61 protein-coding genes and 2 pseudogenes are annotated in these 57,603 nt (G+C 45.5%); 10 read left to right on the top strand and 53 right to left on the bottom strand.

The features are described 5' to 3' along the window. Positions 1–23: 23 nt before the first annotated feature. A pseudogene (locus tag SPSYN_RS14350) lies at positions 24–425 on the top strand (IS4 family transposase); the annotation flags it as partial. Positions 426–637: 212 nt separating this feature from the next. Here the strand turns inward: SPSYN_RS14350 and SPSYN_RS14345 are convergent. The 9 genes and pseudogenes from SPSYN_RS14345 to SPSYN_RS14305 all read right to left on the bottom strand — a co-directional run. Next, positions 638–883, bottom strand: a pseudogene (locus SPSYN_RS14345) (transposase); the annotation flags it as partial. Between the two features lie 271 nt (positions 884–1,154). Next, a complete protein-coding gene (locus SPSYN_RS14340; protein ID WP_161823175.1) occupies positions 1,155–3,287 on the bottom strand; it encodes a dockerin type I domain-containing protein in 2,133 nt (710 codons plus the stop codon). A gap of 91 nt (positions 3,288–3,378) precedes the next feature. Beyond that, positions 3,379–3,651, bottom strand: a complete 273-nt coding sequence (locus tag SPSYN_RS14335) for a hypothetical protein (protein ID WP_161823174.1) — start codon at positions 3,649–3,651, stop codon at positions 3,379–3,381. After that, positions 3,629–3,847, bottom strand: coding sequence for a hypothetical protein (locus SPSYN_RS14330; protein WP_202623849.1), 219 nt, complete (start codon positions 3,845–3,847; stop codon positions 3,629–3,631). Before SPSYN_RS14330 ends, SPSYN_RS14335 begins: the two co-directional genes overlap by 23 nt. A 565-nt stretch (positions 3,848–4,412) precedes the next feature. After that, positions 4,413–5,186, bottom strand: a complete 774-nt coding sequence (locus SPSYN_RS14325) for an alpha/beta hydrolase (RefSeq protein WP_161823173.1) — start codon at positions 5,184–5,186, stop codon at positions 4,413–4,415. Positions 5,187–5,202: 16 nt separating this feature from the next. Beyond that, positions 5,203–5,835, bottom strand: a complete 633-nt coding sequence (locus SPSYN_RS14320) for a hypothetical protein (RefSeq protein ID WP_161823172.1) — start codon at positions 5,833–5,835, stop codon at positions 5,203–5,205. A gap of 340 nt (positions 5,836–6,175) precedes the next feature. Then, the gene (locus SPSYN_RS14315) at positions 6,176–7,048 is read right to left on the bottom strand and encodes a DMT family transporter (RefSeq protein ID WP_161823171.1); all 873 of its coding nucleotides are present in this window, start codon (positions 7,046–7,048) and stop codon (positions 6,176–6,178) included. 363 nt (positions 7,049–7,411) lie between these two features. Beyond that, on the bottom strand, positions 7,412–8,635 hold the full coding sequence (tyrS, locus tag SPSYN_RS14310) for a tyrosine--tRNA ligase (protein ID WP_161823170.1): 1,224 nt from the start codon (positions 8,633–8,635) through the stop codon (positions 7,412–7,414). A gap of 675 nt (positions 8,636–9,310) precedes the next feature. After that, complete coding sequence (locus SPSYN_RS14305; RefSeq protein ID WP_207708560.1) at positions 9,311–9,508, bottom strand: hypothetical protein; 198 nt, start codon at positions 9,506–9,508, stop codon at positions 9,311–9,313. 334 nt (positions 9,509–9,842) lie between these two features. Between SPSYN_RS14305 and serC the strand changes: the two genes are divergently transcribed. Further along, positions 9,843–10,919 (top strand): 3-phosphoserine/phosphohydroxythreonine transaminase, encoded by a 1,077-nt coding sequence (gene serC, locus SPSYN_RS14300; RefSeq protein WP_161823168.1) that lies wholly within the window; start codon positions 9,843–9,845, stop codon positions 10,917–10,919. An 80-nt stretch (positions 10,920–10,999) separates the two neighbouring features. Here the strand turns inward: serC and SPSYN_RS14295 are convergent, their stop codons facing one another. From SPSYN_RS14295 to SPSYN_RS14240, 12 genes are all read right to left on the bottom strand, one after another. After that, on the bottom strand, positions 11,000–12,604 hold the full coding sequence (locus SPSYN_RS14295) for a PocR ligand-binding domain-containing protein (RefSeq protein WP_161823167.1): 1,605 nt from the start codon (positions 12,602–12,604) through the stop codon (positions 11,000–11,002). Positions 12,605–12,857: 253 nt separating this feature from the next. Beyond that, positions 12,858–13,217 (bottom strand): NifB/NifX family molybdenum-iron cluster-binding protein, encoded by a 360-nt coding sequence (locus tag SPSYN_RS14290; protein ID WP_161823166.1) that lies wholly within the window; start codon positions 13,215–13,217, stop codon positions 12,858–12,860. Between the two features lie 16 nt (positions 13,218–13,233). Continuing rightward, positions 13,234–14,028 (bottom strand): Mrp/NBP35 family ATP-binding protein, encoded by a 795-nt coding sequence (locus tag SPSYN_RS14285; protein ID WP_161823165.1) that lies wholly within the window; start codon positions 14,026–14,028, stop codon positions 13,234–13,236. 21 nt (positions 14,029–14,049) lie between these two features. Further along, entirely contained in the window at positions 14,050–14,925 is an 876-nt protein-coding gene (locus SPSYN_RS14280) for an ATP-binding protein (protein ID WP_161823164.1), read from the bottom strand. Next, positions 14,903–15,766, bottom strand: coding sequence for a nucleotide-binding protein (locus SPSYN_RS14275; RefSeq protein WP_161823163.1), 864 nt, complete (start codon positions 15,764–15,766; stop codon positions 14,903–14,905). The genes SPSYN_RS14280 and SPSYN_RS14275 overlap by 23 nt, the downstream gene beginning before the upstream one ends. 1 nt (position 15,767) lies before the next feature. Then, complete coding sequence (locus tag SPSYN_RS14270; protein ID WP_161823162.1) at positions 15,768–16,139, bottom strand: NifB/NifX family molybdenum-iron cluster-binding protein; 372 nt, start codon at positions 16,137–16,139, stop codon at positions 15,768–15,770. Continuing rightward, a complete protein-coding gene (locus SPSYN_RS14265) occupies positions 16,114–16,521 on the bottom strand; it encodes an iron-sulfur cluster assembly scaffold protein (protein ID WP_161823161.1) in 408 nt (135 codons plus the stop codon). Before SPSYN_RS14265 ends, SPSYN_RS14270 begins: the two co-directional genes overlap by 26 nt. Beyond that, complete coding sequence (locus SPSYN_RS14260) at positions 16,521–16,901, bottom strand: DUF134 domain-containing protein (RefSeq protein WP_161823160.1); 381 nt, start codon at positions 16,899–16,901, stop codon at positions 16,521–16,523. The genes SPSYN_RS14265 and SPSYN_RS14260 overlap by 1 nt, the downstream gene beginning before the upstream one ends. Positions 16,902–16,974: 73 nt before the next feature. After that, positions 16,975–17,244 carry a DUF5320 domain-containing protein gene (locus SPSYN_RS14255; protein ID WP_161823159.1) on the bottom strand — a complete coding sequence of 90 codons (270 nt, stop codon included), beginning with the start codon at positions 17,242–17,244 and terminating at the stop codon, positions 16,975–16,977. A gap of 120 nt (positions 17,245–17,364) precedes the next feature. Then, on the bottom strand, positions 17,365–18,171 hold the full coding sequence (locus SPSYN_RS14250; protein WP_161823158.1) for an MBL fold metallo-hydrolase: 807 nt from the start codon (positions 18,169–18,171) through the stop codon (positions 17,365–17,367). A gap of 90 nt (positions 18,172–18,261) precedes the next feature. Continuing rightward, positions 18,262–19,386 (bottom strand): cation diffusion facilitator family transporter, encoded by a 1,125-nt coding sequence (locus SPSYN_RS14245; RefSeq protein ID WP_161823157.1) that lies wholly within the window; start codon positions 19,384–19,386, stop codon positions 18,262–18,264. A gap of 145 nt (positions 19,387–19,531) precedes the next feature. Continuing rightward, complete coding sequence (locus SPSYN_RS14240) at positions 19,532–19,918, bottom strand: iron-sulfur cluster assembly scaffold protein (RefSeq protein ID WP_161823156.1); 387 nt, start codon at positions 19,916–19,918, stop codon at positions 19,532–19,534. 181 nt (positions 19,919–20,099) lie between these two features. Here SPSYN_RS14240 and SPSYN_RS14235 point away from each other — a divergent pair, with 181 nt between their 5' ends. After that, positions 20,100–20,369, top strand: a complete 270-nt coding sequence (locus SPSYN_RS14235; RefSeq protein ID WP_161823155.1) for a P-loop NTPase family protein — start codon at positions 20,100–20,102, stop codon at positions 20,367–20,369. Between the two features lie 111 nt (positions 20,370–20,480). Here SPSYN_RS14235 and SPSYN_RS14230 read toward each other — a convergent pair whose 3' ends face one another. Next, positions 20,481–21,308 carry an undecaprenyl-diphosphate phosphatase gene (locus SPSYN_RS14230; protein WP_161823154.1) on the bottom strand — a complete coding sequence of 276 codons (828 nt, stop codon included), beginning with the start codon at positions 21,306–21,308 and terminating at the stop codon, positions 20,481–20,483. Between the two features lie 425 nt (positions 21,309–21,733). Between SPSYN_RS14230 and SPSYN_RS14225 the strand changes: the two genes are divergently transcribed. Further along, positions 21,734–22,342, top strand: a complete 609-nt coding sequence (locus SPSYN_RS14225; RefSeq protein WP_161823153.1) for a ferritin-like domain-containing protein — start codon at positions 21,734–21,736, stop codon at positions 22,340–22,342. Between the two features lie 172 nt (positions 22,343–22,514). Here SPSYN_RS14225 and SPSYN_RS14220 read toward each other — a convergent pair whose 3' ends face one another. The 9 genes from SPSYN_RS14220 to SPSYN_RS14180 all read right to left on the bottom strand — a co-directional run bounded on the left by SPSYN_RS14220 (position 22,515) and on the right by SPSYN_RS14180 (position 32,373). Next, positions 22,515–23,639: a GerAB/ArcD/ProY family transporter gene (locus SPSYN_RS14220; RefSeq protein WP_161823152.1), complete on the bottom strand. Its 1,125-nt coding sequence runs from the start codon at positions 23,637–23,639 to the stop codon at positions 22,515–22,517. Positions 23,640–23,944: 305 nt separating this feature from the next. Next, positions 23,945–24,493 (bottom strand): hypothetical protein, encoded by a 549-nt coding sequence (locus tag SPSYN_RS14215; protein ID WP_202623848.1) that lies wholly within the window; start codon positions 24,491–24,493, stop codon positions 23,945–23,947. Between the two features lie 500 nt (positions 24,494–24,993). Further along, positions 24,994–26,277, bottom strand: a complete 1,284-nt coding sequence (gene hcp, locus SPSYN_RS14210; protein WP_161823151.1) for a hydroxylamine reductase — start codon at positions 26,275–26,277, stop codon at positions 24,994–24,996. A 713-nt stretch (positions 26,278–26,990) separates the two neighbouring features. Then, complete coding sequence (locus SPSYN_RS14205; protein ID WP_202623847.1) at positions 26,991–27,548, bottom strand: hypothetical protein; 558 nt, start codon at positions 27,546–27,548, stop codon at positions 26,991–26,993. A 437-nt stretch (positions 27,549–27,985) separates the two neighbouring features. Next, entirely contained in the window at positions 27,986–28,828 is an 843-nt protein-coding gene (locus SPSYN_RS14200; RefSeq protein ID WP_161823150.1) for a sulfurtransferase, read from the bottom strand. Continuing rightward, positions 28,812–29,525 carry a TVP38/TMEM64 family protein gene (locus tag SPSYN_RS14195; protein ID WP_243153068.1) on the bottom strand — a complete coding sequence of 238 codons (714 nt, stop codon included), beginning with the start codon at positions 29,523–29,525 and terminating at the stop codon, positions 28,812–28,814. Before SPSYN_RS14195 ends, SPSYN_RS14200 begins: the two co-directional genes overlap by 17 nt. A gap of 80 nt (positions 29,526–29,605) precedes the next feature. After that, a complete protein-coding gene (locus SPSYN_RS14190) occupies positions 29,606–30,601 on the bottom strand; it encodes a radical SAM protein (RefSeq protein ID WP_161823148.1) in 996 nt (331 codons plus the stop codon). Between the two features lie 30 nt (positions 30,602–30,631). After that, positions 30,632–31,582 carry a lysylphosphatidylglycerol synthase transmembrane domain-containing protein gene (locus tag SPSYN_RS14185; protein WP_161823147.1) on the bottom strand — a complete coding sequence of 317 codons (951 nt, stop codon included), beginning with the start codon at positions 31,580–31,582 and terminating at the stop codon, positions 30,632–30,634. A 122-nt stretch (positions 31,583–31,704) separates the two neighbouring features. Next, the gene (locus tag SPSYN_RS14180; protein WP_161823146.1) at positions 31,705–32,373 is read right to left on the bottom strand and encodes a TIGR04282 family arsenosugar biosynthesis glycosyltransferase; all 669 of its coding nucleotides are present in this window, start codon (positions 32,371–32,373) and stop codon (positions 31,705–31,707) included. Positions 32,374–32,430: 57 nt separating this feature from the next. Here SPSYN_RS14180 and SPSYN_RS14175 point away from each other — a divergent pair, with 57 nt between their 5' ends. Beyond that, positions 32,431–33,126, top strand: coding sequence for a TIGR04283 family arsenosugar biosynthesis glycosyltransferase (locus SPSYN_RS14175; RefSeq protein ID WP_161823145.1), 696 nt, complete (start codon positions 32,431–32,433; stop codon positions 33,124–33,126). Here SPSYN_RS14175 and SPSYN_RS14170 read toward each other — a convergent pair. The 13 genes from SPSYN_RS14170 to SPSYN_RS14115 all read right to left on the bottom strand — a co-directional run bounded on the left by SPSYN_RS14170 (position 33,080) and on the right by SPSYN_RS14115 (position 46,949). Beyond that, a complete protein-coding gene (locus SPSYN_RS14170; RefSeq protein WP_161823144.1) occupies positions 33,080–33,547 on the bottom strand; it encodes a C-GCAxxG-C-C family protein in 468 nt (155 codons plus the stop codon). The genes SPSYN_RS14175 and SPSYN_RS14170 overlap by 47 nt on opposite strands. A 366-nt stretch (positions 33,548–33,913) precedes the next feature. Next, positions 33,914–34,117 carry a VOC family protein gene (locus SPSYN_RS16085; RefSeq protein ID WP_243153067.1) on the bottom strand — a complete coding sequence of 68 codons (204 nt, stop codon included), beginning with the start codon at positions 34,115–34,117 and terminating at the stop codon, positions 33,914–33,916. After that, positions 34,087–34,266, bottom strand: a complete 180-nt coding sequence (locus tag SPSYN_RS16080) for a VOC family protein (RefSeq protein WP_243153066.1) — start codon at positions 34,264–34,266, stop codon at positions 34,087–34,089. Before SPSYN_RS16080 ends, SPSYN_RS16085 begins: the two co-directional genes overlap by 31 nt. Before the next feature lie 19 nt (positions 34,267–34,285). Next, the gene (locus SPSYN_RS14160) at positions 34,286–35,728 is read right to left on the bottom strand and encodes a TrkH family potassium uptake protein (RefSeq protein WP_161823143.1); all 1,443 of its coding nucleotides are present in this window, start codon (positions 35,726–35,728) and stop codon (positions 34,286–34,288) included. Further along, entirely contained in the window at positions 35,721–37,076 is a 1,356-nt protein-coding gene (trkA, locus tag SPSYN_RS14155) for a Trk system potassium transporter TrkA (RefSeq protein WP_161823142.1), read from the bottom strand. Before trkA ends, SPSYN_RS14160 begins: the two co-directional genes overlap by 8 nt. A gap of 587 nt (positions 37,077–37,663) precedes the next feature. Then, positions 37,664–39,568: a PAS domain S-box protein gene (locus SPSYN_RS14150; protein WP_161823141.1), complete on the bottom strand. Its 1,905-nt coding sequence runs from the start codon at positions 39,566–39,568 to the stop codon at positions 37,664–37,666. A 255-nt stretch (positions 39,569–39,823) separates the two neighbouring features. Further along, entirely contained in the window at positions 39,824–40,732 is a 909-nt protein-coding gene (locus SPSYN_RS14145; RefSeq protein WP_161823140.1) for a precorrin-6B methylase, read from the bottom strand. A gap of 71 nt (positions 40,733–40,803) precedes the next feature. Further along, positions 40,804–41,742 (bottom strand): thiamine pyrophosphate-dependent enzyme, encoded by a 939-nt coding sequence (locus tag SPSYN_RS14140; protein ID WP_161823139.1) that lies wholly within the window; start codon positions 41,740–41,742, stop codon positions 40,804–40,806. Then, positions 41,739–42,929: a pyruvate ferredoxin oxidoreductase gene (gene porA / locus SPSYN_RS14135; protein WP_161823138.1), complete on the bottom strand. Its 1,191-nt coding sequence runs from the start codon at positions 42,927–42,929 to the stop codon at positions 41,739–41,741. The genes SPSYN_RS14140 and porA overlap by 4 nt, the downstream gene beginning before the upstream one ends. Continuing rightward, on the bottom strand, positions 42,922–43,233 hold the full coding sequence (locus SPSYN_RS14130; RefSeq protein ID WP_161823137.1) for a 4Fe-4S binding protein: 312 nt from the start codon (positions 43,231–43,233) through the stop codon (positions 42,922–42,924). The genes porA and SPSYN_RS14130 overlap by 8 nt, the downstream gene beginning before the upstream one ends. Then, complete coding sequence (locus SPSYN_RS14125) at positions 43,230–43,814, bottom strand: 2-oxoacid:acceptor oxidoreductase family protein (protein ID WP_161823136.1); 585 nt, start codon at positions 43,812–43,814, stop codon at positions 43,230–43,232. The genes SPSYN_RS14130 and SPSYN_RS14125 overlap by 4 nt, the downstream gene beginning before the upstream one ends. A 425-nt stretch (positions 43,815–44,239) precedes the next feature. Further along, positions 44,240–45,523 (bottom strand): MFS transporter, encoded by a 1,284-nt coding sequence (locus tag SPSYN_RS14120; RefSeq protein WP_161823135.1) that lies wholly within the window; start codon positions 45,521–45,523, stop codon positions 44,240–44,242. Positions 45,524–45,704: 181 nt separating this feature from the next. Continuing rightward, entirely contained in the window at positions 45,705–46,949 is a 1,245-nt protein-coding gene (locus tag SPSYN_RS14115) for a DNA polymerase Y family protein (protein WP_161823134.1), read from the bottom strand. Between the two features lie 199 nt (positions 46,950–47,148). Between SPSYN_RS14115 and SPSYN_RS14110 the strand changes: the two genes are divergently transcribed. From SPSYN_RS14110 to SPSYN_RS14095, 4 genes are all read left to right on the top strand, one after another. Further along, positions 47,149–47,586, top strand: coding sequence for a helix-turn-helix transcriptional regulator (locus SPSYN_RS14110; RefSeq protein WP_161823223.1), 438 nt, complete (start codon positions 47,149–47,151; stop codon positions 47,584–47,586). 28 nt (positions 47,587–47,614) lie between these two features. Continuing rightward, on the top strand, positions 47,615–48,142 hold the full coding sequence (locus SPSYN_RS14105; protein ID WP_161823133.1) for an ImmA/IrrE family metallo-endopeptidase: 528 nt from the start codon (positions 47,615–47,617) through the stop codon (positions 48,140–48,142). Positions 48,143–48,157: 15 nt separating this feature from the next. After that, a complete protein-coding gene (locus SPSYN_RS14100) occupies positions 48,158–48,424 on the top strand; it encodes a hypothetical protein (protein WP_161823132.1) in 267 nt (88 codons plus the stop codon). Between the two features lie 104 nt (positions 48,425–48,528). Next, positions 48,529–49,584 (top strand): DUF1786 domain-containing protein, encoded by a 1,056-nt coding sequence (locus SPSYN_RS14095; protein WP_161823131.1) that lies wholly within the window; start codon positions 48,529–48,531, stop codon positions 49,582–49,584. A gap of 49 nt (positions 49,585–49,633) precedes the next feature. Here SPSYN_RS14095 and SPSYN_RS14090 read toward each other — a convergent pair whose 3' ends face one another. Genes SPSYN_RS14090 through modA form a run of 3 tightly spaced genes read right to left on the bottom strand, consistent with a single transcriptional unit; the run spans position 49,634 to position 51,822 of the window. After that, positions 49,634–50,338, bottom strand: coding sequence for an ATP-binding cassette domain-containing protein (locus SPSYN_RS14090; RefSeq protein WP_161823130.1), 705 nt, complete (start codon positions 50,336–50,338; stop codon positions 49,634–49,636). 4 nt (positions 50,339–50,342) lie between these two features. Next, complete coding sequence (gene modB / locus SPSYN_RS14085) at positions 50,343–51,023, bottom strand: molybdate ABC transporter permease subunit (protein WP_161823129.1); 681 nt, start codon at positions 51,021–51,023, stop codon at positions 50,343–50,345. A gap of 10 nt (positions 51,024–51,033) precedes the next feature. Continuing rightward, the gene (modA, locus tag SPSYN_RS14080; protein ID WP_161823128.1) at positions 51,034–51,822 is read right to left on the bottom strand and encodes a molybdate ABC transporter substrate-binding protein; all 789 of its coding nucleotides are present in this window, start codon (positions 51,820–51,822) and stop codon (positions 51,034–51,036) included. 277 nt (positions 51,823–52,099) lie between these two features. Between modA and SPSYN_RS14075 the strand changes: the two genes are divergently transcribed. Then, a complete protein-coding gene (locus tag SPSYN_RS14075; RefSeq protein WP_202623846.1) occupies positions 52,100–53,071 on the top strand; it encodes a helix-turn-helix transcriptional regulator in 972 nt (323 codons plus the stop codon). Between the two features lie 77 nt (positions 53,072–53,148). Here SPSYN_RS14075 and SPSYN_RS14070 read toward each other — a convergent pair whose 3' ends face one another. From SPSYN_RS14070 to SPSYN_RS14045, 6 genes are all read right to left on the bottom strand, one after another. Then, on the bottom strand, positions 53,149–54,009 hold the full coding sequence (locus SPSYN_RS14070) for a DUF421 domain-containing protein (RefSeq protein WP_161823127.1): 861 nt from the start codon (positions 54,007–54,009) through the stop codon (positions 53,149–53,151). A 57-nt stretch (positions 54,010–54,066) separates the two neighbouring features. Next, positions 54,067–54,282 (bottom strand): DUF1657 domain-containing protein, encoded by a 216-nt coding sequence (locus SPSYN_RS14065; protein ID WP_341478893.1) that lies wholly within the window; start codon positions 54,280–54,282, stop codon positions 54,067–54,069. 93 nt (positions 54,283–54,375) lie between these two features. Further along, a complete protein-coding gene (locus SPSYN_RS14060) occupies positions 54,376–54,582 on the bottom strand; it encodes a DUF1657 domain-containing protein (RefSeq protein WP_161823126.1) in 207 nt (68 codons plus the stop codon). 87 nt (positions 54,583–54,669) lie between these two features. Further along, complete coding sequence (locus SPSYN_RS14055) at positions 54,670–55,377, bottom strand: DUF421 domain-containing protein (protein ID WP_161823125.1); 708 nt, start codon at positions 55,375–55,377, stop codon at positions 54,670–54,672. Between the two features lie 375 nt (positions 55,378–55,752). After that, complete coding sequence (locus SPSYN_RS14050) at positions 55,753–56,124, bottom strand: hypothetical protein (RefSeq protein ID WP_161823124.1); 372 nt, start codon at positions 56,122–56,124, stop codon at positions 55,753–55,755. 130 nt (positions 56,125–56,254) lie between these two features. Next, entirely contained in the window at positions 56,255–57,064 is an 810-nt protein-coding gene (locus SPSYN_RS14045) for a sulfite exporter TauE/SafE family protein (RefSeq protein ID WP_161823123.1), read from the bottom strand. Between the last annotated feature and the right edge of the window lie 539 nt (positions 57,065–57,603).

Raw genomic sequence — 57,603 nt, 5'->3', positions numbered from 1 at the left:
TGGTTAAACAGATGAATCAATGATACGATTTTAACGGTCACTCTATGTCTCTTCCAGACCTAAAAGCAACTCTTAAAGAGAAGAATCACCGAGAAATAATTGGATCATGCTGTGTTAAAACCAAAAATGGAATTCCAGTTAAAATTGTCTTCATCCAGAACCGTAATAACAAACGGGAATGGCTTGCGATACTAACGACTGATCTTGAGCTTGATGATGCTGAGATTGTGCGTATCTACGGCATGAGATGGGGCATTGAAGTATTCTTTAAAAGCGCCAAATCTCTATTTAAACTGGGCTCTGAGTTTCAGGGCAAAAGTTTTGATATGCTTATCGCTCATACGACTGTTGTTATTACCAGATATATGCTGCTCGAATGGGAACGTCGACAGAATCAAGATTTCCGTAGTTACGGAGAGCTATGGGTATGTCCATAACTTTGTGTAATTGGATTATTTAGCTATAATTTTAGGTAGGCTCATAATAGCTCTTACCTGCAGAGAGGATAGGGCAATGCTGGGGAGCAACCCAAGCGCTCTGCAGGGTTCTGCCGGAGATAGCTGAGGATATTATTCCCAGCTTTCTTCTTTTTATTGCTATTTCTGGGAGAATTAAAAGCGATAAACCCGTTTTTTATTTAGGCAATTTCCGACTGAATTCTATCCCCAAAATAGATTGCAAGTTGTGAAATACAACTCTTCCATTCCCGAATTGGCATGGTCCACTTTTTAGAGATTGATTTCGTTGCCAGGTAAATTATCTTTCTCAAAGAATCATCAGTTGGATACGCGGTTTTTGTTTTGGTTACCTTTCTCAACTGCCGGTGATATCCTTCAATTATATTGGTTGTATAGATCATCTTTCTAATCTCATAACTGTACCTATCTACTACCGAAGTGGCATATTGATATACGGAAGTGGTACTACCATTGTTAACTACAATACCTAAGGTACTTTCGCCCGCACAAGCGATATTGAGTCCAAGGGCGAACGTAATAAAAGAGCAAAAATTAATACAAATAAGTTTCTTTTTATGTTATCCTCCAAAAAAAATTTGCTTTATGTATCTCAGCATTAAACCAAACGCAATCTGGCTTGTGTTGTGTAGCACAACCTCCTTTCCATAAGGGGACATAAGTGTACAATTTTATTTTTTAATTGGCTTTGCCTAACATCAAGTTAACTATCTTCACCACATCGATTACATTGACCCCGCCATCACCGTTTACATCAGCGGCATCAAACTGTCCGTCTGATGGCGTTACTTTACCTAAGACAATGTTGACAGTCATAACAACGTCAAGCACATTAACCTGGTTATCTCCGTTAACATCTCCTTGCAACATGCCTTGATCTATAGTGAAGCTTTTTATCTCGCCACAGCCCAGTCCGGCGGAATTTTTGGCGTAGGCTTTATAATAGTAAGTACCAGGAACCAGGTTGGATAAAGTTTTACTGTAATTGCCCAGATAATCGTCGCTGCCAGTTTGAGCACTATCTCCGGTACTTTGAGTTGTTCCCCACATAAAGCCATACTCACTAACTGCTCCCCCTCCATTTGAAAGGATGCTGCCGTTTATTACAGCTGAACTTGAAGTAACGTTCGTTGCGTCATCGGTTTGCAATCTAGGCACTGTTACTACAGGCACCGGAGACCCAGTAAAATTAAGGGTGCCGGTCTGACTATCAAACTCCAAGTAAGCCGGGATAAAATTATAGTCCTGTTTGGCCGGCGTCAGCCGATATGCGCTGCTAATGATAAATCCCGTTTGTTCCCAATAACCTCCGGAATCAGTGGACACAGTATCTGGTACTTGGCCATCACCGGATACACTGGTGAATGTCATGGTCACCCCAGGGATACCGCTCTCATTGTCCTGCACCCCGGTAACCCGCCCGGATACGCTGAAAGTATTATTGCTACCCGGGTAAATCCATTGGATCCCGATTTCATCTCCGCTGTGCAAGTCCCTTTTAACCACACCGTTGCTGCAAAACCCGTACATTACTTTATCCACATCCAACGGATATCCGGACAAATTACCGTACAGATCCCGCAAACCCGCCCAGTGGCCCAGTTCATGTAAAGCTACAGTCTCAACATCCATTTGCCAGGATAATAGGCTGCTAGCTGAACTCCAGCTATAATAGTCGTTAAACTTGATGTCACATTCCAAGGGATTCCCATTAGCATACCAAGTGCTAGCTTCAGCAATTATGTATGAACTGGTGAATGTACCCCACATTATTTCGTTTGTATTATTAAAGGAACTTTGAGTAGTATTAGTTGTCCCCGCATATTCCAAGTTGAAATTGGCACCATGTACACTATTCCAGGTGTCAGCCGCATTTTTTATAGATGTCTCCTCCCCGGTGCAGTCGGAGGTATTGGGATTAACTTTATAATTAACTACCGGATTAGTACCCGGCCATTTTCTGCCCAGATAAGAAAATGGCACTGAAAAGGGATAGTCATTACTGTCCAGACCGCCGGCGGTACGGACAAAAACAGGACCGCTTCCAGCCGACGCCGGGTAACCATCTATTATTCCAACAGGCACAGTAACAATAATCTCTAAATCAGACCAAGATTGTATTTCGCCTGTAATATAATAATAACTATCACTGGTAACCATTTTATAAAAAAATCCTACTAAACCGGGAGTACTGCCAAAACCGCTGCCCCGCACTGTGACCTGGCTGTTTGTCCCTGCCGATGCGCTGCCGGGTGTAATACCGGTAATTAATGGTCCGGAGAATGTCTCTAAATTTTTATTGGACTCGAGCTCTGGGGCCGCCTGTCCGGTTAGGGATTGTCTGACCTGGGCTTTAAACTCTTCAACGGTCAGTTTGCCTACTTTTCCGTTTTTAATATTAAACTTTCCCTGGGTACCACCGTATACCCTAAAATCCTCTTTTCCCTTTTTAAGAAATACCGTTACCTTTTCACCAGCGTTAAATACGGGAGTATCCGAAACTGTTTCTATGATACCATCCACTTCCCCACCTGGGACGGTAATATTTAATTTTCCCTGTGCTAAATCGCCTTTTATGCTTTCGTCAATAGAAAGCGTGACCCTGGTGAATATATGTGCATGTCCATCGTCCCATTGACTGCTTTGCTCAACAACTTCCCCGGTAACAATGGAATCTGCTGCACTGCTCAACTCATCCATGCTCAAATTTATCATCAAAGCCTCAGATGTTCCGACAAACGCAAATGTCACAACTAACGCGGCTATCATGATCACTAGAACTCCATGTTTAAATTTAAGGTTTTTTATCAAGGTAACACTTCCTTTTAAAGAATCTATTAACTTGCGAAAGGCACCAAATGGGGGCTTCCACTGGTTAATAGTTATGCATTTAAGTTAATAATTAGCTTGGCATTCCTATAGCAAGATTAATGATGGCCACTACATAGGACACGGTTATCCGACCGTCACCAACGTTAACCAGCTTTTCGCCGTTAGCATCACCTAAAATACGGCTGATTACTTTGAAAGAGCCATTGTTAATGTTTAATTTCTGGTAACTTAGTGAATTACCATTCTTATCACTCAAGACAACATCGTTAAACTGGAAAGCGCAGGTTTGCCAGGATTGGGCTCCAGTATTCACCTGGAACTTAATTACGGCAATGTTTTCCATCAACTTTGATGTTTAATTCAAGATTTTCCTCATATGCTGCTTTCGTGACTTGATCGACACCTGTTGCTTTATTGCCGTCTAGTTCCCGATTGCATTGTGTCAGCAGTTCCTCGTTCAAGAAGTGATACAGCGATGTGAATTGCTCTTTTGGATTTTCTTTTGCAATCTCTGCTATTCTTACTAGTTTTGTTTGCACTTTTGGCCTACCCCTGCGTGTAGTAATTGTGTCCTTTGCAAGATCGGTGATATGTCACTGCCTTCCCTCTGCCGACATTACTCGGTTTCATTGGTAGTATGCAGTGATCCGACTCCCTGCCCATCATTTGACTTTCTCCCTTGTTATCGGTTGTTTGTCATACTTCCTTGCAGAAGAATGGGCAGGGTCTCCCAATTTGCTGTAAAGTCATTGTATAGCATGCCTGGCTCTTCGACCCCGGGAGAGCTCATTCATCCTCGCCTTTAACGCACGAATGAGTGTTGTCTTCCGTGATTTCGTAAACGTCGACCTCTCCAGTTTACTCTTTTCGAGGCTCAATCACTTTCAGGCCTACTACCTGGCTGTCTACGCTTAGCGTCTGGAATTACTTCCAGACGTCCAAGACTCGCTATTGGTGGCTTGGCTTTAGCTTTTCCAAGCAGGATTTCCACCTGCTAAACTTCACGACCTAGGCTTGGTCGCACCGAAATTTGAGTTATTAATATTACACTAACAACCTCACCCCTGCAATAAATAAATCGCCCAGCCGGTTCCGCTACGACATTTACACATTAACCCCACGATCATCCAGCCACTGCGCAACATAGCCGGCCACTACTTCCCAGCCCGGCTCACCGATGAGCCAGTGGGTGTAATCAAATTCCGCATAAGTAACCAGGGGTTGATACATGTCGGCCACCTGTTTAACCACTGATACCGGGGTGAGTTTATCCTGTTTACCCGCCACCACCAGCACCGGGCACTTGACCTTTCCCGGATCCACCCGGGAAGCACGCCGGGGGTCCAGGAACCAGCAGCAAATTTCCAAGGCCGCCCGGCCTGATTCATACACCAGCTGTTGGTACGCCTCTTCTTGCTTACCGGCCGGCAGCCGCTCCAGGAAGGAATACACAGCAGCCGGGTAAGCGACGCGAAAAGCTCCTCGCCGGAAGCTCACTTGTCGCAGGAGCAGCAATAAGGTTTTTACATCAGACACAGTCACAGACCATATTCCAGCCGGTGCTGCCGGCGCCAGCAACACCAGCACCCGGGCCAAGCCACGGCTGGCCAGCATTTGCGCCAACAGCCCGCCCATCGAATGCCCAAGCAGCAAAGGCGGCTCAGCCAGCTGCCTAATCTCCCCTTCCAGGTCCCTGGCGTAATCCAATAAGCTGGTGACTCCCAAACGCGGGTCAGGCTTATCCCATGAGTCCATATCGTGGTAACGCAGCACGGGTACATAGCACCGGTATCCCCTGTCTGTAAAAAACTCCTTATAATTGTCCCAGCACCAAGCCCCGCCCATCATGCCATGGATCATCACTATTGTTCCCGCCATCAAGCCACTTCCCAATTTATGACGTTGTCATTTTTTGAGACAAATAAACCGGGATCACTTCTTCAATAAAAGACATTAGCTCAAGGAACTTATTACCTATTTCTTTGCAAAAAGCCTCGGTTTCTCCCGAATGTAGATGAGTAAAACTCAAATAAGTAGCACAATCATCCGCAAATTCTAAATCGACTAATCTTATATTGTCACCCTTAATAACGATAGTCCCCTCCTGGTAACTAGCCAGATATTTATTGATATCCTCTTGATTATCGGTATAATGCATGGTTGCACCAACCAGCGGCTCGCATTGATTTTTCACAAAAGAGTTATCATAAGGTATCACATTGCTGAGTATGCCGGAGTATTTTTCTTTGTTCTGTGTATCTAAAGTCTCAATAAAATCGATAATCTCCGGTTCACTATGATATTCAGCTAAAAACTTCATAGCTGCTATATAATGGGATAAAGTAATTCTCAAATAATTGATAAACCGGCCATTTTCTACCGCAGCTTCCCTTTCGAAATGATTAAAAGCGTATTCATTGGAATACAACAAATCATTTCTTATTAAAGCCAGGTTAATAATCCAGTGAGATAAAATATCATCTGGTTTAAACACTTCAGCCGTTTTAAAACAAATTTCTTTGTACATACAGATACCTCCAATCTATTTGACGACGTACGTTGCCGCAACACAGGGGGCGATAAAGGTTAAGTGCTTTGATAAATCGCTTCATCCCTTCGGCATATTTTTCCAGAGATCTCAAGCAACATTGTTTTTGTATTATGCGAAACATATTGAAACCCTTCTTTATATGACATAAACAGGTATCATTAATATACATATTACCAAAATCCACCTCACCATCCAAACGACAAAGGCCCTGGCTCACTTACATATCTATTGCTTGAAAAATCATTGCCATTTTAGTTAAATGGGGTTTTCTTGTAATGCTTAGATTTGCTTATACCAAGCGTTTTGTAATGGCATTTTAGCCTGGCTTTTTTCTCAATTGATATAACTCGCTAAAGGCGGCACCGCCAAGTATAAACAGCGCACCAGAGAATTGTACCATTGTCAGATGTTCGTGGAGCATGACGGCCGAGAAAACCAGAGCGGATAAAGGCTCAATATAACTGCACATAGCCACTGACTGTGCCGGCAGCTGATGAATAGCAGAAAAATATAAATAGCAGGCAATCCCTGTATTAACCACCCCGATAATTAAAATAGGTAATAGATTTAGGCCGGCCAGAGAAACTCCATTGATTCCCTGGTGCAGCAGCAAGGTGTAAGGAGCAACCACAGCACTGGCCGTTACCAGTGAAACAAGGGTAATTTCCAGTCCGGTAAGCTTTTCCACTTTTTTATTGGCTATTAACATGGTGGCATATAGCACTGCGGCCATTATGCCGCACATCAGTCCCCAGGAAATACCCTCGGTTAGAAAATCATCACCGTTTACCAGCACCATACCCAGAGCAACCAGGCATATGCCGGTCATTTTGCCGGCGGTCATTTTTTCTTGGAAAATGAAAGGCGCAACTGCTATGACTATAACCGGCCCGCAATAATAGGCCAGAGTTGCCGTGCTGACACCGATTAGGCGATAGGCCTCGTAGACAAATACCCAGCTTAAGCCCAGGGAAATGCCTGAACCCAGCAGGTAAAACCATTGCTTTTTGATTTGCTTAATGTCTGGTCTCTTCCGGCCAATGATAAAAACAAGTCCCAGGAATAGGCTGCCGATAACTGTTCTTGATAATACGATTTCAGCACTGCTGAGTAGAATATAACTGGCCACTATGCCATTGGAACCAAAAATCAGCAGAGACAGGATATATTTTAAATATGCTTTAGTCATTTAGTCAATTGGCTTCCTTTCGCGGCTTAGCTCCAACACGCCTACTGTTTAGCAGCGCCTATCATATTTTAGCTAAATTCAATTTTCCCGCCCAACATCCCTTCCGTGGCCGTACATCAACCAAGCAAACGCACTTCCCCTTCAACATCATCATGAGTAAATCCGCTTTTCTATTCAACGGCTGCCGCCATCACAGTAGCCGCCGTTGTGCGGTGCAGGTGCCGCACAACGGTAAGCCGGGATGAGCAACGCCGGTGCTAAAAGAAGAAGGGATAGACGCTTCCCGGACTACCCCTTCTTTATTGTTTGTATTTTTGCTGTCAGGCCTACAATTTTAACTTTCTTACCCTCTTTGCCAATTCTTTACTTCAGTAGTGCCTTGTGGTAGGTTTTCTTCCCTTTACGTATTTTTACACTGTTTTTCAATTCTTCTAATGTAATATTATGCTCTATGGATGCAACTTTAGTATTATTAATATGTACACCGCCCTGTTGCACTAGACGCCTTGCTTCACTCTTGGAAGCCGATAAGCCACAGGCCACCAGCAAATCGATAATACCGATCCCGCCATCAGTGAGCTGTTCCCTTTTAATTTCTGTGGTCGGCATGTTGGCATCATCCGTACCGACGGCGAAAAGAGCATGGGAAGTGGTTTGGGCTTTCCGGGCTTCTTCTTCCCCGTGCACCAGCTTAGTCAGTTCATACGCCAGAATTTCCTTGGCTTCGTTAAGCTGGCTGCCTTCCCAATGGTCCATGGCATCAATTTGTTCCAGCGGCAGGAAGGTCAGCATCCGGATGCACTTGAGCACATCGTCGTCACTAACATTGCGCCAGTACTGGAAGAATTCAAAGGGTGAGGTTTTGTTGGGGTCAAGCCAAACAGCACCTTTAGCTGTCTTGCCCATCTTATTGCCTTCGGAGTTCAGCAGCAGGGTAATGGTCATGGCATAGGCGTTCTTGCCCAGTTTACGGCGAATCAGTTCGGTACCACCCAGCATATTTGACCACTGGTCATCGCCACCAAACTGCATATTGCAGCCATAATTCTGGAACAGGTAATAAAAGTCGTAGGATTGCATGATCATGTAATTCAGTTCTAAGAAGGACAGCCCCTTTTCCATTCTCTGCTTATAGCATTCGGCACGCAGCATATTATTTACAGAAAAATGGGGTCCGACATCACGAAGCATTTCAATATAATTCAGCTTGGCGAGCCAATCTGCATTATTGACCATAATCGCCTTATCTTCACCAAACTCGATGAAACGTTCCATCTGCTTTTTAAAGCAATCTATATTGTGCTGAATTTCTTCAGGAGTCAGCATAGACCTCATATCCGTCCGGCCGGAGGGATCGCCGATTAAACCTGTTCCGCCGCCAAGCAGCACAATCGGCTTGTTGCCGGCCATTTGCAAACGTTTCATCAGGCTTAATGCCATAAAATGGCCGACATGCAAAGAATCCGCAGTTGGGTCAAAGCCAATATAAAAGATTGCCTTACCGTTATTAACCAGCTCTTTTATTTCTTCTTCGTCGGTAACCTGGGCAATTAAACCACGGGCTACCAGTTCCTCATAAATTTTCATACTTACAACTCCTTTGCCCAATATTTGAAGCAAGTTCTTAATTCAGGGGGAGAGTCAAATCCCCCTGAATTTTAGAACTGCAAATGTATGACTTAGTTGGCGTTGTACTCCCACTTAAGCGGTCAGAGGACACACCTTTCCAAGAATATATCCCCCAATAATGTGGAAGACTTACGCCAAATTAGTCAGGTTATAATAAAAAGCCCCTGCTCCAAATGGAACAGAGGGCAATAATTGCGGTACCACCTCTGACTCGGGAATTCCTCACGAAAATTCCCCTCAACGAGTGCCAACACACTCACACGCTGTACCGGGCGTACCCGTCAAACCCTACTATTGAAGCAAGTTCTTAATTCAGGGGGGAGAGTCAACTCCCTCTGAATTTTAGAACTGCAAATGCATGACTTAGTTGTCGTTGTATTACCACTTAAGCGGTCAGGGGACACACCTTTTCAAGGAATGTCCCAATTAATGTGGGAGACTTACGCCAAATTAGTCATGTTAATTCAGGCAGCGGCTCCAGGATGTATTCGCCTCAGTGTATCTGCAGTCTCTCACCAACCGGCTGCTCTCTGATTGATACCAACTGACCTACTTCTTCCTATCATCGCGGTAACCGTAATTCAATTGATTCAATTTTAATTGAGGAGGCCTTAAAAGTAAAGTCACATAGTGCTACCCGGGGATATTTTGTGATGAAACTGCTGCAATCACGGTATCCTTACTTACATTACCTGGCAAAGCTGTTTTAAATAAAGAGGGGTTGCTTAATTGCCATGCTGCTGTTGCAATTCCTGCCAGCAGCCTAATCAACGCCAGTTCCAAGGCAAGCTTTACATCTTTGCTGAAAACAATTATTTGCCTACTCATCACCTTAAATATCCTCCAAATTCAGGCACAGGTTTGAACTGCAAATTTTCACTAGTATTTACCTTTTCACTCTTATAATATAAAGAAGTAAAAAGGGACATGATATCCCACGTATTCCCATAGCCGCCATCTCGATTGCGGGTTCAATGGTGCGCCCGGCAAAGGGCAGGTTATAAAACAGACGATCAAAATTTAATTTCTTTGTAAATATTTTATTTTACGACGTACAGTGATATATTATATTATAATGGTTTGTCCGGGGATTAATATTAAAACACAAATAAGGTATAAAAAAATACAGCATTTTAAATCTAATAAATAATAAAGGAGAATTAGAATGAGTAGAGTGTATAACTTTTCAGCCGGTCCCTCTATGCTACCGGAACCTGTACTTAAAAAAGCGGCGGAGGAAATGCTTGATTACAAAGGCAGTGGCATGTCCGTAATGGAAATGAGCCACCGCTCCGGCATTTATATGGAAATTCATGAAAGAGCCGAAGCCACCTTGCGGAAACTGATGAATATCCCGGATAACTATAGTGTTTTATTCCTGCAGGGCGGCGCTTCACAGCAATTTGCCATGATTCCGATGAATTTGCTGGGTCAAAACCGGAAAATTGATTTTATTCATACCGGCAATTGGACTAAAAAAGCCATTGATGAAGCCAAAGTGCAAGCAACCGTTAATATAGTGGCCTCTTCTGAGGATAAAAATTTCTCCTATATTCCGGAAGACTATCAATTTTCTCCAGATGCGGATTATGTACATATCTGCACCAACAATACCATTGAAGGGACTAAATATCCCAGTATACCCGATACAGGAAATATCCCCTTGGTTGCCGATATGTCCAGCAATATTCTGTCCGAGGAAATTGATGTCACCAAATTTGGGCTGATCTTTGCCGGCGCCCAGAAGAATCTGGGTCCTTCCGGCGTGACGGTAGTCATTATTCGCAAGGATTTGATCGGTAAGCATTCCGATCAGGTACCGGTAATTTTCCGCTACGCTACACATGACAAAGAAAAATCTCTGTACAACACGCCCCCCTGCTACAGCATCTATACGGCCGGCCTAGTGTTTGAATATGTCGAGCAATTGGGCGGTGTAAAAGCAATTGAAGCGATCAACCGGGAAAAAGCCGGTATATTATATGATTTCATTGATGAATCCAGCCTATTTTCTTCACCTGTGGACAAGCGGTATCGTTCGCTGATGAATATCCCCTTCCTTACCCAAAGCAATGATTTAAATAAGAAGTTTATTGCCGAGGCTGAAAAGGAAGGTTTGGTTACGCTGGCCGGGCACCGGTCGGTAGGCGGCATGAGGGCTAGTATTTATAATGCCATGCCGGTGGAGGGCGTTAAGAAGCTGGTTGAATTTATGAAGAAATTCGAAATGGCTAATAAGTAATATCGCAATTATAAACAGAGGAAATAACAGCAACAACTGTTATTTCCTCTGTTTCTATTTTATTGCATGTTCTGTCTTTATTAGAGAAGTTTTTCACAGGGAAAACACACGAAAAAGGTAGTACCGCCCGGACTTGTGGCATAATCGATTACTGAGTGATGACGAGCGGCAATGCTATAACAGCTGGCTAGCCCAAGCCCTGTACCATTAGCTTTAGTGCTAAAAAAGGGCTTACCCAGCATACTAAGGTTTTCATCTGCAATGCCGGTTCCCTCGTCTCCAACACTAAGCACTACATGTTGACCTGCTTGATATGTTTTTAAGGATAGGTGCCCGCCTGCCGGCATTGCTTCCAAACCATTGCGGCATAAATTGAGCACCAGTTGGATAATCTCGTCTGCATTCAATTGGAGCAGCGGGACTTCTCCAGGTTCAAAGCTGAGCTGCATATTGTTTGCATAAGCATCAGCTTGAATTATCGGATATATTTTGGCGATGAGGTCGTTTAAACTACACATTTCAGTTTCAGCCGGCTTTGTTTTAGACAGGGCTAAAAACTCCGTAATAATAGCATTTGCCCCATCTATTTCATTAATCATTAAGTCAAATTGACTTTTATATGCTTGAAATTCCTGCTTGTCCCGCATTAATTGCAGTAAACCGCGAACTGTCGTCATGGGGTTTCTAATTTCGTGAGCAATCCCTGCTGCCATTTGTCCGGTTAGTTTCAATTGATCTAAACGATACATTTCTGCTTCGTACCGTTTTTTTTCAGTTATATCAATATCCATGCATATAAATTCCTGTTTCCCTACAACCGAATGAATCGGAAAAAACGTTGAGAAAACATGTTTTTCCTCACCTTTTTGATTAATAAAAGTCCATTCAGCTTCTAAAAATGATTTCCCGGTTTGAGAAGTGGTTGCCAAAAATTCAAAAAATTTATTGGAAACTCTTTTATCCAGCTTTAAATGTTCTAATGGCTTTCCAATGACCTCTTCATTAACCCAGCCAAAAATGCTTTCTGAGGTTTTGTTGGCAAAGAGTATTTTTCCCTGCTCGTCATAACTTTGAATAGCTACGTTGGGTGTATGTTTAATAATAGTGTTCAGTCTGGCCTCGCTTTCCTGCAAAGCTATTTTTTGCGCTTCAATTAAGCGAAGCCTGGTTAATCCCATATTGGCCAATAGGTTCGCCAGCTGAAGAAAAAAACTCATAAATGATTCCGCTTTTTCTTTCGTATAGATGGGCACCTTTTTTAAGGCATCTAGATATTCTTCTTCATTATAACCATATTTTCTCGCCCGATTGCGAAATTGCTCTATGTCGGGCTCGGCAAATAAGAACTGTCCGGTATAGACTGTGGCTAAGTGTTCCCCCTCAATGTAAATGGGAGCTGCTATATCAATTAGCCCGTTGGCACAGGTATAACATACATAGGATTCAGAATTGTCCTGTTCATCATTGCTGTGTCCCTTTATATATAAGTCACTTTTTTTGCATAACAATGCAGATTCGCTATTTACTCGATGGAACTTAGCACAGATATCACGCCATCCTGCGCAAACCAAAATATTGCCGTCAACATCTAGTATAGCTGAAATAATATCTGATCCTAAATAAAAGCCTTCCATTAACTTTTGAATGGTAGGGATATCCACTAATTCAGAAAATGTATACTGCACAAAACACACCTGCCGGTAAGTAAATTATGAATGAACGCATGCAAGCATTCTACATGCAGCCACAAATTCCCTCCCACAACTCAAGATTAGCTGATATAAATAAAACCGGCGGGACGGCTATTGTAGCATTTGCCACAAACTGATGGATGCTCAACAAATATACCCCCTAGATAGTGGTTGAATTCTATCATAGGGGGTATGTTTACCGGGTTCAGGCTGCCTCCCGTCAAATAGTGCAGGACGAAAGCAGTGGCTAATGACCGCAATCACCCAAATGTTGATGCTCATGGCAAACAGAGCCGGTGGATTGCAGCGCGCCCTGCAGATATAATTCAACCGCCTCTTTAGCAACACCACGGGCGCCGACAATGACCTCAATATTCTTTTCGTTAAATATATCGATCGCCCCGGCTCCCATGCCTCCGGATATAATCACCTGAACTCCCTGGTCATTGAGGAAGTTTGGCAAAAAACCCGGCCGGTGTCCTGGGTTAGCCACCGTCTCACTCTTTAGGATTTGACCGTTCTCAGTATCAAAGATCATAAAGCCCTTACAATGTCCAAAATGCTCAGTAACCATTCCATTATCACTAGCTACAGCTATCTTCATCATTTTATCTCTCCTCCATTTACTCTAATATTTGGGCCACAGGCTCCAGCCAGGCTGCAGCATCCAACTCCTCAATTAAGCCGCGATCACAAGCATCTGCTATGGCCGGGTCAATTGGCAATTTGGCCAGTACCTTCAGGTTATGCTGTTGGGCAATTTCGTCAATGTGGCTATCGCCAAAAATCTTATATACCTTATCGTTATCCGGGCACTTAAAATAGGACATGTTCTCCACCAGGCCAATAATCGGCACATTCATAATTTCGGCCATCTTCACTGCTTTGGACACGATCATTGAAACAAGTTCCTGGGGGGAGGTGACCACGATAATGCCATCCACGGGAATGGATTGAAATACCGTGAGGGGCACATCACCGGTGCCCGGCGGCATATCAACAAACATGAAGTCTACATCCGTCCAAATGACATCTGTCCAGAACTGCTTAACGGCGCCGGAAATAATTGGCCCCCGCCAAATCACCGGTTCGGTGTCACCAGGCAGCAACAGGTTCATAGACATGATATCAATCCCGGTCTTACTTTTACTGGGGTATAAGCCCGTACCATCAGATGCAGGTGTTTCCTTGACCCCGAAGACTTTGGGAATGGAGGGGCCTGTTACGTCGGCATCAAGAACGGCTGCATGATAACCCTTTCTGCTCATAACCACTGCCAGCAAAGAGGTAACTAAGGATTTGCCAACCCCACCTTTGCCGCTGACCACAGCGATCACTTTTTTAACGTTGCTTAATTCATGTGGTTGTACGGAAAAATCTGTACTGCTGCTGCTATTTTGATCGCAAAGATCACTCATTTGATTAACTCCTTTTCGTTATTAATTATTGTTTAACGCCAGATAATCCATTGTTTTAGCATAAACATCGCTAACCGCGCGACCCGACGCGCAATCTAGGTCCACAATAGTTTGTCCATCATTAATCGCTTTTACCGCACTCGCATCAAAGGGTATTCTTCCGGCAAAAGGTATATTGTTAACTTGACAAAACTCTTCAATCCGGTTGGCATTCTCAAGGTTAGTGTCATACTTATTTATACAAACCACCGTCTTAGTTCGGAAAACGCCGGCTGTTTTTAAAATGCGCACCATATCGCTGATGCCGGATATGGAAGGTTCGGCAACAACCAGGACAAGATCAACGCCGCTGAGTGAGGCAATAACCGGACAGCCGATACCTGGAGAGCCATCAATAATGGCCAAATCAGCATCAGCTGCTACTGTTTCTTGCATCTGCTTTTTCACCTCAGTAACCAGCATCCCTGAGTTACCGCTGCCCATTTTGAGCTGAGCTGTGGAAAAAACCTTGTTCTCCTCGGTATATAACATCAATTCTCCTGCCACTGCAGGTACTGAGGATACAGCACCTTCAAGGCAAATAAATTCACAAACTCCGCAGCCTTCACAGGCATAAGGGTCCACCGTATAATCTTCGTCTACAAGAATGGCATTATACCGGCAGTATTTTCTGCACTCATCGCACCGGGTACATAATTCCGGACTTATTTCTGCTTTAGGCATGCCAAAGTATGCTGTCCGTTTAGGTTCCGAAGCTTGCCCCATGAGCAAGTGCAGGTTAGGTGCATCTACATCACAATCAGCATAGGCTTTAGCGCCGGATAATTTAATAAACGCACTGGCAATGGTTGTTTTACCCGTGCCTCCTTTACCGCTAAGAATGAGTAACTGCTTCATGTTGATGCACCTCCTTAGTTACTTTTTGCAGCAGGTCAACAAACAACTTTTGATATTTTTCACTTTCCCTAACTGCAATCCGGGCATTGGAATTTATCGTGCCCAGCTCATGGTCAAAGGGTATGCGGTCTAGAATCTTAATGCCTTTTTTGATGCAGAATTGCTCGGCAGGATTTTCTCCTTCCAGACATTTATTCAGCACCACCCCATGGGGCTTATTAAATAACTTGACCAGTTCATAAACCATATTGAGATTATGCACGCCGAACACGGTAGGCTCGGCCACAAGAATGCAATAATCCACATCCTTGATGCTCTCCATGACAATACAGGCACTGCCGGGCGGGCAGTCAATTAAAGTCAGGTTCTTGCCATCAGAAACATACTCACTGAGCAGTTTCTTGATAATCGGAACACCCGACTCAACGCCAAAGTCCAATATGCCTGTATTTACATTTATATTATCCTTAGCGCCTTTTTGTATTTTTCCGATTACCTTATCTATATCCGACAGAGCTTCTACAGGACATAACAGCACACAGCCCCCACAGCAGTGGCAAACGTCAGCAAAGATTTTCAACTTGTCATTAATGTAAGCTAAGGCATTGAACCGGCAAAAATAGGTACAGGTCCGGCAGCCCATGCAAAGCTGCTCATTTACAGCCGGAATCTTAACGGTTATTTCTTCCTCCTGGACTACTTCGGGTTTGAGAAACAGGTGCCCGTTGGGTTCTTCCACATCGCAGTCTATATAGGTGGAGTCTTTCGCCGCAGCTGCTAAATTTACCGCAACCAGTGTTTTGCCTGTGCCGCCCTTGCCACTAAGCACTGCTATCCGCATATTATTTGCCGCCTTGTCCATGAAAGCCGGGGTGAATATCTTCTAATATGGCTAGCTTGCCTTCCATGAAGGCATTGATCGTATCCATAACCGAAGCATCCCTTACGGTCTTATATATTTTGATACCGGCAGCGTTGAGGACCTCGGCGGCATTTTCACCACAAAGGGGAGTTAACACTGCCTCCGCTTTGTTGTCCACAATGCTTTGTGCTGCTTTAATCCCTGCACCACCCTGGCTGGCTGCGGCACTGTTATCAATGAATACGTTTTCTTTGGTTTCGGTGTCATAAATAAGGAAATAGGGGGTACGTCCGAAGGTCTGGTTTACGCTGGCTTCTAAATTTTGCTTATCTACAGGTATTGCTATTCTCATAATAATCCTCCGTTCCAGTTAGTCTTTGATAATTATTAATGGCATTACGCAGAGCGCTTACGGCTAGATTTGAGCAATGAACCTTGTTCTCCGGGAGACCACCCAAACCCTCAATAATATCCTCTGTGGTGATTTTTAATGCATCATCTAAGCATTTACCTTTCGCCAACTCTGAGGTTATGCTGCATGTTGCAATGGATACACAGCTGCCGGAAGCAAGATAGCTGATATCTTGAATACAATTGTCTTTTATCTTTATATAAAAGGTCAAAGCATCTTCGCAGGAGGGCTCTATATAACTTCCTACAGCATCTGCATCAAGCATACTATACGCATTCTGAGGCCACAGACAATGCATAAGTACTCGATCGGAATAAATCATTAATCACCTCTATCCTCTTTACCCATCAAGCCTTTACCGCATCTATTTCTGCGACAGCCACCGCCGCCGCAGCCTTTGCCATAGCTGTCACAAAGCCGGTATTCGCCGCCCTCGATCAGCAGCACTTTTCCATTTACCAAAGATTGGGCAACTTTTCTTCTGGCCTCAGTATAAATACCTTGTACAGTTGTGCGGGCTATGTTCATTTGACCGGCACACTCTTCCTGGGTAAAGCCCTCCAGGTCAATAAGCCTGATGGTCTCGTATTCGTCAACCGTCATCTTGAGAAAATGCTCGGTATTAGCCGGTTTATTCAGTGGCCCAAATCGGTTGTTTTCCGGCAGGCAACAGACCTTTCTCCATTTCCTAGGCCTAGGCATAATCTTTCACCTCAATCTTCCAGAGAAATAGCCAGAGCGTCCTCCGGCTACTTTATAGCTTATATAATAGCTTTTATAAATTTTCCAGCTGCCGGTCAATAACTTCCAGCCGCCTTTGCAACGCAGCTTTTTGTTCTTGCAACAGCTCTTTTGGTGTAGAGGCAGCCTGGTCTATTTTATTATATCTGCCAACCCACTGCCCGGAGCCGCGCCTGCGTCTAAGTGCTAATCCCAATCCCAGGCCTACAACGGATTGAGCTACATTAGCTAAACTACAAGGCCCTGCACCTCTACCAGACATTGGTCCCTGTCCCATCGGGCCGGTTCCATCTCCTCTTGGCATATGACTCACCTCCTTGTGGTTTATGACATATGTCTTTTATATTTCTTATTATACAACGTTTATCACATATGTCAATAACTACTCTTGGTTTTTATTTGACAAAAGCTCATTATAATTACATCATAAAATTAATTGACTGCCCGTCGAAAGATATTCAATATTTTCTCCCAGCATAGCCTTTAGCAGTTTATATGATTCAATTCCTGTACAATGACAGGTATAACATTTAGCTTTTGTCTCCATTAGATATTTGCCAATTTCACCAACAACATCAGGCTGCTCATCCTGAAGATGAAAACCACCAATAATATAATCCGGTGTAGAATTTTTTTCTTTGCGAAAATGTTCAATGATATTTACAATACCATTGTGAGCACAACCGGTTACCAGCACATTTTTACCATCTTCATTTAAAATCAGATTTTGTTCATGCGCAAAATCATCCAGCATAAAGGATTCTCCAGCCTTGCTAAGCAAGTACCTGTTGCCTGATGGTCTTAGCCGTTCACCTAATACATTAGAGAACAATTCAAGTTCTTCATCTATGTACATCCGGTCTTGCATAAACACCAGGCGCTCATGCGTCAATAGTGTTTCATCTAATCCAATATCCTTCTTTTCTCCAGCTGCTATGTTTAAATAGTGCTTTTCAAAAGCTTTTTGGTGCAAGTAAACTTTGGCTTTATTGTTTATGTTCAAAAAAGTTTTAAGACCGCCTCCATGATCATAATGGCCATGAGAAATTATCGCCAGCTCTACCTCTGCTAAATTTACCTTCATTTTTGCTGCATTTTCACTAAAGAGAGCACCGGCTCCGGTATCAAATAAAATTTTATGATGTTTTGTTTCGATAAATAGACTCAATCCATGCTCGCTTCCCAAATCTTCAATATTCGATATGTTTTCTGCTAATGTTTTAATGATCATATTTGTTTCCACCAATCTTTGTTGAATCCGGAGTTAAATCGAATGTTAATCCAAGCTTTGCAAAGGCCTGTTTCGGCGATACCTCGTTGGTTACACTAACTCGATATTAGCATCGGAAAATACATAATGTGGGCCTTTACTTTCGAAGCCATTTTTAACCAGTACAAAATCAACCATGTTTTTTACTATTAATTCTGCAGCTAGAATACCTTTGCCTTTTTGAATATTTGCATAAGGATTGGTGAGTATCTCAGTTTTGCTGGCAGTTTCTGTTCCTGATTTAAATGTAACCAGCATAAAACAAGGCGCCTCTCCAAAATGTGGACTGATCGATGTTTTATCCTCTGTCAATGGCAAAACATAAATAATTTCTTCTTTCTGCAACGGTTCATAATGAATTTGGACCTGGTCAATATTCTTGATTTCCTCTTTGGTAATTCGCTCAACTCTTTCTGCAATAAAATGAGCTCTATCCAAATTGTGAGTCTTCAATACAATATCAGCTTCGATAAATTTATATCGTCCAGAATTACGACCTGTTAAAGTTTTGAGTTTAATAATCTGGGGTGTATCCAAAATTATTTTCTCAACTTTGCTTAGAGTTTCGTAATCTACAGAAGCATCTAATAACACCCTAATTCCATCCATTAATATCTGAATACCTGTCTTAACAATAAATATGACTACAATCAAAGCTGCTATTTTGTCAAAATGAAAACCAAATAGGCTAGCAACAACTACTAACAAAACAATTAAATTACTTAACACATCAATGCGAATATGAGATGAATCGGCCAAGAGAATTGGTGAATTAATTTTATGTCCAATTTTTCTTTCATAATTCGAAAACCAGAAAGTGAGAAACGTTGCAATTAATAAGCTAAATATAGCAAATCCTGAATTTCTCAGTTCAGTTAGGTCAGTATTTATAACATCTAAAATAATTTCATAGCCCGTATAGAGAATAACTAAAGAAATAATTACAGACATTAAATTCTCAATTTTATAAAGTCCGTAAGGAAATGATTTGGTTTTACGTTTGGCTATTTTTAGTCCTGTAAAAACAGTTAAAGATGCAACAAAGTCCGCCAAAGTGTGAAAAGCTTCTGCTTTCAATGCAATGCTGCCGGTAGCGGATGCAGATACATACTTAATTCCAAATATAACGAGATTCATGGCAATCGCAAGAAGTGCAGTCCTTTCGCCTTCCTCCATTCCATTCACTTCCTTTAATTGCAGAATCATCTTTCCATGTGCTCCGCACTAAAAATCAGCCCCCACGGGGGAACATATTTGGTAACACAGGCTAATGCACGGCAGCCCGTGCAAAGCCGCTCATCTACAATTGGAATCTTAATGGTTAAGCATCCTCCGTTCTATTAGCCTTAAAATAATTATTGATTGCATTTCGCAAAGCGCTTACGCCCAAGTTCGAGCAATGCATCTTGTTTTCCGGAAGACCATCCAAAGCCTCTATAACATCCTCTTCAGTGATTTTTAGCGCCTCATCTATACTCTTGCCTTTTGCCAACACTGACGTCATGCTGGATGTTGCAATAGATGCAACACAACCAAATACAAGATAGCTGATCTCTTGAATATAATTGTCTTTAATTTTCAGATAAAAGGTTAGAGCATCTCCGCAGGATGGGTCTCCAAAGCTTCCTTCGGCATCGGCATCGGGCATATTATAAGCATTTTGAGGGCACATAAAATGTTCAAGTACTTTAACAGAATAAATCATCATACACCTCCATGGTTCTTATTTTCTCCATCTATCAGTCGCGATTCCACCCCATCTGGCCAGTTACATTTTACTCATGACACATGGCTCATCGCCTTGTGGTTTGTGACATATGTCTTTTTTGTGTTTTATTATACAATCTTTGCGGCATATGTCAATAACTATTTTAAGTTCTTTAGGGCGATTGGCTGGATTACTGACCTGCTGCCACTTTAAAAAGTTGGCCAGTACCAGCACAGCTTATGCCGCAGGCTGCCACGGTCGACAAGCGTTTCCGACTTCAGTGCGGGATGTATTACGGATGGGGCGTTTGGTGGTGGAGTGGGGGGAAAGTTTACTGCATCGCTACAGCAGTGAAGACCTGGACAATGTCCAGGTCTTCACTGCTGCGACTGAAAACTCATACATGACCGAACGGCAGATCGGCCGGTTATCCGGCGGAGGTTCATTCTAAGATACCCAGTATGCACACTTGTAAGCGCATTAATTAAGAGGTAACCATTATCCTGGTCACCCAAGATATCCTGATAAACAGTTCCTGCCTTAAAACTATCATATTAATTTATCAGTAAACGGTAAATGCGAAATAGGTTATGATACAAACACCTAAAACAATACGGTACCAGCCGAAGGCTTTAAAGTCGTTGTTTTTGATATACCCCATCAAAAACTTAATAGCTAGCACGGACACCACGAAAGCCACGACCATTCCGGTCAATAAAATACTGGCTTCCAAAACAGTAAAATTAAAGCCGAATTTAAACAGTTTTAAAGCACTGGCCCCGAACATTACAGGGATAGATAAGAAGAAGGAATACTCTGCCGCAATATGACGGGAAGTACCCAGTAATATAGCACCTAAGATGGTGGCTCCCGAACGTGACGTTCCGGGAATTAAGGACAACACCTGGAACATCCCGATAATAAAGGCAGTTTTGTACGTCAACTCGTTGAAGGTCTGAATCTTGAAATGGCGTCCTTGATTTCGGTTTTCGATGATAATAAAAAGAATCCCATAGACAATCAACATAACCGCAACTGTTATGTAATTGTAAAAGTGATCATTCAACCAATCATCAAACAAAAAACCTAACACTGCGGCAGGCAAAACCCCAACTAGTACTTTATACCAAATCGCCATAGTATCCCGCTTCTCCTCCTGGGACTTTTTTGGAGAATAGGGATTCAATTTGTGTGCATACAGCAGTACGACAGCCATAATGGCCCCCAGTTGAATAACCACAAAAAATGTCTCCTTGAAGGCTGCTGAAGCTTCTAATTGGATGAATTCCTCTACTAAAATCATATGACCGGTACTGCTGATCGGTAGCCATTCGGTAATTCCTTCCACCACGCCTAAAAAGACTGCTTTGAGAAGTTCCATAAAAAACATTAAATTACCTCAATCCTGTTCATTATTCCACAGTTATTATTTATCGAGTGAGCCAAGCCGCCTTAGATTAGCAAAACCACAATTAGTCAAGAATTGGAGGCTGTCCCTATGCCCGGTTTGAGCCTTGGAAACAGCCTCAACATACTTCTCCAGTCACTTCTGCTGCAACGTTCATCATTCAACTAAAATAACATAAATTATGGCTGTTGACAATAATTTAAGCTCTTGATGACATATTGCAGGGGACACGCTTATCTGGGAAAGGTGATATTAAATGGTGATTAAGGTGTTGGAACCGGCGGCGTTGAAGACAAGGAGCCTGGCTACTTTGGACTAGACTAAATTACCCACGCAACAATTTTCATAAATAAAACCGTACCTCAATACAATGATAGAGAATGAATTACCGATGGGAGGTATACTAAATGGCCAATGCACAAGAAAAAGGGTGTGTTACTCCCGCTCTTTACAGGTGCGCCTACCCGGCTCCTTACCCGGAAATACGGGTGGCAAGGCAAAACCCCGCTTATGGCCGGCTGCTGCTGGAGGATTATGCCGGGGTGGTCAGTGAAACTAGTGCGATTATGCAATACAATTATCACCACTTTGTACTGGAAAATCAGTACAGTGAAGTGGCTGATCTGCTGGGGTGCGTATCCCTTGTGGAGATGCATCATCAGGAAATGCTGGCGGAAACTATTATGATGCTCGGGGTAGATCCCCGTTACCGGGTATTTACTTATACCAACGAGGAAAAATACTGGGACGCCTCATATATATTTTACGGTAACGATTTATGTGACCGGATCGCCATGGATATCGGCAGCGAATGGGCGGCTGTTACCAACTACCGCGTACACCAGTGCATGATCGATGACCCGTATTTAAAAGAATTGCTGGAGAGAATCATCCTGGACGAATTGCACCACATCACTCTCTTTAACCAGGTTATGCAGAAATATTGCCAACCGCAATTGCCACACCGAGATACCTCCAAGACGGCGCCGGACCCGCCAGATCAGCCCCCCAAATAGTCGTCCATCCCCGGCAAATGACGCAACGAAAAAAGAACGCCAATTAAGGCAATCTGACGGGAGTCACTATCAGCTCTTGGATACGCAATGCTTGCTGTTTAATTAACTATTAAGGTTAAATATCCTTCAGAGATTAGCCCAACTTCTGTTGTAAAAGCACGGCCTGGTGCCTTCAGGCATTATTTTTATTAGCCTTATATCGACGGCCCTTACCCCTGACCAGAGCCACGCTCAACAACAGCAGCGGCAGCCCCACTTCAAAAACCAGCAGCATAAAGGGCACCTGAACGTGTACAATATAATATAACATGTCTGTGATATTTTGCCCGTGCAGAAATTTGGCAAAGGTCACCAGAAGCACCCCCACCGGCAGTACCAGGGGACGATAATCCCTGAGACCCAGGCACTGGGCGCTGCCAAGCACGGCAGCATAATAAAACACCCCGATTTTGACAATGCCCCCGAGAACCCAGAACACGACAACAACAGACTCCAACCGTTCCAGGAAATTGGCGATGGAGATGATACGGATAACGTTGTAAATAGGGAACATCCAGTTAGACGTGTAGTTTGGGCCGAAAATTAATATAGCCTCCAGTACGCTCACTGTTAATAAAACCCCGCTGAGTAATACGGACAGCATAGCGACCCGCCGGGCACCCTGAGGCTTGTTCAGGTAGGGGATGAGCATAGCCAAGAGAACAATTTCCCCCAGCCACATGGACGGCGCAACGCTGCTTTTTAAAACCGGCAGTAAAAAGCCTGCGTCAAAAACCGGCAACAAATTAGCCGGTTGCATATCCAGTGTGGATAACATAAACACAATCACAAGTAAGCCTGTGACGGGTATGAATAACCAGTTAAAGCGGCATAGCACCTCCAGGCCGTTGCGAACCGCATAAGCCGCCACGGTAACCACGCTAATAGAAAAAACCACCATCGGGGTTTCGGGCATCAGGACAGACACCAAAAAATAGCTAAACTCCCGGACAGCCCCAGAGCCGGCATACAAAAAAAATAGCCAGATATAGCTAAGGCAAACAATCTTGCCCAGTACCTTGCCCAGGACATCTTCCGCGTATTCACACAGCGTCTTACCCGGAAAGCGCTGGCTCAGGCTAACCACCAGCCAGGCAATGGCCAACCCCAGCAAAGTAGCCGTCAGCAACGACAGCCAGGCGTCCTGCCTGGCGCCACTAACCACAACAGCGGGCACGACTAAAATGGCCGTGGGCAGTATCAGGCTGAGCATTAAAGCTATGGCCTGCCTGCCCTCGATTTTACCCTGTTCGAGCATCCAGCTCACCTCTTAATCTTTCTGTCGGGATAATAACAAGGATGTTTCAAGCCTGGTCTCTGCCATTTTTGTAGCGGGTCTGTTTAGCTCAGCCCGGTTACAAATTGGTTCCAGGGGCAGAAACCATGCCTATTGGTTATTGTTTACTGGGGTGGCTCTTCTTATGCAGGACAGGGAATTTATACCTGGCTGATAGAAAAGTAAATTATCAATAAATTAACGAAGCAACAAGCAGCTTAAATGTGCAACACCACCTCAAGTGCAGGTAGCGTCCTTTCCCAGGGCTTTTCCCTGCCCTCTTTTGCTTAATCAACCGGCTCCTTTTTTTCCCATTGGAACTGCTTCCTGGCCGGCTCCAGGTCCGGCATCAAGGGCCTGGACTGCTCTATTTCAGTCAGACACTCCGCAAAATACCCGGTCAGTCGGTAATAGCCCCAGGTAACCGCCGGATACCAGATTAAAAAAGGGATTATTGAGTCGAGGATGTCATGCGTTAAATATAAAACACCAAGCTTTGCCAGCGTCTGGCAAAAAGCTATGCTGGCCAGTATCGCTACCGTTACGTAGACATAAACCAAAGGTTTTCTTTCCGGTAGGAAATAGAAATACATGATAAAAAATATTGCCCAGGCGATGGGGGCTAGAAAGTGTATGCCCAGTAAGCCAAACGGCTCATAATTTCTATAACCGAATTCTCCCAAAGCATCTGTCACCACTACCAGCACAATGTCAAAGACCGCCCCGAAAATAATCCCATAAATGGCCAAGCGGCGAATTATCTCTTTAGGCACGGTGGCAATTAAAATTAAAGCTAAGACGGCGGTGTAGATAAAAGGAATTAATTTAACCGGCATATTCATTGCTCCTAGCTTTGGTTTTTATTATTTATACCCGGGCTTACTTTTTTTATCCTCTGCTTAGCTACTTGGGGTTTGGGCAGGAAAGCAATACCCTGTAGGGCATAAAAAACTGGCAGCAGCGGGTTACCGCTGCCTACCAGCAACAATTAATGACACATATTCGCCAGGGTGGCCACGCCGCATCAGCCTTTACCCAAGGCGCCATGCCATCATAAAGCCCGGTTCACTACCCGGTCAGCGCCCTTTCGACCATAATCATGGCATGTAACTGTTCATGAACGCCATGCCCGATGACACTTGACTAATAGACCATCCTGCACGGCTTCAGCAAATATTTCATCGGCCATGACAAACAAGACGTTGTTTTCTATATTCACTCAACAGGCGCGATAATTGGCTGCGGCAGCCTTAAATGCAGTCAAATCCTGAGCGGCCAAGTTAAGGCCTCCTCGTCATCATCTGGCTAAGCCTGACCGGCTGCCTGTTGCGCCGGCCTAACCCAGTATGTTCTTCAAGTCTTCCTCCGCCGTGGTGATCAGCTGGAGGTTATAGCTCTCCTGCAGAACAGCCAGCACATTGGGGGTCAAAAACGCAGGAACCGACGGGCCGATGCGAATGTTCTTAATGCCCAGGTGCAGCAGGGTGAACAGGATAGCCACTGCTTTTTGCTCGAACCAGGACAGCACCAGGCTCAGGGGCAGGTCGTTAAGGCCGCAGTTAAACACTTTAGCCAGGGCTGCGGCCACCTGAATTGCGGAGTAAGCGTTGTTACACTGGCCCATATCCAGCAGCCGCGGAATACCGTCGATGTCGCCCAGTTCGAGGTAATTGAAGCGGTACTTGCCGCAGCCCAGGGTAATGACAATACAGTCCTCCGGTATTTGCTTCACCAAATCGGTGTAATAGCTGCGGGATGCCCTGGCACCTTCACAGCCGCCCACCAGAAAGATATGGCGAATCTTGCCGGTTTTAACAGCGTCCACTACTTTGTCGGCAATGGAGAGCACGAAGTTGTGGTGGAAACCGGTAGTCAGGATGCCGCCTTCTTTCTCGGGCAGCGCGCCCAGGGTTTTCGCTTTTTCAATTACTTCTGTGAAGTCCCTATTTTCAATGTGGGTTACTCCAGGCAGTTTAGCAATACCGCAGGTAAACATGCGGTCTTTATAAGATTCTTTTGGTATCAGCACACAGTTGGTGGTGCCCAGGATAGATCCGGGGAATTCGTCAAATTCCTTCTTCTGGTTCTGCCAGGCGGTACCGTAATGGCCCACCAGGTTCTTGAACTTTTTCAGTTCGGGGTAAGCATGTCCTGGCAACATTTCGCCGTGGGTATATACGTTAACTCCGGCAGCTTCGGCCTGTACGAGCAGTTCATACATATCTAAAAAGTCATGACCGGTGATTAAGACCGCTGGGCCGGGTTTCAAGCCGGTAAATACCTGGGTTGGTTCGGGGGAGCCAAACCGTTCCATATTGGCTTTATCTAAAATTTCCATTGCCCGCAGGTTCATTTCACCGCATTTAAGCACTTTTTTGACCATGTCATTGAGGTCAAAATTGACGTTGGTCAAGGTAGTAAACAAGGCTTCATGCATAAATGCATCTACTTCTTCGTTCCGATAACCCAGCTCCCTGGCGTGGAAGGCGTAAGCTGCCACACCTTTGAGCCCGATAATCAGGGCATCCTGTAAGCTGGCCACATCCTCATTTTTACCGCATACTCCTACTTTGGTGCAGCCAGTGCCGCCGGCTGTTTGTTCACACTGATAACAAAACATATTTTTTACCCCCTTCAAGTTTATTTTTTTTTGTTGTATTTGCTTTGTTGTACTTAGTTTACCGCTCTGGGCAGCAGCAAACTATGATTCAGCTCACACTACGGGTATTAAGTTAATCACTAATTAGTTTAGTAAAGCAACTTAACGGGTCCGGGTGCTTGTCCAACTTAACCGGCGATGAGCAGCTTATTAGTCAATTACCTAAAATTTTTAATTTAATCTCCCGGCAGCTACAAATGCATCATTTGGCTAGTCACCGGCGGCACCGGGGCCTCAAAAAAGCCCAGCCCCTGTTCCTTCACACGCGGAACCGGGGGCTGGGCAGACAGAATAATATGTGGATTATTTTGTCGGGGGTGTTGATTAATTATATTCTGTACAGGAGGTGATTATACCAAAGCGCCCGCAGGGGGAGCGCTTTGAGTTGAATTATTAAGCTCCATAGTAGCCGAAGAATCCCATGCCAAATACCAGTAAAATCAGAATCAGAAAGAGAATGAAACTGCCATCAAAATAAGGTGCACTTCCGCCCATTGACACATTCCTCCTTAGTTAAATTTGTATTTTTTTTACGCTATATAATATGCCGACCCGGTAGAAAGTGTTACCGGGCTTACCACCGGATGCTCAACAAACAATTAATAGTAGACCCACAGCAATAAATTATCATATTATAGTAGAACAAAGGTTAAATGAGTTGAGCAGGGTATGAGTCACTTAATTTTTTTCCTAACATTGAGATTTAATTTCCAGGCCGGATTCCTTAAAATTCTGATACTTGTGGTGCTCTGATTGTTGGTACTTTGTTTTTCGTGCACTTTTTCTTCTCTTGTATCCTTTAAGTAGTACCAGCTGGCCAGAGAAAACCAGCCTAAATAGATCAGATATGGAACAACAAGGTTTCCATAATTCCAACGAAATATGCCCAAATTTTCCAAAACGTTAGAAAACATGGTGCTATACCCGGCTGCAAGCAAGACATAAATATAACTCCAGGGAATTTTTTCAGGAAAGAAATAAAAATACAAGATAAAGAAGGCCGTCCAGGCCAGAAGCGGGAAAAAGGGAATGCCCATAAAGCCAAACGGACCTATATTTATATATTCGCCAACACCGAGTATAGTAATTACTACGATAACTACAAGGTCGGCACCTGCACCAAAAATAATAGCGAATAACGATAACTTTTTAATTTGTTCTCTTGGCACCACCGCCAGCACGAGTAGCATTAAAAGCGCAGAATAAACCGGGTAAATAAAGTGCAAAGGCATTAAACAGTCTCATCCTCCCTTGGCTTAGGACATACCGAGGCAAAATGCCGCGTCATGGTTCTCTGCTCCTCAGGTTGTATCCCCTCAAAGTAAGCGGTCAATTGGAAATAACCCCAAGCAGCAGCGAGGAACAAGATTTAAAATGATTAATAGTATTTGTTCCCTGAGAATTATAATGTTATGCGATTCAGGCATCAATTGATGATCCGCCAAAAGCAGCTAAACTGCACGCAAACCGCATCCTTTTAACCAAAAAAAAGCCGGACAACCGCTGAACGAATACAATTCAGCAATTATCCGGCAGCAGTTAGTTACTTCTCCATCGGCATACGCGGGTCCCCACTCCACTCATAAATAGAGCCTTCATAGTTTCTAGCATTCTCAAAGCCTACGGCTCTGAGGATCATGGTCATATAACCAGATCTAATACCCATAGTTCAGTAAACTATAAAATCATCTTCCGGTTGTACATCAATAGAGGCCATCAGCGTTTTTATCTCCTCAGGACTCTTAAAAGTGTAGCCGGCGTCTTGATTAAGCAAATCTTTCCATTCTAAATGTACCGCCCCTTTAATGTGTCCGCCACGGGGTTCCCCGGCCTTTTGGGAACCTTGATATTCCCCTTCTGTACGGCAGTCGATAATCACTTGTTTACCTAAATTATCAAAGACATAATCTTTTGTGGCTAGATACCTCTGATCGTAATCTTGCAATACCACTCCGGAAACAGGTTTAGGCTGGGTTACTTCTTTGGTTGTCGGGTATCCCAACTCTTTCCAGGAAGTAGTTCCCCCAACCAGCATCTTCACATTATCCATCCCGGCCATCTTTAACTGCCAAACAGCTCTACCATCGGCTCCCGGGCCGGCGGTAAGATCCGAGTAAAAAACCACCGTCTTTTCCCTGTCTATACCCAACGAGGCCAGGGTTTTCTGCAAATCTTCTTTATCCTTTATGGTCCCCCAACCCGAATCGCCAGGTTTGCCCACAATATCACAAAAACCCTGTAAGCCAATCCCGATAGCGCCGGGAATGTGTTCTTTGGCGTAAATACTAGGATTATTGCAGTCAAGCAAGACCAGATTTTCGCTGTCCAACATGGAATGCAGCTGTTGAGACGTGATGAGAAAATCGTTATTCTGATAAACTGAGATGTCAAATTCCTTGATTGATTGCTTGTCTACAGACGCCGGCTCCTTTCCACAGCCGCTGATGGCCAAAGTAAGCACCAGAACCAGCAGTACCAGCAACAGCTGCCAGCACTTAAATCTCTTCCACAAACTTATTTCCCTCCTTTAGCTTTTTATCTTTCCAAACATTCTTCAAGAGCACCAGTAAAGCGCTCAGGGCAAAAAGCATTAACAGGCCAAAGACCATTGTTCTTACTGAACCGGTAAGCATTCCGCCGATATAGGAATAAACAATTGTCGCCGGCAGTTGGCCCACCCCGGTAGCGATAAAAAACGGCCAAAATCCCATCGCAGTCAATCCGGCGGCATAGCTGACAATATCAAAAGAAACAAAGGGCAGAAGCCGGGCAATTAGGATGGCATATTTACCGTAATGCTCGAAAAAATCATCGACGCTTTTCAGCGCTTTAACGGAGGTAAACTTGACTACCGTATCCCTGCCCAGGTACCTGGCAATATAAAAACAAAGCACTGCCCCGGCCATCGCGCTGGACCAGGAAAGTATAGCCCCGTAGACCCAGCCGAAGAGGCCAGCATTGGCAAAAGTTATAATGAAGGCCGGCAGCGGCGCCGCCACAGACTGAAACATCATTAAGACAAAGGAGACAACGGGCGCCCAGATGCCGAAGCTCAAAATATAGCCACGCACCATCTCCACATCTACGTTGCTTAAAATAAAGAAGGCCTGGTTAACATGAATCTTGACCCAGGGAACAAGAAAATAGATACCGCCAAGCACAGCTAGGAACAATATTTTTCCCTGATACCCGCGGAATATGTTTTTCACTAAACTAGTCACCTCCTTCTCCTTATAGACATCCATGCCGCTAACGCTCAGGATGACATTGCCTCAGGATAGCTTAATGCTTAACAGAATTTAGACGGGCCTTCTAAGACTTGCCAGCCGGCGTCAACAAGAATTTTCTTGCATCTGCCCACGTCAAAACCACGGTTTGTTTCAGTATAATTAACCACATCACGCGGGTTGCTGCCCGCTTCGGCCCAGAACAGGTTAGCCCCGGCCACCGCCCCGATTGCGTTAGGCTCATGGGTACAGTTACCCGGCACTTCCCGAGGGGTAACCAGGCGGACTACTCCTACAATCAGGGCCATCCGCGCCTCACCAACCATACCATATCGGCTCAGGCTAGTCCCCGGCAGCGTCACCCGACGCATCGCCCCGCTAAAGCCTGGCTTGGCCTCTCTGGCAATGATTATTTTCTCGATAATTTCCTCAACAGAGTGCTCAGGTCCAATCGGCTCCACACAGGTGCCTATTGCCAAACCGGCCCGCCTGGCCGCCTCTATGGTCTGCAGCCGGTCCTCCAGCTTAATGCGGTTCACCACGCCCTCACCTATGCGCACCGCATGATAAACCCCGGCAAAGCCGGCCTGCCGCAAAGCCACGGCCTGCTCATCATTAAAGTCAGCCATATTGGCGATTAAAGGCACGCTGGTCCGGAGCTCCCGCCTGACCTGCCGCCCCATCTCCAGAAAACCCTGGAAGTTTAACTGGGCAGTAGCCATAAGGTAAATGGCATTCGCCCCGGCCTGCTCCAGGTCAAGGGACTGTTCAAGCACCCGTTCCAGAGGCTCCACCTGCTGTTCGGTAAAGATTTTATTCTCGGCCGCAAAGGAACAAAAGGCGCAATTACAGCCGCAGGGTCCACTGTTCACACCCACCTGGCCATGGATTTCCGCCTTGCCGGAGCAGGCCTCCGCGCTCATTTGCCGGGCTTTAAATAAAAGGTAATAGAACTCCTCAGAGCCGGTGTCCAGATCCAGCAGTTCCTTAATCTCCCGTTGATTGAGCAGTTTTCCGTGATAAGCGTCATCAATAATTTCTTTAATCTTGTTTTGCATAACATCCACCTTTTTATATTTCTCCCCAAGTTAATTAACTTCCGGTTTCATATCGGGCAAGCGCTCCCTGAGTACGTTCCGCTCCCGGTTTACCAGCCAGAGCAGCCCGCCGTAAAGGCTGCACAAGCTTACCAGCACCGCAAAAAGCAATGAAGCCCCCAAGGCAGCGCTCCCGGCCACACCGTAGGAAGCAAGCAGTATCACATAAGCGCCTTCGCGCACCCCGTAGCCGTTAATTCCGATGGGTACCATCGCAATGGCGGAAATGGCGGGAATAATATACACTAACTCCAGCCAGCCCAGAGAGTTAACCTGGAGGCCGCGGAAAATAGCATAGTTTACAGCGACAACGGTTAACTGAAACAATACCGATAAACAGCCGGCCAGGAGCAGCCTTTGGCCATGACCGCGCACAGAGCGGCCATGGGCTAGAAAGGTGCGCAAAAAGTTACTTAATCGGCCATTCCTCTGAACCACAGATGCCGGCAGGCTCCCCCACATTAAGAAAACAAGCAACCCTGTGGCAACAAGGGTGAGACCAACGAAAAGCCAGCTCACCTGCCAGTTAGGTTTAACCACCAAGCCGGTCAGCAACCCGGTCAGGGCAAGACCCAGGGTGGCCATTATACGCTCTATGATCACAGATGAAGCCGCACAGGCCAGATTGGAAATGTTGCGGCCGACGAGGAAAATTCTAATCCCGTCGCCCCCGATGCTGGAAGGAAGAAAGTTATTGAAAAAAAGGCCGATCCAATAGGCCTTCCATAGCTGGTACCAGGGCAAATAAATGCTCTCGGCCTTTAAAATCTGCGACCATTTTTCCACGCTTACCACCATTGAGAGCACGATGAGCGCTGCAGCCAGGAGCAGCCAGCCGGGATTGGCCGTCAGGAATACCCCCCGTAAGGCCTGCCCATCCAGTTGATATATTAACAAGCCCAACAAGAGGACCGATATTAAAAACTTTAGTTTTGCAGCCATAATTATTTCACTTCATTTACTAACAATTTGCATTACTTGTAAATCATAATAAGTATAACAACAGATTACTTTGACTTCCAACTTAAATAATTTATATAAGTTCTTGTGGCTATAATAATTTTTTATAAAGTATCCATCATGAACCGACCGGTCCTTTTCGGAAAATCCGGGTGTCCCGGGTTCATTTTTTTAATTTTCCAAGCTAAATCCAACAGGTCAGACGGGCGATCCACATCAGGTAAAGGTTCCAGCAATCCACAAGTAAGTTTATAATGCCTGCAGACAGTAACAGTTCTCTGTAGGACTTCGCTGTCCCCCCAATTAATATCTTTAAAGAGGCCTTCCCAGGGATGAGACATACCAATTAAATAGTAACCGCCATCCAATGCCGGGCCACAAACAACTTGATACTCGTCCAACATGCTGATTGCTTTAGTTAAATAAGCAGCGGGCAAGAGAGGGGTATCCGTTCCAATTAAGATAACCGGCGAATAGCCAAGGCCGTGAGCGTAACTAATAGCTGACAGCATGCGCTGCCCGAGGTCGCCATTTGGCTGCGGGATAATGTCCACTCCGGGGCCTAAACCCGGCCTCAATTCATTGATTCTGTCCGGCGGCGTAGCCGCTATATAACCTTTGATACCGCCTACTTGCCCAACTTTTTCTATTGTGTCCTGTAAAAAAGCCCACTGTAAAGCTTCCCTTTGCTCCGGGGTCAGCACTTCGCTCAACCGGCTTTTACCTTCAGCAGATGGAACCCTGGCCATGACAACAAGTGCAGGCTTCCCCAATATCTCCCCCCCTAACCGGCAGGATTCAGTAATGAGCGTCTAGAAAAACAAAGGATTATGAAAAACAACACTCCGGAAATCAGCATTATCATTCCAACCTATAACGAGGCCGGCACCATAAAAACCACCATCGAACACCTGAAAAACCTTAATGGCAGCCATGAGGTTATCGTGGTGGATGGTGGAAGCACCGACAGCACCCTGAGTTTAATCGGTGAAGAGGTTAAAATAATTCAATCCCCCAAAGGCAGGGCTGTGCAAATGAACGCCGGCGCCCAGGCTGCTTCAGGGGAGATTTTGCTTTTCCTGCATAGCGATACAAAGCTTCCCGGCAATGGCTTGCAGCAAATCAAAACAGCCCTGGCCAATCAAAAGGTAGTCGGTGGCGCTTTCAAATTGATATTTGATCAACCCGGCCTGTTTTTTTACCTAGCGGCGCTTGGCTCCAACCTGAGAGCAGCTTTAACCGGCATCTATTTTGGTGATCAAGCTATCTTCGCCAGGCGCCAGGACTTCCTGCAAGTGGGAGGCTATCCCGTAGTTGAATTAATGGAAGACTGGACATTCTCCCGAAAACTAAGGCCGGCGGGAAAGACCGTGTTGTTAAAAGGGCCCGTGATAACTTCGGCCAGGCGCTGGCTTACTTACGGCAAATGGCAGACTGCCTGGCTGATGCATAAAATAAAATTTCTTTACCTGCTGGGAGTTAGTCCGGCTCATTTAGAGCGCTTGTACAGTGACCGGCACCGTTAATATTTGCTTTTTGCGACAGCAATAATTCCAAAGTGATCGCAGCGGTGGTTACGGTAATCTTTTTACACCGGGCATTTTTTAATAGAGAGTATTTTTTGCGCAGGCCTTTGCAGCAAGTTAAGCCAAACTCGCCGACAAACCGGCGGTGCAGTTCAGCTGTAAGCTTAGCAATTGTCCGGTCAAACCCCTTAATATCGGGACCTGCCAGCAAAGCGCCTATCGCCACCACCCCACCGGTAACCGCGCCACAGGCGCACCCGGAATTCATCCCATGCCCAAAACCGGCAGTAAGCTGAATAATGCCTTCAGTGCGGCCATTATAAACTTCAATATTGCTCAAAGCCACTGCCTGAGCGCAATTATAACCATCGTCAAAATACTTTTCCGCCCTGCGGCGCACCTCTTCATTCAGATTCAGCATGCCTTTGCCTCCACTACGCTTCATAATCAACGATAACTGCTTTCTTTCATCTTTATTTTAACCACGAGAGCATTAAATCCTTTATCAATAGCATAAATGTATCTTATATATGGCTATGAATTAATTATAATTATTTATGATTTGTCATTTGCCTTCGAGCGTAAGGAATCCTGTGTTTGGCTTGTTGATATAAGAGCTATTAAGCCAAATATTGTTATTCAATTTCACTTCTGTTATCACAGGACGCATTGATTTCACTGGTTGACTTAAGAGACTCGAACTATCAAACATGATTATGGGGACCGCTCCTTGGATTGTCCAAAATTACATAATATGGTACAATCCTTTCATTTGATGCAGCATCCATCAATAGCCGAAAGCGTCTATAAATATAGCATTTGACACTCCATAATCAGGCAATTCAGTCATCGGTTGCACATCTATACAGCCCGCGCTAATCACCTTTGAAAATGTTTCTTTGATGTCGGGGACGAGAATGTTAAACCAAATCGTTTTGGGTTCATCCGGGGTTGGTGCTTTCAACTCAAACTCTGGATTTTCATCCAACATGTGAAAGCGTAATCCGTATAGGGTAAAAATAACTTCATCCCTTTAGGATAATCTGTAACCTCAACACGTTCGATATCAAATACTTTTTCGTATAATTCCAATGCTTTCAAGCTGTCTGGAACAACCATATCAATTTCTACTCCGACCATCTCGAATCCACTCCTTACCTTATGCACGCCATATGCGCGGGCTCAAGAAGACCAGTATTGTGTAGATCTCAAGGCGACCAACCAGCATGCAAATGGCCAACACCATTTTACCCGCTTCTGGTATGGCCGAAAAATTGGAGACAGGGCCCACGATGCCAAAACCGGGTCCGATATTACCCAGGCATGCGGCCACAGCTGATAGGGCACTAAGCAAATCAACACCCATAGCAGTGATAATCAGGGTACTAAGGAACAGTAGCCCGAAGTATAAGAAGAAAAAGGTCTGCACGTTTTCTACCAACTCATCCGGTACTACACTGCGGCCCAGGCGAACCGGGATAACCGCCTTGGGGTGGGTGAGTTTGGCAACCTGCCGGAAAGAACTTTTAGCCAGGATTAAGTAACGTACAACTTTAATACCGCCCGAGGTGGAGCCGGCACAGCCGCCGATAAACATAAGCAGAAAAATCACACCCTGACTGAAGGTTGGCCACAATGTATAATCGGCGGTGGCAAAGCCTGTGGTAGTTAAAATAGATACCGTTTGAAATGCCGATTGACGCAATGCAGAGCCAATTTGGTAATCCATAATTGTAATTAAATTAATACTTATAAACAGACAGGCAAATAAAGTCACAGCCAAGTATAACTTAATTTCGGGGTCCCTCCATAGAGGTCCGAAATTGCCCCTCAGTGCATAATAGTGCAGCGTAAAGTTCATGCCGCAAATGAACATAAAAAAAATAATGATATACTCAGCCGCCGGGTTGTTCAATGCAGCCACACTGGAATTATAATTTGAAAATCCACCGGTGGCCACACTGCCAAAGGTATGGATAAAGGAATCGAACCAGCTTAGGCCGGCTATTTTTAAGGCAACAATTTCAGTAACTGTAATAATAGTATAAAGTTTATATAACTCCCGGGAGGTCTGAGTCACCCGTGGCAGTACCTTACTTTTATCCGGTCCGGTCACTTCGGCCCGAAACAGTTTCAGGCCGGCAATTTTCAATGAAGGAATTAGCGCCAGGGTTAATACAATTATTCCCATGCCACCCAGCCAATGGGTGACGCTGCGCCAGAAAAGGATACTTTTGGGTAGGCTTTCAATGTCTTTTAACACGCTAGCTCCGGTGGTAGTTAAACCGGACATGGCTTCGAAAAAAGCGTTGATAAAACCCGGGATAGCCCCACTAATTATGAAGGGTAGTGCCCCAAACAAGGCCAGCAGTATCCAGCTTATTGCAGCAATCATAAACCCTTCCCGGTACCCAACATCGCTATTGGTAACCAGGTTGCGAGAAAGAGGCAATCCAATTAGCGTTAGGGCAACAATAGAAAATGCAAAGGCCATAAACGCTTTTTCATAAAAATATAGAGCAATGCCCAATGAAGGGAGCATTGCCCCGGCTTCACAAAGTAGAACAAGCCCTAGTGCGCGTAGAATTAGTGGCTTATTCAAGACCAACTCCTCCAAGTCCACATATTGATTCAATAATGTGTACGTTATGCCCCAGGGCAAATATCACTAAACGATCATGCTCCTTAATGATGTCACTACCTTGGGGAATAATTACCTTATTACCTCGCATAATGGTGCCGATAATAGTGCCGGCCGGCAGGCCGGCTTTGTGCAAGGGGTGGCCAACAATTTTGCTGCCGGGCTGAACGATTAATTCAAGAACCTCAGCTTTTTCGTTAAGCAACAGGGAAAGAGATAGCAGTCGCCCGCCCTTGATGTAACGCAATACCTCGCTGGCTGTAATTAGGCGGGGGCTAATGGCGTAGTCTACACCCAGTTGTTCAACCAGGGGTGCGTAGCCGGGGCGGCTAACCTTGGCGATAACTCTTTTAGCACCCATTTGCTTGGCAAGTAAGGCCAGCAACAAATTCTCTTCATCAAGGCCGGTTACAGTGACAAAAGCGTCCATATCCTTAATGCCCTCATGGTACAATAGTTCCAAATCCGAGCCGTCAGCACATATTACAAAGGCATTGGGCAGCTTTTCGGCCAACTCTCGGCACTGGTCATTGTTCTGCTCGATGACTTTAACTTTCATGCCTCGGATACAAAGCCTTTCGGCCAGGTAAAAGCCGATGCGCCCGCCGCCCAAGATCATTACGTTTTGCACCCTGGCCCGCTTCTTTTTAATTTTAGCGCAAATCTTATTAATTACATCCGAATGTCCCAGCAGGTAGATAGTATCACCTGGTAAAACAACGTCCTGTCCGCCAGGGATAATCATACCACCGTTGCGGGATATAGCGACAATGAGCAGTGACTGCGGAATATCCATATCCACTAGTTTTTTGTTGGCAAAAAACGGAATGCCTTCATTTATAGTTATATCAGCCAATTGCACTTGCCCTCTGGCAAAGGGTTCCATATGCACGGGCAAAGCCATGGTAAGAAAACGATTGATTTCCATAGCTGCTGAGTATTCCGGGTTAATGACCAGGTCAATACCCATTGCTTCTTTGCTAATAATTATATTCTGGGCATATTCAGGGTCCCTGATGCGGGCTACAGTACGTGATATGCCAATCCGTTTGGCTGTCATACATGCGATCATGTTTACCTCGTCGCTGTTAGTTACCGCAATGAGCAGGCCGGATTTAGCTACGTTGGGTGAACTGAGGATTTTGGCGGTAGAACCATTACCCCTGATGAAAAGGCAATCCAAGTCTTCCTCAATTTTTTGCAGTTTTGCTGCATTTTTTTCAATTATAACTATATCGTGCCCTTCTTGCAGCAATCGGACAGCTATTTCTGTGCCAATTTTACCTGCCCCGATAATTGTGGTTTTCAATTTATGCACCTCGATATTTTACCGGTGTCTAAATGCAATGTTTAGTATACGCTTAAGTTTTTTATGTAGCAATGAATTTCTCTTCCCAAGAAAAAATTATCACCACACGAAAAATTCATAAGACGACACGTTCGATATCAAATACTTTTTCGTATAACAATGTTTTCAAGCTGTCTGTAATAACCATATCAATTTACACCGTCCATTTCGAATCCACTATATTTTTTCCTATCTGAATATTTTTCTGCAGATCTAACCGGTACACCCATTACCGGGAGGAATGATTCATCAATCGTTCAGAAAATTGCGCCGCAAATGTCAATATTTTTTTGGTGTAGCCAGCCAGGAAACAAGCTATGGGACAACAAAAAAAGCCCGGTCGCGAAAAATCGAAAGTTTCGCTTTACCCCGGCTTATATGCGTAGTTGGCCTACACCTTAGTGGAAATGAGAAACACTTTTTCAAGTCAGTAATACACTAACACAATTGTGAATCTGTACAAATTAAAATTTCTTGTTAACTAATGGGATAAGAGACTTACCGTTAGTGACCAAGTGACTACAATAATACTCTCAATAAATGTATATTTATGTTTGGGTTTTAAATCTTACATAAAACGTTGTTCCAGTTGAACCAGTTTCAATATCTATTTTGGCATTATTTCTCTGAGCAATGCTAAAACAAACAGCAAGCCCCAGACCCGTTCCATTGTCTTTAGTTGTAAAAAACGGTGTTCCAATTTTCTCCAAGACTTCTGGGGCAATTCCCGCACCTTGGTCTTGCACTGCAAGGACTATCCTGTCATCATCTTTGAATGTTTTGATGGACAGAAGTCCGCCGGGTGACATTGCTTCAAGACCATTACGAACAAGGTTAAGGATAAGCTGTTTAATCTCATTTCTATCAATTAGTATGTATGGAATATCACCAAGTTCCACTCCGATACTTTTATCCTGCTTCATGGCATCAGCCTGGAGCAGAGGTAAGATAGTCCTAATCTTCTGATTTAGATTTTGCCTTTTCAATTCAACAGCCTTGTTCTTAGCCAGTGAAAGAAATTCAGTTATAATAGAATTAGCTCTGTCCAGCTCATCGATCATTAAATCCATATATTCCTTGTCCTGAGCATACCTGTCCTTACCCCCGAGTAATTGCAGAAAACCTCTCACAAACGTCATAGGATTGCGAATTTCGTGACCGATTCCAGCAGCCATCTCTCCGACCAAGTTCAAACGGTCTAAACGTGCAATTTCATTCTGGTAACGTCTTAACTCTGTAATATCATTTGCAATAGTAAGAATACACCTCTCGTTATTCCATGTTATGGTAACCCCTGACAGTAAAACATTCAACGGCTCACCCGATTTGGTATAATACTTTGTTTCAAAGTTTTCGACAAAACCATTTTTCTCAATCTCTTCGATATATTTAAGACGTTCGTTTATATCCCAGAGATGAATATCAGTTACTGTACACCCAATCAACTCTTCCTTGGTATAGCCACACCTCTTTACAAAGGTTTCATTAACTTCTATAAGCATACCATTTTTTATTGATATAGCTACTAGCAGAGGGTTATAAGTAAAAGTTTTATAGAATAATTCTTCTGACAAACGCAAATCCTTTGCTGCTTTCTTGTTTTCAGCGATATCAATTGAAGAGGAAAGTATACACTTTTCACCCTCAATATCTATTAAAGTAATAGTTGAAACCATATAACCGGTCTCACCTGACCTGCGTCTAAATTTATATTCGTGATTACTGATATAACCATTATCTAGAAGATGTTTCTCCATTTCTTGCTTATGCTTCAGGTCTGCCCAGACACCTAGTTCTATAACACTTTTACCTATCATGTCTTCCCTTTTATAACCAAATACTTTTGCAAAACTATTGTTCACATCTATATATACACCGTCTTTGAGTCTTCTAATGCCCATTGCTGCCTGATTAAAATAAAAGGCTTTATAGAATTTATCATCGGACAAACGAAAAGCTTCTTCTGTCTTCTTGCATCCAGTTATATTCCTTACAATCATGCTGGATAAAATTTGACCATTACTATGCTTAAATAGCTTTGATGTTACTTCACCATCAAATTTCGTTCCATCTTTGCGTAACAATGTCATCCCACTGGAAATACTTCCTTCCTTTTTTCTTTCCTTTAAGGCTTTCACAACTCTTGAGTCATCCATATCAAAGATTTCATTCAGCCGGACAGCACATAACTCCTTTTCGGTTCTACCAAACATATGGCATGCAGCAGGGTTAGCTGATAGTATAGTACCACCTGGAATGGTTAATAAAATACCGTCAAGGCTGTTATTAAATATGGCATGGTAAAGCTCTTGGCTTTCAAGCAGTTTTTCTTTTCCGATTTCTTCTACAAACCTTATATTTTCAGCTTCAAGCTCTTTTATACGCTCATTATATTGTTCAGATTGTTCAGATTGTTTAGATTGTTTAGATACCTCATCTTCAGTGGTAGTCAAAATATACAACCCCTCGTTGACGAAATTATTGACTATTTATTATTTATACAGCAGATTCATTTATCCTTCGAGAACAATGTAATATTTTGTTATACAATAAATTTTATGTTAACTTTTTAAAGCCGTACTGACACTTTCAAATATTTAAGGACACCCAAGGGTGTCCTTTGCACTTGCTCTAAAAAAATGTTAGACTTATTGCTCAATTAACCAGTCTGACTCTATGCTGGCGAAATCCTGCCCGCTACGTTCTTACTATCCGTTAACCCTTCTGCCGGAAATCAGCCAGGGGGCTGGAAACGGCTCCATCATTTTTTTGCTATTGACTCGCGAAACTCCTATATGGATGGCTTCAGTGCGCTCCAAACCGTATTCCCTAAACAAAGCAGGCAGAGACGTTAGCATTTCGAAGTCCAATGTGTAAATCACAAATTCCATGTCGGGGTTGACAGCCAGCAGACTTTTTATTTCACTGCCAATCCTGGGAGATGCCACGATAAACGCTACGTCCGGTACCGGCAGATTAGCCAGGATATCATCATTAAGAGATTCTATAATGATTACGTTGTTCAGACCAAACTTGTCTACATTACATTTCATGGTAACCCGATCCCGGTGGTCATATTCCACAGCTATGACACTGCCCTCGGCAGCAATTATGGCAGCTTCCACCGCAATGCTCTCACCTGAAATGATACATATATTATCCTGGTCCCCCACATTGAGCTTACTCATGATAATTGCCCGAACTTCCCGGCACACATACTGAACAGAGCCACAGGAAAAACGGCTGTTCTCAATACCTATCTGATAATTCGTTGCAGCGTTAGGATTCATAATCAACATAGCTGCAGAGGCATTAATCCCGCGGTTGATCATATCTGAAACCTTGTTGTGCTTGATCTCACCGGATGGCTCCGAGCCCTCATTGTACCAGATATCGCAGTCACCCAGTTCCGCATTCCACATGTCATAAAAAATATCCGGATGTCCAGCGTCCGTAAAGACCAGCACTGCCCGGTTGCTCATCACGGTCGGAAGCAGGTTCTTATTCTTCCCTGTAATGTCCAGCATCTTCAGTTTGGTCAGGTTGATTGGAGCGTTCTGTGAAAAATACTGGAGCCAAGCTAAAACCAACTCATTAGTAAACATTGTCTGTTCCACAGGCAACACCTCCTTGTTAACAATTATCATACCATATTGTTAGATTTTATTTCCAGTGTAAAGTTCAAGTTTTAAACGCCTGTGCGTTCCAGCAAGCGTTCCCATTTTTGATCCACATAGGCTTGCGCTTCTTCAATCATCCACTCATTGCCTGGCTGGAACATATGACGGAATCTACCCTGCGGGCGGAGAAAATCTTCCACGGGCAGCTTTTTCTTCGGAATATAGGTCAGACGCCACATTCCCTCCTCCACTTCATAGAGGGGCCAAACACAGGTATCCACCGCCAGCCTGGCAATCTCCGCAAGCTTTTCCGTGGGGTAGTCCCAACCGCGGGGACATGGAGATAGTACGTTCAAAAAGCAAGGCCCTTTCGTGTAAATGGCTTTATAAGACTTGGTGTGCAGATCCTTGAAACTGCCTAGCGGTGCCGTCTGAGCTGCATAAGGGATATGATGAGCCACCAGAATTTCAGTCAGATCTTTTTTATTTTGCTTTTTACCCTGCCCCACAGTTCCTACCGGCGTGGTAGTCGTGCGGGCAAAATGAGGTGTTGAAGAGGAACGCTGGATGCCGGTATTCATGTAAGCCTCATTATCATAACAGACATAGACCATGTCATGGCCGCGATCCATAGCACCTGACAAGGATTGCAGCCCTATATCGTAAGTGCCGCCGTCACCGCCAAAAGTAATGAATTTGACGGTCCCATCTACCTTACCGCGGCGTTTCAAAGCGTTATATGCTGCTTCCACTCCGGAACAGGTAGCCGCGGAGTTTTCAAAAGCCGAATGAATGTAGCTGTCCATATAGGCAGTGTAAGGATACATGAAAGTGGAGACCTCCAGGCAACTGGTAGCATTAACCACCACTGCCCGTTCTTCTCGTTTCAAGGCCCGCAGCACCCCCGACACCACGATCCCGGCGCCGCAGCCGGCGCAAAGCCTGTGCCCTCCGGTGAACCGGACCGGCTTTTCAACTTCCCGTTTCAGGTTATATACCGTGCTCATGCGTTCTCCTCCTTTGACCTCTGCCCCATATGGGTATATACCGGTCCAATCTCCCCGGTCGCAGCAATATTCGCCAGCCGGCCGAACACTTTTTCTATATCCTCGGTATTAACATCACGGCCGCCCAGGCCGTAAACGATATTAATCATATACGGGCGATTTTTTAAATCATACAAAGCACTGCGGGTCTCGGCAAATAAAGGACCTCCATTGGCTGAAAAGCCCTCGGACTTATCCATGACGGCTACGGCCTTGGTACCCGCTAGAGCCCGGGCCAGCTCCTCGCCCGGGAAAGGACGGAACACCCTTATTTTCACCAGCCCGGCCTTTACTCCTTCCTCCCGCAGCTTGTCCACGGCTGCTTTAGCGGTTCCGGCAGTGGATCCGATTAGCACCAGAGCAAGTTCCGCATCCTCCATTCTATATTCTTCAAACAGGCCGTAGCGCCGGCCGGAAATCTTTTCAAACTCGGCAGCTACCTCCAGTATGCGGGCTTTGGCCGCCTTCATCGCCTCAGCCTCCAGGACCTTGTGTTCCATGTAATAGGAACTTACATCATACGGCCCTACCGCCAGCGGATTTTCCTTTTTCAGCAAATAATGTTCCGGGTTATATTCTCCAATAAACCGGCGCACCACATCCGTCTCCAAAAGCTCGATGTTCTCTACGGCATGACTGGTAATGAAGCCATCCATACAGGTCATCACCGGTAAGCGTACGCTCGGAGTCTCGCCGATGGGCATGGCCATGAGAAAATTATCGTAAGCTTCCTGGTTATTTTCGGCATAAATTTGGATCCAGCCGGAATCCCTGGCCCCCATCGAGTCGGAGTGATCATTGTTAATGTTAATTGGCCCCGTAAGAGCCCGGTTGACGCAGGCCAGTATAATGGGCAGACGGCAGGAAGCCGCCACGTACAAAAGCTCGTACATCAAGGCCAGACCGGCGGAGGAAGTAGCACAGACGGCCCTGGCTCCGGCAGCCTGCGCTGCAATGCACACAGACATTGAACTGTGCTCAGACTCCACGGTTACATATTCGGTATTTACCTCGCCGTCGGCTACATACTGGGCGAAGTATTCAGGAATTTCGGTGGAGGGAGTGATTGGAAAAGCTCCCATGACATCAGGATTTATCTGTTTTAAGGCATAAGCTACAGCTTCGTTGCCGGAAAGGCGATTACTCATTGGGGGCACCTCCACTCACCATAGTAATTGCCTGGAAGGGACACACGTTTTCACAGATGCCGCAGCCTTTACAGTGCATATAATCGAAGTCCAGACGTTTCCCGTCCTGTACCGGAATAGCTATGTCCGGGCAGAAAGGCACACAAAGCATGCAGTGTTTACATGCTGCTTCGTGAAAAACAGGCGTGTTGGTTCGCCATGTACCTGTATTGAAAAGCCGTGCGGTTCCCGGTTCGTAGATCTCCCCACCGGGGGTCAGATCTTGCCAGGGGGTTCGTTCGTTGATATCCTTTGCATGTATCATCCTACCAGCACCTCCGCCATGGATTTTCTCAGTGTTAGCATGTTCCCCTCAATAACCTCGGGCTTGTCGGCAAATTTATGTTTAAAAGATTCTTCTATATCCACTAAAAAACGCTCAGCATCCAAAACGCCGCTCACCTTAACCACAGCGGCCAGCATCGGGGTATTCGGTAAGTTTTTACCTAGAATTTCTTCCGAAATGCGGCGGGCATCGATGGTACAGATTTTTCCGGCCCAACCCCGCAGCCTGGGACGCATCTCCTGGGGAGAAAGGGTAGTGTTAATGATTATTGCTCCACCCTCTTTTAGCCCTCCGGTAACGTCGACGCTGTCCAGCAAGCTTTCATCCACCACAATCACATAGTCCGGGTAGTAAATGTTGGAATGGATAGTACACCGTTTTTCACTGATGCGATTATAAGCTGTAATCGGGGCCCCCATCCGTTCCGGCCCATACTCCGGGAATCCCTGGACGAATTTTCCTGCCAAACCGGCCACATCCGCCAGCAGCAGGCAGGCACTCTTGGCTCCCTGCCCGCCCCGGCCGTGCCAGCGAATTTCTACCATATCATTGGTTGCCATTGCTTTTTCCTCCAGTCATATGATTGTTCAAGTAAAAAAGGCTTTCATCCCATAAAGGGACGAAAGCCTTAATAGACATTCGCTATACCACCCGTTTATACAAACATACCATCATATGCGTTCCCTGTGACGGGGGAAAACCGTCGGAGCCTACTGGATTACTCGTTCGGTCCGCAGCTCAGGAGTGATTTTCGGGTTCAGTCTACTGATACCGGCTTGCACCAGTCCCGGCTCGCTGCCACGTTCGGCTGAAACGTACTCTCTCCGTCAATGCCTTTGAAATATAAATTATGTTTAGATCATAAATAAATATACCTACTAGACCGTGTTTTGTCAATCAGTTATATGATTTTTAGGTTAATTATAAGAACAAATAGTTTGCCAGTTAAATTAGGCGTTCCCGAGACAATCCAATATCCGGCAACTTAAAACTGTTTAATACTATCTCGTTTTTCATTAATATACAAGCTTAAGATGCCAACCACTATTAAAATAACAGCTGATAGGACAATGGAAATATTATAACTATTAGTAAAGTCATATATAAGCCCGGGCAAATAAGAGCCAAAAGCCCCGCCTATTTGGTGACATGCAGCAGTAATACCAATAATTACACCTATGGAATACATGCCAAACAACTTTGCACTCAGGGCAGCAACAGGTGCTGCAGTCGCCATATCAGTAATTCCATATATTATGCTGAAGATTAACAGCTCATAGCTGTTATCTACGTTAAGTAATAGTATAAAAGATACAGCCCGCGTAATATAAATAGCTGCTATTAATCTACTTTTGCTAACATAATCGGAAACATAACCGGCTAACAATATCCCAAGGATATTAAATAACGCCACAACACTTATACAAAGTGCAATTAATTCGTCATTGAAATACTTCCCTTCCCCATAGGGAATTAAGTGAGTAGCAATTAAACCAAGATCGGTAAACCCACAAAAAAAGAAAGGTATTACTAAAAGCCAAAAATTCGGTATTTTTAAAAGATTTAACAAACTTTCTCCCTTGGAATTTTGAGCAGGGGGTTCTTCTATTTTATTGTCAAGGGGTTTTATTTCATTGTCACTTTCAATGCCGTACGGTTTTTCTCCGATATCTTCAGGTTTTGACCGCAAGAATAAATAAGTTAAGGGAGTTAAGATAAATAATATAATGCAGCCATAAAATAAAAACGTATATTCCCAGTTCCAGTGCTTAACCAAATAAATGGACAAGGGTACTAAGGTCATTTGCCCCAATGCCATTCCTGATGTGACAAATCCAAGGGCAAATCCTCTTTTTTTGTGGAACCATTGTATCACCGCGGCAGATGCAGCTACATTCGATGCTCCCGCAAAACCTATTGAAATAAATACCCCATAAAGAAACAAAAGGGTCCAATAATTACTTAACCATTGAGTTAAAATTAAACCCAAGCCAATAATACCTAGACTCCCTGATAACACCAATCTCGTACCATAAAGGTCACTCAATCGCCCCGCCAAGGGCTGAAAAGCACCATAAGTTATAAGACTTATGGCTGAAATAATTGTTATAGTACCTCTGGTAACGTTAAACCCTGCCTCCCATGATGTAATAAAAGCTCCAAAAGAGAGGCGCACGCCTAACGAAGCAACAAGCACTAGAAAACAAAGTATAAGTATAATCCATCCATAAAATATTTTTTTTGTTTTCAATAAACAATTATCTACCAAGGGGAAAAACCTCTCTTTATTATTGTCTCTTGTTATCAGGTAGCATTTGTAACATTCGGCAAAGAAGGGGTGAGGTCCTTTCTCCCTTGGAACCGTTAATGCAGAAAAAACTGTGGTCTCCAACTTCGCTTACAAGACTTTATGAGTTGGGATACCCCCTATGACTTTATGAAGTAGCAAGCTAACGATACATTGCACCTGGCATAATGACCTCCTGGGCACCCCGGCCGGACATTTTCAAATCCCCCATTAGAACGGCGTTAAACACCGCCCGCTTACCAAACCGGGCACGGAGGCTCTCAATCGCATCCTCTAATCTCGCCCGGCGTTCTCTTAGGGCATAGTCATCAAATAAAGTCAGCTGCTGGGGCCATGACCTGGGGACCAAATTAATGGCCCGCACGGTAACGGCACGCACCTGGTTTTGCCATTGGTAATTCTTTTCGAACAACTCCCTGGCTTTCCGAGCGATCTCCATGGGACTCCGGGTGGCAAAGCCTAATTGCGCCTGGTACTGCTTGTAAAATAGCGTATTGTCCCTTACGGCTATCTGCACTCCCCAGGCTAATAAATCATGCACCCGCAGCCGGTGGCCGATATCCTGGGATAGCTCCAGGAAAACCCGCCATACCTCCTCATTGTTGATCAAATCCGCCGTGCAGGTGATGCCGTGCCCGATGGATTTAACCGGCACCTCGTAATCCCCGGGCATGACCCGCGAGGTATCCTGCCCGCTGGCGTACGACCACAGCATTAGGCCGTTTTTACCGAACAGCCGCTGCATTAGCTCGGGGCCGAGAGCGACGATATCGCCGATGGTATGCACGCCAATACCGGCGAGTTTCCTCACCGTCGCCCGGCCCACGTAGAGCAGGTCACCGGTCGGCAGCGGCCAGACCTTCTCCTTGAAATCCTCCCTGCTGATGACGGTCACGGCATCCGGTTTTTTCATATCGCTGCCCAGCTTGGCAAAGATCTTATTAAAAGAAACGCCGATGGACACCGTGAGCCCCAGTTCTTCCTTAACCGTCTGCCTGATCTCCTCGGCTATTTTTTCACCGCTGCCAAAAAGCCTGCGGCTAGCCGTTACATCCAGCCAGCACTCATCCATGCCGAAAGGCTCTACCTGATCGGTGTACCGCTGGTAGATCTCCCTGGTCAGCCTGGAATACTTCAGGTATTGCTCGTACTGGGGCGGAACCACAATCAGATCCGGGCACAGCAGTCTAGCCTCCCAGGTGACCTGGCCGGTCTTAACCCCTGCCTTTTTAGCCAATTCAGATTTAGCCAGCACAATCCCATGCCGGTCCTCGGTGCTGCCGCAGACAGCGACTGCTTTCCCTTGCAAGGCCGGCTCCAGCATTATCTCCACGGAAGCATAAAAGGAATTCAAATCGCTGTGCAGAATTATACGCCGCTGCTGCATCTCCACACCTCCCTTATCGTAAAATTAAGTAGTTTTTGCAAACAACCTGTTGACAAGTGAAGTTGCTCCCTCTATAATCAAAATATAACCTCATTAACTTCCCTACACTTTAACAGACCCATGCAGTTATGTCAACACAAAAAAATTGCAGCTAATGACTGCTACTACAACGTTATCAGAGAAAGGAAGATTGGTTTGGATGAAAACTTTTGCGGAAAAGGTGCGCGAGGCAAGACGGTTACTGAATCTAACCCAGGAAGAGCTGGGTAAACTGGTGGGCGTTTCCAAACGGGCCGTCGTGGCCTATGAAAGCGAAGGAGTTTTACCCCGCCGCAATGTCAAGCTCAAGCTGGCCGAAGCCCTCAGGGTATCGGTTGATTACCTCGATCGCGACGAAATTGAAGATCCCACCTACGGCCAGGAAAAAACTGAGTACGTGGAGGAAACCCGGGAACGGTTTGGCAACAAGGCGGCCAAGGAGATCGATTTTTTACTGGAACGGAATACGGCACTCTTCGCGGGGGGTTCTGTTGACCAGGAAGCCAAAGACGCCTTCTTTGCTGCGGTAACTAAAGCTTACTGGGCGGCCAAGGAAGCAGCCCGCGAAACCTACGGCCGCAAAAACAAGCAAAACTAATATATATCCCAGCAAAGCAGGTGGTTGGATGTCGATTGAGTATATTAGCGGCCAGGTCACACAGATTAAGCAAAAATACGACCAGGGAGATCCTTACCGGCTTTGCCGCGACCTGAACATACTGCTGCTCACCGAAGCTATGGGCAGCCGCCCCAGGGACTGCAAAGGTTTTTTCCTTTACCAGGCCAGGCAGCCGGTAATCACGGTGAACAGCGACCTGGCCGAGGAGCTGCAGCGAATTATCCTGGCCCACGAAATCGGCCACGCTGTGCTGCACCGTAAAGCGTCCAAGATTAGGGCGTTTCATGATTTTGCCCTGTTTGACGAAACCTCGCGTTATGAATATGAGGCTAATATTTTTGCCGCCGATTACCTGATGGACGACAATGTGGTGCTTGACCTTCTCAATGAGGATATTTCGTTTTTCGGAGCGGCCAGCCTGCTGGAGGTGCCGGCGGAGCTGCTGGACTTTAAATTTCGGGTCTTAAAGCGTAAGGGGTACAAGGTCATTGACCCGCCGCTGCAGGCGCAGGCCAACTTTCTGAAAAAAGTCTAAGGAGGAGGGCAGACCATGGGGGATTTAAAAGTATATGTGGAAGTAGTGGCGGCTTTTAACCCGGAGGGGGAACTGCGGCCCATCTCCCTCACCTGGGAGGACGGGAAGCGCTATAACATCGATCGGGTACTGGAAGTCCGCCCGGCCGCCGCCAGGAAAGCCGGAGGCCAGGGGGACCGCTACACCGTCCACATCCGGGGACAGGAAAAATACATCTTTTTCGAGCGCAGCGCCAGCATCAGGGGCAACAACCTCGGCCGCTGGTTCGTGGAACGGCGTTGAGGGAGTTCTAGGGATGTCCTGTTGTCTCTTAACATAAAAGCAGTATAATACATATTGAACATACTGTAAAATTTGCACAGTACTTTTAAAGCAAAGGGGCGTCCATGGTGACAGCAGCTGAAAATGAAGCACTATTTAAGCAAACAGATATTCTGACGGTTGATGTTGGTTCCGAGACCCAGGATGTGCTGGTTTATCAGACCGGCAAAAATATAGAAAATTGTCCCAAACTAGTTATGCCCAGCCAGACACAGCTTGTTGCCGGGCAGATCCGCCGGGCAACGCAGCAGAGGCATAGCATTTATCTTTATGGTCATGTAATGGGCGGCGGGGCCAATTTTAAAGCTTTAAGGCAGCACCTGGCAGCAGGCCTGAAAGTCTATGCCACAGAGCAGGCCGCCTATACCTTCAATGATAATCTAAACAAAGTCCGCCAGATGGGAATCGAACTGGTCGAAGCCCCACCCGCCGACGCAGATAAGATCTGGCTGGGGGATATCGACCTGCCGGCGTTTCAACAAGCCCTGGCCGCCTTTGACCAGCCCCTGCCTGCCCAGCTGGCCATAGCTGTTCAAGACCACGGGTTTAGCGCCGAGGAGAGCAACCGCACCCTCAGGTTCCGCTTATGGAAGGAATTCATTGACCAGGGTGGTGTGCTGAGGGATTTAGTCTTTACCGGGCAAATACCGGAGGTTTATACCCGAATGAAAGCAGTTAGGGAGATAGCGCCGGGCGCAGTACTCACAGATACCGGTACAGCGGCTGTGTTGGGCATTACCGCTGATCCGACTGTGCGGCCACAGCTGGGAAAAGGGCTCATCGCGGTCAATATCGGCAATGCGCATACACTGGCGGCAGCAATTCGCGGCCAGCGTGTCTATGGTCTATTTGAGCATCATACCGGAATGTTGAACACCACATCGCTGGCCTCGCTGGTAAAACGGCTGCAAAACAATGAATTAACTCATGAGGAGATTTATAATGCCGGCGGGCATGGCGCAGCCTTGCACCCCGATATGGGGCCGGGCTGGGACTATATAGCGGTAACCGGGCCGCGGCGGGCTATGGCCAAACCCTTGGGCTGGCATGAGGCAGCACCCTATGGCGATATGATGCTGACAGGCTGCTTTGGCCTCTTAATCGGGCTGGGCGTAATCTAATTCTGCTTCTGCCGGGTTTTCCGGTTCAGCAGGAGCTGCTGCGCAGGATTTACCCAATAGCTGTTGCCGGAGGTCTAGTTGAGTGCTGCGACCAGGGCGTCATCGCACCTGTCACAGCTACGCCCTGGTTCAACGTCAATATCCGGTCGCCCATAAAACCTGCGTCCTCCTCATCGTGAGTCACCAGGATAAAGGGTATTTGCCAGAGGGTGTGAAGAGCCTTAAGCTCCTGCCGGAGTTTGAGCTTGGCTTTTTTGTCCAGAGCGCTGAAGGGTTCATCTAACAACAACAGTTCCGGCTGTACCGCCAGGGCCCTCACCAGGGCTACCCGCTGTTGCTCGCCGCCGGAAAGCTGGCCGGGGTAGCGGTCCAACAGGTGGCCTACCCCGAAGGAATTGAGCAACCCCAGGGGATCAACCGGGCCTTTCGTCTGCCGGTGGTTTCGACTGTTTTTCAGGCCGTACATCACGTTTTGTTTGACGGTCAGATGCGGGAACAGGGCGTAATCCTGAAAGAGATAGCCTACCTTCCTCAGCCGGGTAGGCAGGTTGACCCTGCTCACCGAAGAATAAAGCGTTCTGCCGTTGAGCAGGATGCTGCCTGCCGACGGCTTGCACAGGCCGGCCAAACACTGCAGCAAGGTGGTTTTGCCTGCTCCGGAATGGCCCCAGAGCACCAGGATACCGGCGTCCAGCTCAAATTCTATATCGAGGTTAAAGTGCCATAATTTTTTCGTCAGCTTGGCTTTAAGCATTATATCACCGCAAATTATATTTTTTTTGTTTTGCCCAGCGATTAACCCAGTAAATAACCAGGAAGCTAAAAACGGTAATGATCGCTACCAGGGTCCGGGCTGTGCCTTCTTTGCCTGATTCGACAGCAAAATAAATAGCCAGGGGAATGGTCTGGGTCTGGCCGGGGATATTGCCGGCCACCATCAAAGTCGCCCCAAACTCACCCAGCGCCCGGGCAAAAGAGAGCACCAACCCAGCCAGTATACCCGGCCAGGCCAGGGGGAGAGTAACAGTAAAAAATATCTTAACCTCACTGGCACCGAGGGTGCGGGCTGCCTGCTCAAAATTAATATTAACGCTCTGGAATGCCCCCTTGGCGCTTTGGTACATCAAGGGAAAGGCTACGACGGTGGAAGCCAGCACAGCCGCCCACCAGGTAAAAATAATGCTCAGCCCCAGTTCAGACAGGGTTTGGCCCAGCAAACCGTTTTTACCAATGAGCATCAAGAGGCCATAGCCGATGACCGAAGGGGGCAGCACCATGGGCAGGGTGAGCAGCGCTTCGACCATGTCTTTGCCTGGAAACTCAAGGCGTGCCAGCAGCCGGGCCAAGGGCAGGCCCGTGATGAGCACCGCCGTGACGGCGAGCAAAGCTACCTTGATTGAAAGTATGACCGGGAACCAGTCGGTTAGTTGAACAAACATGTTACCTCTGTTAATTCTCCAGAACTTTAAAGCCGTATTTGGTAAACACTTGACCTGCTTCCTGACCGGTGAGGAAACCGGCAAACGCTCCAGCTGTGGTTTGATTCCGGCTATCCTTGATTACCGCCATGGGGTAAAGGATGGGCTGGTGGCTAGCCTCCGGAGCTGTGGCCACCTCCTTGATATGCTTGCCCATCAGTGCATCGGAACGGTAAACCAGACCGGCGTCCACATTACCGGTTTCCACATAAGTTAAAACCTGGCGCACATCCTTGGCCGGTACCAGCTTGGCCTGGAGGGCATCCCACAAGCCCAGGTTTGTCAAAGCCTCCTGAGCATATTTTCCCGCCGGAACCGATTCCGGTACACCGATGCTTATTTTGCCGACCTGCTCGCCGGTAAGCTCCTCGAAGCCGGCCAGGGAACTATCCTGACCGCTGATTAAGACTAAATGGTTGCCCACCAGGCCTTTTCTGGTGTCCTCAATAATCAGACCCTTTTCAGCCAGGGCATCCATTTGCGCTTGACCGGCGGAAATAAACAGATCCGCCGGGGCACCCTGCTCAATTTGTTTCTGCAGAGTGCCGGAGGAGCCGAAATTATATGTAATGATGACCCTGGGGTTGTCCCGGTTATAGATAGTCTTAAGTTCTTCCATAGCATCCTGGAGACTGGCGGCAGCGGATATAGTTAGCCGCACCGGCTCTGTTGCCGCCGTTTGTTCCTGATTACTCCCACAGCCGGCTCCGGCCAGCACCATTAACAACAGCAGGCTTAATAAACTTAGCCACCTTTTCATTGTTTGTTTTCTTGCCTCCTAAAAATTTGTCGGTGAGCACACTCCTTTTGCTTATGCCCCTTAAAATTGTTTAGCTAAACTTTTCCCATACCTTTCCTTCTCTAAAACGCTATGACACAACCAGACAAAACATAACTTCAAACAACTAATTATTTGATCAACTAACATAGCGTCCTTTCTCTGGCTTAAGATAACTCAACATAACATAACAAAACATTACTATGAAATGATAATAAATTAAGCTATAATAATTGTCAAGATATTAGGAGGGAAAACCATGAAGGTGGAAGCAAGTTCATTAACACCCCAGGAAGTAGCCGACTTATTAAAAATCACCAAAAACACGGTCTATGAATTAATCAAACGGGGAGAGCTTCCAGCATACCGGGTAGGCCGAAAAATCCGAGTTGAGCGGCAGGATGTGGAGGCTTATAAAAAACAGGGCAAAAGCTGCGAATTAACGCCCCACCAGGATGCAGCCCCTTACCGTACCCCGCCTGCAGGCCCGCCAAATTACCAGCAGGAAGAAGCATCAGCCTACCGCCAGGGTCTGGTGCTCTGCGGTCAGGACATCCTCCTGGATATTCTGACCCGGCACCTTGAGCGGCACCCCCAGGGAATCCATGCCTTCCGCAATTACGGGGGCAGCTTTGCAGGTCTATTGGCGCTATATCAGGACCAAGCCCATATGGCCGCCATTCACCTGTGGGATGGTGATACCGGCAGTTATAACATCCCTTTCGTGCGCCGCTTTCTGCCCGGTGTTCCCGCAATCATCGTGCACCTGGCTATCCGAATGCAGGGCTTTTACCTGGCCGCGGGTAATCCCAAGAACATTAAGGGCTGGCACGATTTGACCAGGCCGGATGTGCGTTTCATCAACCGGGAAAAGGGCTGCGGTACCAGGGTTCTGCTGGACGAACAACTCCGCCGCCTGGGGCTGGATAGACACCTTATCACGGGATATGAAAATGAGGAGTTTTCCCACCTGGGCGTGGCCAGCACCGTAGCCCGGGGAGAGGTTGACGTAGGCATGGGGAACGAAAAAGCAGCCCTGCAGGTACGGGGAGTTGAGTTCCTCCCCCTGCATAAAGAACGTTACGAACTGGTCATTAAACAAGAAAACCTGCATCATCCTCATACCCGTGCTGTAATTGAAATTCTCCAGTCCGACGAGTTTAAGAAGGAGGTCCAGGGTCTGGGGGATTACGATTTAACCGAAACAGGCAGAATCGTTGCCGAAGTGTAAAGGAAACCGCGGGCAGCACCGGCCCCGGCGAGGCATCAACCCCGGTTGCGACGGTGCGTGTATCAAACGGCGCAAGTCTATCTCTTAAGCACCGGCTCCAACTCATTAACCACCTCGGCCAGCACCATAGCCGACTTACTGTACATCGACTTGGCTTCCGGCTGCCTGGTACCCAGAGCGTACAGCTCGCAGTCCGCCTGACATTTCTTAAGGGTCGCCCAGGCCAGTTCTTTAGTTTTGGGCTGGGGTACCTGGATAGTGTCGTCAAACAAATCCAGATACAGCTGGCCAACGGAGTCTACCTGCCCGATGAATACATTTTCCAACGGCACACCCGCCTTCTCCAGCTCGGTATGCAGCCAGTTTCTGTTCAGCCCCATAACAGTAAGGGACTCGTCCATAATGGTACCGTCCATAATCACGGTTTGCGGTACACTTTCCGGACCAACAGTAAGGCCGGCGGTTTGAGGCGTAACCGGCTGCCGGTCCTTTTTGAGCAGTACGCTCACCTCGCCGGTGGGTTCCAGCACCGCAAATTCCACGTCTGCCACTTTAAAAGCACTTTTCTTCCTTAACTGGCTCAGTAAATCTTCCGGTGTAAACCGGGCTTCCATTAATTTATCTTCCAGCACTTTACCCTGATTGATCAGAACCGTTTCTTTACCTTGGACAATATCCCGCACCATCTTGGATTTAATCGCCAGCAAATAAATAAGTGCCGGCAGCACAGTCCAAACCAGCAGGGCCAGTAAACCATGCAACAGGTTTGGCACCAGGTTCAAGGATACAGCGGCAGCGATGCCACCAATGGCAATAGCGGTTACCAAATCAAAAAAGGTTAGCCGGGATGCTTGTCTTTTGCCTATGATACGAACCAAGAGCAGCGTGATAACAAATAACCCTACAGAGCGCAGTATAACTTCCTGCCATTCGGCCATGCTAATCGACCCCTTGTGTAATCATAGTTTTTTTGCCTATATTGTTGAGCAGGCAATTTAAAACCCCTTATACTGAGGCTCCTCAAATTCCAGGATGGCCACTCTTTTTTCCATATCTTGAATGACACCTTCCAGGCGCGCGATGTTTTGGTGTAGTACCTGCTTAGCCTGGTCGTTTTGCTCAATAGCAGCGAAACTTTCCAGAGTAGCCTTGGTACCCTTTAAGCTGGCAACAGTTTGCTTAACCTGGCCGCTTACGGTCACGGTTATCATCCTCCCTGCATATTTATTGTGTCTAAAACCAGGATAGAAAAACCGGATCACCTGATCCGGCTGTTAAAATGGTCAAGCAATAAAACATGCTCTCTAGAATCCTTTGTACTGGGGTTCCTGTTGCTCAATCTCATTAATCCTGGGCTCCAAGCTGTCCACAATAGCCTGAGCCTGCCGGGCTGCCTGGGTATAGAGGTCTTTAGCCTGCTGGTTTTGGGTTTGCATAGCAAAGGTTTCTAAGCTAGCCTGGGCACTTTTCAGGCCGGCCAGAGTTTGTTTAACCTGGGATGCTACGGTCATTTATGTATTCCTCCCTTAACTGTTTTTACGTATGCGATCATGCCCCGAAGACTCATTTTATATTATAATTTGGTCCAGGAGTTTAACTTATTTATGTTCAGGCTCGTCGTTGAGCAAATCAACGTATAAATTACCGCTGGTATCCAGTTGGGCGATACTAACCTGGCTAATATCACTTACTCCATGCTCCGCCTGTAATTTTTGTAACAGCCAGTCTTTACTCAGGCTGACTTCCTGCAGTCTGTTGTCAATAATTACACCGTCTTGAACCAGCGTAGTCGGTAATCCCCGGTACGGGGTACTCAGGTTTAAATCCGCCGGAGTAACCGGATTCAGCTGACTTTTCTTTTGCACCGAAAGGGTACCATTGCGTTCAAATATGGCATATTCCACATCACTGATGTTAAAAATGTCTTTTTTCCGAAGCATTAACATAAAATCATCAAAATTAGTCCGCTGCCTGGTCAAAGCCTCTTCGTCAATCTTACCGTTTTGAACCACCACGATTGGTTCTCCCTCAATAATTTTACGGATTGGCACTGATTTTAACACCAACCAGCCTGTCAGAATAGGCAGGATCGTCCACACAGCCATACCCAACAAGCCGGGCCAGAATGGATCCTCAAGCGTAGTGGTTAACGTGGCGGCTATGGAACCGATTGTTATTCCCACCACATATTCAAAATAAGTTAGCTGGGATATTTGCTCACGGCCGTTGACCCGTGTAAACAGCAGGAGAGCTAAATAGGCAAACAATGCTCGAAGAGGTATTTCCACGTAGGGATTGATAAGCATCCACCCCTTTAATTACTCATAGTTTTTCCAACCGGCATAATAGCAACCGGTGTTGTAAAGTTATTTTAACTCGTTGCCATAAAAAATACTCAACCCTGGCGAGGCATCCTGTCCAGTACCGGGTTAACCATGATATTCACTAATTTTGCCGAGCGTTTTGGTTTGGCGGCACCTTCCTTCACTGGTGCGCCGTATTTAACGAAACTACAATAAAAACGTGGCTAAGGAGGGATATATAATATGTTTTGGAGCAAATGGAAGGTATGGGGTTTATTGGAAATGAGAATAACTGCAGGTGCTTCCCTGGGGGTTCTGAAAAGAAATTCTTATGCTTTGTTAATGCATACCTGATTACCTTTTATATTTCTCGTCAATTTATACTTTCATTATTTTAAATATCTTTAATATCTGATCAACAGACATATAAACTGTTTCAGTATTTGTGTTAACTTTTTTATTATTCACTAGTATCAGGTTTTGCTTAGTTTTATTTATACTAATTCGTTCGCAGCCATTAGCCTTAAATAGCTTCAGGGCCGTCTTGATTATCGCAATATCTTTCAAGTAATTTTCCGGTTTATTATGGTGGCCCGATAATGTGCATAACCCGCTTTTAATACCCGGAATATAGCTTTCGTAAGCAGAAGACAAATTTTTAATTGTGTTCTTTGCCCCTTTAATATTGTGTGTTTCTAATATCACCGTGCATAAACATATATCTGTATTAACCATGGTTTTTATAGACACAACGCTCATCCCTTCACATATTTACAATATCTTTCGGCAAAAATTGGGTTTATCCTTGACAAAGATTCCGACAAATATTTTAAGGGGACAAGTAATGCTGGTTAGCACAGGCGATAATTCCTCAATAGCATCAGCCTTGTTGGCTGGTTTGGTTTTTGGTGAAAATTTTCACGGCGGAAATGATTAATATAACTCCCAGGATTAGCTTTAATAAGCCGCCGGAAACATAAAAAATAAGCAACCCACCGATAAATGCACCTATAATGGAACCTATCCCCATCGGCAGAACCAGTTCAGTAAAATCTTTTTTTTGTTTAAAGGCGCCATAGGCATAATGCCTGCCAAGTCCGGTAATTACAGTTGGCAGGCTTATTAAAATGCCGGCAGTTCCGGCCAGTTTAATATCGACGCCGAAAACAAAAATTAGTGTCGGAATAATTAACTCGCCACCGGCAATCCCCAGCAGGCTGCTGACCATGCCGATGCCTGTGCCAAACGCTAGCGCTATAAGTATTAAAACAGGTAAAGGCGCTTGCACCCCCCCTGTAACAAGGGGATAAAAAAACTCCCCAATCAGCAATAGCCCGATAAATAATAACAGAACCAGGATGACCTTTTCCAAAGCATGTTCGGATATTTTTTGGGTATAAAGCGCCCCAATATATGCTCCGCCCATTCCTCCTGCAATTAAGGCTAAAATCACCGGTAAAAGCGGCAACAATTTAGCCAATGGTGAGCTGGGGATTCTGAAAATCAGGGATGACAAAAGCGTAATTAAACTAACGGCTAAATTGAGAGATACGGCCTGATGAGCTGAGTATTTAAATAGGCCGATCAGTACAGGCAACCGGAACTCTGCCCCGCCTAAACCGATTAACCCACCCAAACATCCAATAGGGGCGCCTGTCAACAAAGCATGTAAAGGTTTTTGGTTTTTCATCTAATCTAGCCCTCATGAACTAAACATAACTATATAGTATCATCTAGAAAACTTATTATTACTGTTTAACACTAAAAGATACTAATTAGCACTAAATATAATTTTATTACATGCTTTGGTGTTTAACAAGAAGTTTTCAGAATCCCCCTTTGTAGTAATTCCTCCCTGATTCTACGTGTTTCATTAGTTAAAAGATTTATCAACATGTGAATAACTAGATGTAGATGGCGTCCCCGGTGTATTTGTGGCGAAGATTTGGGCGTGAGCATACATATTATAAAATTTCTAGAAAATAATAAAAATAAAAGACTTGAGAGGTGGCATATGCTTCTTACTCGAGTTTGACAGTTTTCCATCATTTTTCGAATCTAACCTCCAACAAACCCAGTAGAATCAAGGGTCAATATTAGAGAAATTCAAAAAGCGTAGTGCCACGTTTTCCATATAATAACTTTTAATATATGGATTGCCATGCTATAATTAAGGTGCCATGTATGCTAGAACAAAAACATTTAAAAATAAAGACGGTTCAACAAGAA

It is taken from the genome of Sporotomaculum syntrophicum, from assembly GCF_009932395.1.
GTDB lineage: Bacteria > Bacillota > Desulfotomaculia > Desulfotomaculales > Desulfallaceae > Sporotomaculum > Sporotomaculum syntrophicum.
This window is presented reverse-complemented; position numbering and strand designations above follow the sequence as displayed.

What these genes read in the sequence shown, in the direction of transcription:
- SPSYN_RS14335 (WP_161823174.1), bottom strand. Translation starts at nt 3,651, where the DNA reads ATGGAAAACATTGCCGTAATTAAGTTCCAGGTGAATACTGGAGCCCAA.
- SPSYN_RS14325 (WP_161823173.1), bottom strand. Translation starts at nt 5,186, where the DNA reads ATGGCGGGAACAATAGTGATGATCCATGGCATGATGGGCGGGGCTTGG.
- SPSYN_RS14320 (WP_161823172.1), bottom strand. Translation starts at nt 5,835, where the DNA reads ATGTACAAAGAAATTTGTTTTAAAACGGCTGAAGTGTTTAAACCAGAT.
- SPSYN_RS14315 (WP_161823171.1), bottom strand. Translation starts at nt 7,048, where the DNA reads ATGACTAAAGCATATTTAAAATATATCCTGTCTCTGCTGATTTTTGGT.
- tyrS (WP_161823170.1), bottom strand. Translation starts at nt 8,635, where the DNA reads ATGAAAATTTATGAGGAACTGGTAGCCCGTGGTTTAATTGCCCAGGTT.
- serC (WP_161823168.1), top strand. Translation starts at nt 9,843, where the DNA reads ATGAGTAGAGTGTATAACTTTTCAGCCGGTCCCTCTATGCTACCGGAA.
- SPSYN_RS14290 (WP_161823166.1), bottom strand. Translation starts at nt 13,217, where the DNA reads ATGATGAAGATAGCTGTAGCTAGTGATAATGGAATGGTTACTGAGCAT.
- SPSYN_RS14285 (WP_161823165.1), bottom strand. Translation starts at nt 14,028, where the DNA reads ATGAGTGATCTTTGCGATCAAAATAGCAGCAGCAGTACAGATTTTTCC.
- SPSYN_RS14280 (WP_161823164.1), bottom strand. Translation starts at nt 14,925, where the DNA reads ATGAAGCAGTTACTCATTCTTAGCGGTAAAGGAGGCACGGGTAAAACA.
- SPSYN_RS14275 (WP_161823163.1), bottom strand. Translation starts at nt 15,766, where the DNA reads ATGCGGATAGCAGTGCTTAGTGGCAAGGGCGGCACAGGCAAAACACTG.
- SPSYN_RS14270 (WP_161823162.1), bottom strand. Translation starts at nt 16,139, where the DNA reads ATGAGAATAGCAATACCTGTAGATAAGCAAAATTTAGAAGCCAGCGTA.
- SPSYN_RS14265 (WP_161823161.1), bottom strand. Translation starts at nt 16,521, where the DNA reads ATGATTTATTCCGATCGAGTACTTATGCATTGTCTGTGGCCTCAGAAT.
- SPSYN_RS14260 (WP_161823160.1), bottom strand. Translation starts at nt 16,901, where the DNA reads ATGCCTAGGCCTAGGAAATGGAGAAAGGTCTGTTGCCTGCCGGAAAAC.
- SPSYN_RS14255 (WP_161823159.1), bottom strand. Translation starts at nt 17,244, where the DNA reads ATGCCAAGAGGAGATGGAACCGGCCCGATGGGACAGGGACCAATGTCT.
- SPSYN_RS14250 (WP_161823158.1), bottom strand. Translation starts at nt 18,171, where the DNA reads ATGATCATTAAAACATTAGCAGAAAACATATCGAATATTGAAGATTTG.
- SPSYN_RS14245 (WP_161823157.1), bottom strand. Translation starts at nt 19,386, where the DNA reads ATGGAGGAAGGCGAAAGGACTGCACTTCTTGCGATTGCCATGAATCTC.
- SPSYN_RS14240 (WP_161823156.1), bottom strand. Translation starts at nt 19,918, where the DNA reads ATGATGATTTATTCTGTTAAAGTACTTGAACATTTTATGTGCCCTCAA.
- SPSYN_RS14230 (WP_161823154.1), bottom strand. Translation starts at nt 21,308, where the DNA reads ATGTTTTTTATGGAACTTCTCAAAGCAGTCTTTTTAGGCGTGGTGGAA.
- SPSYN_RS14225 (WP_161823153.1), top strand. Translation starts at nt 21,734, where the DNA reads ATGGCCAATGCACAAGAAAAAGGGTGTGTTACTCCCGCTCTTTACAGG.
- SPSYN_RS14220 (WP_161823152.1), bottom strand. Translation starts at nt 23,639, where the DNA reads ATGCTCGAACAGGGTAAAATCGAGGGCAGGCAGGCCATAGCTTTAATG.
- SPSYN_RS14215 (WP_202623848.1), bottom strand. Translation starts at nt 24,493, where the DNA reads ATGCCGGTTAAATTAATTCCTTTTATCTACACCGCCGTCTTAGCTTTA.
- hcp (WP_161823151.1), bottom strand. Translation starts at nt 26,277, where the DNA reads ATGTTTTGTTATCAGTGTGAACAAACAGCCGGCGGCACTGGCTGCACC.
- SPSYN_RS14205 (WP_202623847.1), bottom strand. Translation starts at nt 27,548, where the DNA reads ATGCCTTTGCACTTTATTTACCCGGTTTATTCTGCGCTTTTAATGCTA.
- SPSYN_RS14190 (WP_161823148.1), bottom strand. Translation starts at nt 30,601, where the DNA reads ATGCAAAACAAGATTAAAGAAATTATTGATGACGCTTATCACGGAAAA.
- SPSYN_RS14185 (WP_161823147.1), bottom strand. Translation starts at nt 31,582, where the DNA reads ATGGCTGCAAAACTAAAGTTTTTAATATCGGTCCTCTTGTTGGGCTTG.
- SPSYN_RS14175 (WP_161823145.1), top strand. Translation starts at nt 32,431, where the DNA reads ATGAAAAACAACACTCCGGAAATCAGCATTATCATTCCAACCTATAAC.
- SPSYN_RS14170 (WP_161823144.1), bottom strand. Translation starts at nt 33,547, where the DNA reads ATGCTGAATCTGAATGAAGAGGTGCGCCGCAGGGCGGAAAAGTATTTT.
- SPSYN_RS16085 (WP_243153067.1), bottom strand. Translation starts at nt 34,117, where the DNA reads ATGTTGGATGAAAATCCAGAGTTTGAGTTGAAAGCACCAACCCCGGAT.
- SPSYN_RS16080 (WP_243153066.1), bottom strand. Translation starts at nt 34,266, where the DNA reads ATGGTCGGAGTAGAAATTGATATGGTTGTTCCAGACAGCTTGAAAGCA.
- SPSYN_RS14140 (WP_161823139.1), bottom strand. Translation starts at nt 41,742, where the DNA reads ATGAGCACGGTATATAACCTGAAACGGGAAGTTGAAAAGCCGGTCCGG.
- porA (WP_161823138.1), bottom strand. Translation starts at nt 42,929, where the DNA reads ATGAGTAATCGCCTTTCCGGCAACGAAGCTGTAGCTTATGCCTTAAAA.
- SPSYN_RS14130 (WP_161823137.1), bottom strand. Translation starts at nt 43,233, where the DNA reads ATGATACATGCAAAGGATATCAACGAACGAACCCCCTGGCAAGATCTG.
- SPSYN_RS14125 (WP_161823136.1), bottom strand. Translation starts at nt 43,814, where the DNA reads ATGGCAACCAATGATATGGTAGAAATTCGCTGGCACGGCCGGGGCGGG.
- SPSYN_RS14115 (WP_161823134.1), bottom strand. Translation starts at nt 46,949, where the DNA reads ATGCAGCAGCGGCGTATAATTCTGCACAGCGATTTGAATTCCTTTTAT.
- SPSYN_RS14110 (WP_161823223.1), top strand. Translation starts at nt 47,149, where the DNA reads ATGAAAACTTTTGCGGAAAAGGTGCGCGAGGCAAGACGGTTACTGAAT.
- SPSYN_RS14105 (WP_161823133.1), top strand. Translation starts at nt 47,615, where the DNA reads ATGTCGATTGAGTATATTAGCGGCCAGGTCACACAGATTAAGCAAAAA.
- SPSYN_RS14100 (WP_161823132.1), top strand. Translation starts at nt 48,158, where the DNA reads ATGGGGGATTTAAAAGTATATGTGGAAGTAGTGGCGGCTTTTAACCCG.
- SPSYN_RS14095 (WP_161823131.1), top strand. Translation starts at nt 48,529, where the DNA reads ATGGTGACAGCAGCTGAAAATGAAGCACTATTTAAGCAAACAGATATT.
- SPSYN_RS14090 (WP_161823130.1), bottom strand. Translation starts at nt 50,338, where the DNA reads ATGCTTAAAGCCAAGCTGACGAAAAAATTATGGCACTTTAACCTCGAT.
- modB (WP_161823129.1), bottom strand. Translation starts at nt 51,023, where the DNA reads ATGTTTGTTCAACTAACCGACTGGTTCCCGGTCATACTTTCAATCAAG.
- modA (WP_161823128.1), bottom strand. Translation starts at nt 51,822, where the DNA reads ATGAAAAGGTGGCTAAGTTTATTAAGCCTGCTGTTGTTAATGGTGCTG.
- SPSYN_RS14075 (WP_202623846.1), top strand. Translation starts at nt 52,100, where the DNA reads ATGAAGGTGGAAGCAAGTTCATTAACACCCCAGGAAGTAGCCGACTTA.
- SPSYN_RS14070 (WP_161823127.1), bottom strand. Translation starts at nt 54,009, where the DNA reads ATGGCCGAATGGCAGGAAGTTATACTGCGCTCTGTAGGGTTATTTGTT.
- SPSYN_RS14065 (WP_341478893.1), bottom strand. Translation starts at nt 54,282, where the DNA reads ATGATAACCGTGACCGTAAGCGGCCAGGTTAAGCAAACTGTTGCCAGC.
- SPSYN_RS14060 (WP_161823126.1), bottom strand. Translation starts at nt 54,582, where the DNA reads ATGACCGTAGCATCCCAGGTTAAACAAACTCTGGCCGGCCTGAAAAGT.
- SPSYN_RS14055 (WP_161823125.1), bottom strand. Translation starts at nt 55,377, where the DNA reads ATGCTTATCAATCCCTACGTGGAAATACCTCTTCGAGCATTGTTTGCC.
- SPSYN_RS14045 (WP_161823123.1), bottom strand. Translation starts at nt 57,064, where the DNA reads ATGAAAAACCAAAAACCTTTACATGCTTTGTTGACAGGCGCCCCTATT.